This is a genomic window from Bradyrhizobium sp. MI1.10 (assembly GCF_055811035.1).
This window is the reverse complement of sequence record NZ_JBVVPN010000046.1, coordinates 1-47,486: the sequence shown is the minus strand read 5'-3', so window position 1 is coordinate 47,486 and position 47,486 is coordinate 1. Positions and strand designations below refer to the sequence as shown.

49 protein-coding genes and 1 pseudogene are annotated in these 47,486 nt (G+C 64.8%); 26 read left to right on the top strand and 24 right to left on the bottom strand.

Annotated features, from left to right (window positions below; translation table 11 throughout):
* Positions 1 to 130 precede the first annotated feature (130 nt).
* The 3 genes from AC0L3K_RS33410 to AC0L3K_RS33400 form a co-directional block, all read right to left on the bottom strand.
* Positions 131 to 1,156: a histone deacetylase family protein gene (locus AC0L3K_RS33410; RefSeq protein WP_473367611.1), complete on the bottom strand. Its 1,026-nt coding sequence runs from the start codon at positions 1,154 to 1,156 to the stop codon at positions 131 to 133.
* A 126-nt stretch (positions 1,157 to 1,282) separates the two neighbouring features.
* Complete coding sequence (locus AC0L3K_RS33405; protein ID WP_007600595.1) at positions 1,283 to 2,224, bottom strand: SMP-30/gluconolactonase/LRE family protein; 942 nt, start codon at positions 2,222 to 2,224, stop codon at positions 1,283 to 1,285.
* The gene (locus tag AC0L3K_RS33400) at positions 2,181 to 4,253 is read right to left on the bottom strand and encodes a PQQ-dependent sugar dehydrogenase (RefSeq protein ID WP_473367610.1); all 2,073 of its coding nucleotides are present in this window, start codon (positions 4,251 to 4,253) and stop codon (positions 2,181 to 2,183) included. The genes AC0L3K_RS33405 and AC0L3K_RS33400 overlap by 44 nt, the downstream gene beginning before the upstream one ends.
* Positions 4,254 to 4,459: 206 nt before the next feature.
* On the opposite strand from AC0L3K_RS33400, the gene AC0L3K_RS33395 reads away from it, so the two are divergent.
* The 3 genes and pseudogenes from AC0L3K_RS33395 (at position 4,460) to AC0L3K_RS33385 (ending at position 6,729) form a co-directional block, all read left to right on the top strand.
* Entirely contained in the window at positions 4,460 to 4,693 is a 234-nt protein-coding gene (locus AC0L3K_RS33395) for a DUF6894 family protein (RefSeq protein WP_007600593.1), read from the top strand.
* Positions 4,694 to 4,702: 9 nt separating this feature from the next.
* Positions 4,703 to 4,879, top strand: a complete 177-nt coding sequence (locus AC0L3K_RS33390) for a hypothetical protein (protein ID WP_219685338.1) — start codon at positions 4,703 to 4,705, stop codon at positions 4,877 to 4,879.
* 261 nt (positions 4,880 to 5,140) lie between these two features.
* A pseudogene (locus AC0L3K_RS33385) lies at positions 5,141 to 6,729 on the top strand (gamma-glutamyltransferase family protein).
* A 224-nt stretch (positions 6,730 to 6,953) separates the two neighbouring features.
* Here the strand turns inward: AC0L3K_RS33385 and AC0L3K_RS33380 are convergent.
* Genes AC0L3K_RS33380 through AC0L3K_RS33365 form a run of 4 tightly spaced genes read right to left on the bottom strand, consistent with a single transcriptional unit; the run spans position 6,954 to position 10,430 of the window.
* A complete protein-coding gene (locus tag AC0L3K_RS33380; protein WP_007600587.1) occupies positions 6,954 to 8,240 on the bottom strand; it encodes an NAD(P)/FAD-dependent oxidoreductase in 1,287 nt (428 codons plus the stop codon).
* Between the two features lie 12 nt (positions 8,241 to 8,252).
* Complete coding sequence (locus AC0L3K_RS33375) at positions 8,253 to 8,984, bottom strand: amino acid ABC transporter ATP-binding protein (RefSeq protein ID WP_027568180.1); 732 nt, start codon at positions 8,982 to 8,984, stop codon at positions 8,253 to 8,255.
* Entirely contained in the window at positions 8,981 to 9,634 is a 654-nt protein-coding gene (locus AC0L3K_RS33370) for an amino acid ABC transporter permease (RefSeq protein WP_007600584.1), read from the bottom strand. Before AC0L3K_RS33370 ends, AC0L3K_RS33375 begins: the two co-directional genes overlap by 4 nt.
* Before the next feature lie 31 nt (positions 9,635 to 9,665).
* A complete protein-coding gene (locus tag AC0L3K_RS33365; RefSeq protein WP_007600582.1) occupies positions 9,666 to 10,430 on the bottom strand; it encodes an ABC transporter substrate-binding protein in 765 nt (254 codons plus the stop codon).
* A 24-nt stretch (positions 10,431 to 10,454) separates the two neighbouring features.
* Here AC0L3K_RS33365 and AC0L3K_RS33360 point away from each other — a divergent pair, with 24 nt between their 5' ends.
* Positions 10,455 to 10,592 (top strand): hypothetical protein, encoded by a 138-nt coding sequence (locus AC0L3K_RS33360; protein ID WP_354201023.1) that lies wholly within the window; start codon positions 10,455 to 10,457, stop codon positions 10,590 to 10,592.
* Positions 10,593 to 10,611: 19 nt separating this feature from the next.
* Positions 10,612 to 11,286, top strand: coding sequence for a helix-turn-helix domain-containing protein (locus tag AC0L3K_RS33355; RefSeq protein WP_007600580.1), 675 nt, complete (start codon positions 10,612 to 10,614; stop codon positions 11,284 to 11,286).
* A gap of 105 nt (positions 11,287 to 11,391) precedes the next feature.
* Here the strand turns inward: AC0L3K_RS33355 and AC0L3K_RS33350 are convergent, their stop codons facing one another.
* Both AC0L3K_RS33350 and aptA read right to left on the bottom strand, forming a co-directional pair.
* Entirely contained in the window at positions 11,392 to 12,657 is a 1,266-nt protein-coding gene (locus tag AC0L3K_RS33350) for a D-amino acid dehydrogenase (protein ID WP_473367609.1), read from the bottom strand.
* Positions 12,658 to 12,726: 69 nt separating this feature from the next.
* Complete coding sequence (gene aptA / locus AC0L3K_RS33345) at positions 12,727 to 14,055, bottom strand: omega-aminotransferase AptA (RefSeq protein WP_007600575.1); 1,329 nt, start codon at positions 14,053 to 14,055, stop codon at positions 12,727 to 12,729.
* Between the two features lie 149 nt (positions 14,056 to 14,204).
* Between aptA and AC0L3K_RS33340 the strand changes: the two genes are divergently transcribed.
* On the top strand, positions 14,205 to 14,753 hold the full coding sequence (locus AC0L3K_RS33340; protein WP_007600574.1) for a cupin domain-containing protein: 549 nt from the start codon (positions 14,205 to 14,207) through the stop codon (positions 14,751 to 14,753).
* Between the two features lie 140 nt (positions 14,754 to 14,893).
* Complete coding sequence (locus AC0L3K_RS33335) at positions 14,894 to 15,046, top strand: hypothetical protein (RefSeq protein ID WP_007600573.1); 153 nt, start codon at positions 14,894 to 14,896, stop codon at positions 15,044 to 15,046.
* Between the two features lie 43 nt (positions 15,047 to 15,089).
* Here AC0L3K_RS33335 and AC0L3K_RS33330 read toward each other — a convergent pair whose 3' ends face one another.
* The 3 genes from AC0L3K_RS33330 to AC0L3K_RS33320 are packed head-to-tail and all read right to left on the bottom strand — an operon-like array spanning position 15,090 to position 18,887.
* A complete protein-coding gene (locus AC0L3K_RS33330; RefSeq protein ID WP_473367608.1) occupies positions 15,090 to 17,345 on the bottom strand; it encodes a xanthine dehydrogenase family protein molybdopterin-binding subunit in 2,256 nt (751 codons plus the stop codon).
* A complete protein-coding gene (locus AC0L3K_RS33325) occupies positions 17,332 to 18,393 on the bottom strand; it encodes an FAD binding domain-containing protein (protein ID WP_473367607.1) in 1,062 nt (353 codons plus the stop codon). The genes AC0L3K_RS33330 and AC0L3K_RS33325 overlap by 14 nt, the downstream gene beginning before the upstream one ends.
* Positions 18,390 to 18,887: a (2Fe-2S)-binding protein gene (locus AC0L3K_RS33320; protein ID WP_007600564.1), complete on the bottom strand. Its 498-nt coding sequence runs from the start codon at positions 18,885 to 18,887 to the stop codon at positions 18,390 to 18,392. The genes AC0L3K_RS33325 and AC0L3K_RS33320 overlap by 4 nt, the downstream gene beginning before the upstream one ends.
* A 240-nt stretch (positions 18,888 to 19,127) precedes the next feature.
* Between AC0L3K_RS33320 and AC0L3K_RS33315 the strand changes: the two genes are divergently transcribed.
* On the top strand, positions 19,128 to 19,769 hold the full coding sequence (locus AC0L3K_RS33315; RefSeq protein WP_219685346.1) for a TetR/AcrR family transcriptional regulator: 642 nt from the start codon (positions 19,128 to 19,130) through the stop codon (positions 19,767 to 19,769).
* Between the two features lie 54 nt (positions 19,770 to 19,823).
* Entirely contained in the window at positions 19,824 to 20,231 is a 408-nt protein-coding gene (locus AC0L3K_RS33310) for a DUF4864 domain-containing protein (RefSeq protein WP_007600562.1), read from the top strand.
* Here the strand turns inward: AC0L3K_RS33310 and AC0L3K_RS33305 are convergent.
* Entirely contained in the window at positions 20,228 to 21,493 is a 1,266-nt protein-coding gene (locus AC0L3K_RS33305) for an MFS transporter (RefSeq protein WP_007600561.1), read from the bottom strand. The genes AC0L3K_RS33310 and AC0L3K_RS33305 overlap by 4 nt on opposite strands.
* A gap of 152 nt (positions 21,494 to 21,645) precedes the next feature.
* On the opposite strand from AC0L3K_RS33305, the gene AC0L3K_RS33300 reads away from it, so the two are divergent.
* The 8 genes from AC0L3K_RS33300 to AC0L3K_RS33265 all read left to right on the top strand — a co-directional run bounded on the left by AC0L3K_RS33300 (position 21,646) and on the right by AC0L3K_RS33265 (position 29,057).
* Entirely contained in the window at positions 21,646 to 22,092 is a 447-nt protein-coding gene (locus AC0L3K_RS33300) for a hypothetical protein (protein WP_354128861.1), read from the top strand.
* 79 nt (positions 22,093 to 22,171) lie between these two features.
* Entirely contained in the window at positions 22,172 to 22,456 is a 285-nt protein-coding gene (locus AC0L3K_RS33295) for a hypothetical protein (protein ID WP_473367606.1), read from the top strand.
* Between the two features lie 9 nt (positions 22,457 to 22,465).
* Complete coding sequence (locus AC0L3K_RS33290; RefSeq protein WP_473367605.1) at positions 22,466 to 23,887, top strand: TolC family protein; 1,422 nt, start codon at positions 22,466 to 22,468, stop codon at positions 23,885 to 23,887.
* A 13-nt stretch (positions 23,888 to 23,900) separates the two neighbouring features.
* Positions 23,901 to 25,238 carry a copper oxidase gene (locus AC0L3K_RS33285; protein ID WP_007600558.1) on the top strand — a complete coding sequence of 446 codons (1,338 nt, stop codon included), beginning with the start codon at positions 23,901 to 23,903 and terminating at the stop codon, positions 25,236 to 25,238.
* A 35-nt stretch (positions 25,239 to 25,273) separates the two neighbouring features.
* Positions 25,274 to 25,729: a cupredoxin domain-containing protein gene (locus tag AC0L3K_RS33280; RefSeq protein WP_473367604.1), complete on the top strand. Its 456-nt coding sequence runs from the start codon at positions 25,274 to 25,276 to the stop codon at positions 25,727 to 25,729.
* A 14-nt stretch (positions 25,730 to 25,743) separates the two neighbouring features.
* A complete protein-coding gene (locus tag AC0L3K_RS33275) occupies positions 25,744 to 26,046 on the top strand; it encodes a copper-binding protein (protein WP_473367603.1) in 303 nt (100 codons plus the stop codon).
* A 374-nt stretch (positions 26,047 to 26,420) separates the two neighbouring features.
* Positions 26,421 to 28,562 carry a flagellar biosynthesis protein FlhA gene (gene flhA, locus AC0L3K_RS33270; RefSeq protein ID WP_219685354.1) on the top strand — a complete coding sequence of 714 codons (2,142 nt, stop codon included), beginning with the start codon at positions 26,421 to 26,423 and terminating at the stop codon, positions 28,560 to 28,562.
* Between the two features lie 294 nt (positions 28,563 to 28,856).
* Entirely contained in the window at positions 28,857 to 29,057 is a 201-nt protein-coding gene (locus tag AC0L3K_RS33265) for a hypothetical protein (protein WP_007600553.1), read from the top strand.
* A gap of 505 nt (positions 29,058 to 29,562) precedes the next feature.
* On the opposite strand, the gene AC0L3K_RS33260 is transcribed toward AC0L3K_RS33265, so the two are convergent.
* The 3 genes from AC0L3K_RS33260 to AC0L3K_RS33250 form a co-directional block, all read right to left on the bottom strand.
* On the bottom strand, positions 29,563 to 29,985 hold the full coding sequence (locus AC0L3K_RS33260) for a hypothetical protein (protein ID WP_473367602.1): 423 nt from the start codon (positions 29,983 to 29,985) through the stop codon (positions 29,563 to 29,565).
* An 83-nt stretch (positions 29,986 to 30,068) separates the two neighbouring features.
* Complete coding sequence (locus tag AC0L3K_RS33255; protein ID WP_007602597.1) at positions 30,069 to 30,308, bottom strand: hypothetical protein; 240 nt, start codon at positions 30,306 to 30,308, stop codon at positions 30,069 to 30,071.
* Between the two features lie 338 nt (positions 30,309 to 30,646).
* Positions 30,647 to 31,720, bottom strand: coding sequence for a hypothetical protein (locus AC0L3K_RS33250; protein ID WP_219683830.1), 1,074 nt, complete (start codon positions 31,718 to 31,720; stop codon positions 30,647 to 30,649).
* A 240-nt stretch (positions 31,721 to 31,960) separates the two neighbouring features.
* Between AC0L3K_RS33250 and AC0L3K_RS33245 the strand changes: the two genes are divergently transcribed.
* Positions 31,961 to 33,001, top strand: a complete 1,041-nt coding sequence (locus tag AC0L3K_RS33245) for a patatin-like phospholipase family protein (protein ID WP_219683831.1) — start codon at positions 31,961 to 31,963, stop codon at positions 32,999 to 33,001.
* Positions 33,002 to 33,018: 17 nt separating this feature from the next.
* Here AC0L3K_RS33245 and AC0L3K_RS33240 read toward each other — a convergent pair whose 3' ends face one another.
* Positions 33,019 to 33,447 (bottom strand): CBS domain-containing protein, encoded by a 429-nt coding sequence (locus tag AC0L3K_RS33240; RefSeq protein ID WP_219683832.1) that lies wholly within the window; start codon positions 33,445 to 33,447, stop codon positions 33,019 to 33,021.
* Positions 33,448 to 33,636: 189 nt separating this feature from the next.
* Positions 33,637 to 34,473 (bottom strand): rhomboid family intramembrane serine protease, encoded by an 837-nt coding sequence (locus AC0L3K_RS33235; RefSeq protein ID WP_035995689.1) that lies wholly within the window; start codon positions 34,471 to 34,473, stop codon positions 33,637 to 33,639.
* Positions 34,474 to 34,938: 465 nt separating this feature from the next.
* Between AC0L3K_RS33235 and AC0L3K_RS33230 the strand changes: the two genes are divergently transcribed.
* A complete protein-coding gene (locus tag AC0L3K_RS33230; RefSeq protein WP_219683833.1) occupies positions 34,939 to 35,493 on the top strand; it encodes a PAS domain-containing protein in 555 nt (184 codons plus the stop codon).
* 13 nt (positions 35,494 to 35,506) lie between these two features.
* Here AC0L3K_RS33230 and AC0L3K_RS33225 read toward each other — a convergent pair whose 3' ends face one another.
* Positions 35,507 to 35,896, bottom strand: a complete 390-nt coding sequence (locus AC0L3K_RS33225) for a COG4315 family predicted lipoprotein (RefSeq protein ID WP_219683834.1) — start codon at positions 35,894 to 35,896, stop codon at positions 35,507 to 35,509.
* 147 nt (positions 35,897 to 36,043) lie between these two features.
* Here AC0L3K_RS33225 and AC0L3K_RS33220 point away from each other — a divergent pair, with 147 nt between their 5' ends.
* Positions 36,044 to 36,553 carry a GNAT family N-acetyltransferase gene (locus AC0L3K_RS33220; RefSeq protein ID WP_007602586.1) on the top strand — a complete coding sequence of 170 codons (510 nt, stop codon included), beginning with the start codon at positions 36,044 to 36,046 and terminating at the stop codon, positions 36,551 to 36,553.
* Between the two features lie 65 nt (positions 36,554 to 36,618).
* Here AC0L3K_RS33220 and AC0L3K_RS33215 read toward each other — a convergent pair whose 3' ends face one another.
* Positions 36,619 to 38,613, bottom strand: coding sequence for a DEAD/DEAH box helicase (locus AC0L3K_RS33215; RefSeq protein WP_473367614.1), 1,995 nt, complete (start codon positions 38,611 to 38,613; stop codon positions 36,619 to 36,621).
* 368 nt (positions 38,614 to 38,981) lie between these two features.
* Between AC0L3K_RS33215 and AC0L3K_RS33210 the strand changes: the two genes are divergently transcribed.
* A complete protein-coding gene (locus AC0L3K_RS33210) occupies positions 38,982 to 39,722 on the top strand; it encodes a metallophosphoesterase family protein (RefSeq protein WP_007602584.1) in 741 nt (246 codons plus the stop codon).
* Between the two features lie 52 nt (positions 39,723 to 39,774).
* Positions 39,775 to 40,128: a cupin domain-containing protein gene (locus AC0L3K_RS33205; RefSeq protein ID WP_219683835.1), complete on the top strand. Its 354-nt coding sequence runs from the start codon at positions 39,775 to 39,777 to the stop codon at positions 40,126 to 40,128.
* A 37-nt stretch (positions 40,129 to 40,165) separates the two neighbouring features.
* Here the strand turns inward: AC0L3K_RS33205 and AC0L3K_RS33200 are convergent, their stop codons facing one another.
* The 4 genes from AC0L3K_RS33200 to AC0L3K_RS33185 form a co-directional block, all read right to left on the bottom strand.
* Complete coding sequence (locus tag AC0L3K_RS33200; protein WP_219683836.1) at positions 40,166 to 40,678, bottom strand: hypothetical protein; 513 nt, start codon at positions 40,676 to 40,678, stop codon at positions 40,166 to 40,168.
* 114 nt (positions 40,679 to 40,792) lie between these two features.
* On the bottom strand, positions 40,793 to 41,233 hold the full coding sequence (locus tag AC0L3K_RS33195) for a VOC family protein (RefSeq protein ID WP_219683837.1): 441 nt from the start codon (positions 41,231 to 41,233) through the stop codon (positions 40,793 to 40,795).
* 102 nt (positions 41,234 to 41,335) lie between these two features.
* Positions 41,336 to 41,818 carry a DUF5680 domain-containing protein gene (locus AC0L3K_RS33190; RefSeq protein WP_219683838.1) on the bottom strand — a complete coding sequence of 161 codons (483 nt, stop codon included), beginning with the start codon at positions 41,816 to 41,818 and terminating at the stop codon, positions 41,336 to 41,338.
* Positions 41,819 to 41,820: 2 nt separating this feature from the next.
* The gene (locus AC0L3K_RS33185) at positions 41,821 to 42,972 is read right to left on the bottom strand and encodes a zinc-binding dehydrogenase (RefSeq protein WP_219683839.1); all 1,152 of its coding nucleotides are present in this window, start codon (positions 42,970 to 42,972) and stop codon (positions 41,821 to 41,823) included.
* Positions 42,973 to 43,226: 254 nt separating this feature from the next.
* On the opposite strand from AC0L3K_RS33185, the gene AC0L3K_RS33180 reads away from it, so the two are divergent.
* The 4 genes from AC0L3K_RS33180 to AC0L3K_RS33165 all read left to right on the top strand — a co-directional run bounded on the left by AC0L3K_RS33180 (position 43,227) and on the right by AC0L3K_RS33165 (position 47,343).
* Positions 43,227 to 44,468, top strand: coding sequence for an MFS transporter (locus tag AC0L3K_RS33180; RefSeq protein ID WP_283843465.1), 1,242 nt, complete (start codon positions 43,227 to 43,229; stop codon positions 44,466 to 44,468).
* 71 nt (positions 44,469 to 44,539) lie between these two features.
* Positions 44,540 to 45,706, top strand: a complete 1,167-nt coding sequence (locus AC0L3K_RS33175; protein ID WP_007602574.1) for an MFS transporter — start codon at positions 44,540 to 44,542, stop codon at positions 45,704 to 45,706.
* A gap of 68 nt (positions 45,707 to 45,774) precedes the next feature.
* Positions 45,775 to 46,386, top strand: a complete 612-nt coding sequence (locus AC0L3K_RS33170) for a PilZ domain-containing protein (RefSeq protein WP_007602573.1) — start codon at positions 45,775 to 45,777, stop codon at positions 46,384 to 46,386.
* Positions 46,387 to 46,716: 330 nt separating this feature from the next.
* A complete protein-coding gene (locus AC0L3K_RS33165) occupies positions 46,717 to 47,343 on the top strand; it encodes a transglutaminase-like cysteine peptidase (RefSeq protein ID WP_219683840.1) in 627 nt (208 codons plus the stop codon).
* Positions 47,344 to 47,486: the final 143 nt, after the last annotated feature.

Here is a 47,486-nt window from a genome sequence, read left to right as displayed (position 1 = left end):
TCGGCGGGGTGGGGGGGGGGGGGGGGGGCCCGCGCGCGGGGGGCGATATCGGCCTGACCCCCGACCCCCCCCACCGTTATTTGGCTCCCCCAAAAGCCCACCTCTCCCCGCAAGCGGGGAGAGGTAAACTTCACCGCGCCTCTTCGAATCCGGCCAGCACCGAGGTCAGGTTCGCGCCGAGGATATCCGAGAGATAGCCGCCCTCCTGCACGAACACGGTCGGCAGGCCCATCTTCGCGATGGCTTGTCCAATGCGGCGGAAGCCGGGCGTGGTGACGGCGAGGCCTTTTAGCGGATCGTGCTCGGAGGCGTCGAGGCCAAGTGCGATGACGAGGGCGCCGGGCGCAAAGGATTCGATCGCCTTGCGTGCGACGTCCATCGCCTGCATGTAGCCGTCATCGCCGGTACCGATCGCCAGGGGAATGTTGAGATTTGTGCCGAGGCCGGGACCTTCGCCGCGCTCATGCGCGTAGCCCCACACGTAAGGATAATATGCGACGGGATCGGCATGGATCGAGACCGTGTAGACGTCCGGCCGCGCGTAAAAGATTCCTTGCGTGCCGTTGCCGTGATGGACGTCGACGTCGAGGATCACGACGCGCTCGTGCTTCTGCCGCAGATGCGCCGCCGCGATCGCGCTGTTGTTGAGGAAGCAGAAGCCGCCGGCCATGTCGCGATAGGCGTGATGACCGGGCGGACGGCAGAGCGCATAGGTCGCGTCCTCGCCGTCCATCACCATCTGTGCCGCGGTGACCGCGACGTCGGTCGCAGCGCAGGCCGCGGCCCAGGTGCCCGGGCCGATCGGCGCCGCGGTGTCGGCGGTGTGCCAGCCGAGCTTGCCGGTGATATGGGTGGGATAAGTCGCGGCATGGCGCACCGGATGGATATTGCCGATCATCTCCGGACCGGAATCGCCGAGCGCGGTCCAGGCGTCCCAGGCCTCGCTCAGGAACGACAGATATTCCGGACTGTGGATGCGCGCACGCGGCCCCTGCCCGAATGTGGTTGGTTCGACCAGTTGGTGCTTGCCGTCCTTGAGGCCTTTGAGCAGGCGGTCGGCACGTTCGGGCTGCTCGGTGGTACGCTTGACGACACCGCGAACCAGGAAGAATTGCGGATCGTGGCTGCGATGCAGCTCGGTATGGACGGCTTTCACTCGAACACTCCGTGGTCGCTTTGAGGGTGCCACAGATGTCTAAATCCCCGCGGCGGCGAGATGCAAGCAAGAAGAATGCCGTCCCTTTCGCACCGCCCTGCGCCTGAAGCAGATCGCTCGTGAAGCTCAGCAACGCCCGCGCTGGAGGCAGTGCTCGCGGCCCTGCTGGTCGGTGCGAAAGGACTCGACGAAGCCGCCCTGACGCTGGGTGACGAAGATCGTCTTGCCGTCGTGGCCGCCGAAAGCGAGGTTGGTCGGCTCCTTGGCCCTCAGCGCGATCTCCCGCTCGACCGCGCCATTGGCCTTCATCAACGTGATGGTGCCCTTGAGGATGCGCGCGACATAGAGGCGGCCAGCCATGTCGGTGCGCAGGCCATCGACGCTGTCGGGCTGAAACGCCTTGACGAGTTTTGGACTGGTGAGCTCGTTGCCGCCGATCGTGTAGGACCAGATCTGGCCGCTGCTGGATTCCCCGACATAGAGCGTCTTGTCATCGGGGCTGAGATCGATGCCGTTGGTGGTGCCCATCGCGCGCGGCGCCGACATGAGCTGTCCCTGCACCGTTCCGTCGGCTGCCTTCGCGATGCGCCAGATATGGCCTTCGCGACCTTTCCAGTTCGGATCACTCGCGTAGATCGTGCCGTCGCGGGCGATGGTGATGTCGTTGGGCTGGTTCATCTCGTCGGAGTGAAACCAGATGGCGGGCTCGGTCGATCCCTTCGGGATCGCGAAGATGTTGTGCTTCTTGTAGTCGGCGATGAACATGGTGCCGTCGCGCGCGAAGCGGATGGCATTGCCGACGCTGCCCTCGGGCAGCGCCGTGAAGGGCTCGGACGCCGCGCCGCCGACAGGCAGCTTGCCGATGGTGCCGGGCTTGCCGAAATTGACGACGAAGAGATTGCCGTCGAGATCGGCGGCCGGCCCTTCGATGCCGAAGGTGTATTCGCCTGATGGCGTCACCTGCACGCTTTCGAACAGTTTTGTTTCCGCTCGTGCCTGTGCCGTCGCAAGGACGAGAACAACGCTACTGCACAGGCACCAGAAATTCCTGCCGGATGTAATAGCCATCGCCGTCGCTGCACTCGCCATTCAGGTAGGGATCGGCCGGCCGGAAGAAGCGGCTGAAGCCGGGTTTGTCTACAGCGTTCCTTTGTGTCACGACGACGACCTTGGCAGCCGGTATTTCGCCGCATTCCCTGTTGGTTTTGCCAAAGAACTTGCGCTGCGGCGGGCCGGACTTGATCCGCATCCGGATGCCTGGGACCATTTTTGACACCAGCAGATCCGCCGTGTCGAGCAGGCGCGTGTAACCAGGCTCGGCCTTCGGCAGGCCTTCGCCACCTGGCGGCATCAGCTTCTCCGCGCCTAACCCACGAAGCCGCGTGCGCAACTTGCCGAAGTCGGGATCACCAGGATAGATCCAGCCATCCTGCGACAGCATGAAGCGAAGCACCGTCGCGTCCTTCTGAGCGTCAGATAGGCCCGGCTTCAGGCCGAAGTCCGAGTGACAGCCGACGCAGTGCTTTTCGACGAGGCCTTTGCGCAAATTGGTGAGCCGGACGCTGTTCTGCGCATCTCTGGCCACGAAGACAGCCAGTTGATCGATCAGCGCCTGGCTACGCATGTCGCAGGGCAACGGCGGCGGCGCATCGCCCGCGGCGCGGTCGATCCGGATCACGGTCTGGTTCTTGTCCTCGACCAACCAGATTGCGCCGTCCTCCGCGACCGTCATGCCGACGGGGGCGCCCTGCGGCCGCGCGCCGTTGACGCGGTGCCAGCCTGCGATCAGCTCCTCGAACGGCGCGGCGGCGACGTCGCCGGCCTCGGTCTGAAAACTGTGGGTCGGATCGGCCGCGCAACTGACATGATAGCGGACCGGCGCCGGGGCGGGCTTCGGGAAGCCGTGGTCGTCGACGTCATAGACGATGACGCGGCTGCCGGTCGGGCGATAGCCATGCAGGCCGACCAGCAGCTTGCCCTCGAGCTCCGGAAATTTCGCGCCGTGATAATAGAGCATCGCGAGCGGCGCGCCGTGCGGCGGCAGCAGCGAGAACGGCGCCTTGTAGAGAGCGTTGGCGGTGCACAGCGATTTGTAGATCCCCGACTGCAATACGATCCTGAATTCGGGACTCGGCGTCGACAAATCGTAGCAATAAGGCCAACCGTAATGCCTGCCCTGCTCGATGGCGTTGATCTCCTCGTTCGGCTTGAAAATGTCAGGCAGGTCGCGGCCGTTCTCGCCTTGCAGGAAGGCATAGCCCGCATCGGGAAAGTTCGGGTGCAGCGCCAGCGCCATCGAGTTGCGCAGGCCGCGCGCATAGACGCCGTGCGGCGGGTCGGGTTCGCCAGGCTTCAACGCCGGGAAGATACCGCCCGGGGGCGGCGTGAACAGCCAGATCGACGCCATCGCGGAAGCACCCTCGGCCGCCGCGCAAGGTCGCGTGATCGGCGCCGGCGTGATGCAGTCGTCGCTGTGCGAGCCGATGTTGACGAACAGCCGGCCGTTCCTGTCGAACACAAACTGCTTGAGCGGGTGCGCGCTCTCGTCGACCCTGGTGCCGTCGGGCAATGTGATCCGGCGGCCCGGCATCTGACGGACGATGGTCTCGACCGTGTCGCGCGGATTGTCGGCGAGCGGATCGAACCGGAAGATCGTCTCCGCGCTCGAGGCATAGAGCTTCTTGTCCGGACCGATCACGAGGCCAAACGGATATTCGATTGCAGTGAGCAGCTCCTTGAACCGCCGTCCCTGGGGCGCGCGCGGGTCGAGCAACAGCAGTCGGCCATCGGTATGGCCCCAGCCCGCCATGTCGGCGACCACGAACAGGTCACGACCGGGCACCTGGATGATCGCCCGCGGGAATTTCAGCCGATCCTCCTCGCTGGCGACGAGGCCGGCGCAAAATCCGGCCTTCATGTCGATCTGGATTCTGGGAAAAGCCAGATCGGCACTGCCGCAGGTCTCCGTGCCGATCGCATAGCCGCTCTTGCGGACCGGTTCTGATGAGCCTACCGAGGTGAGGGTCAGGAGCATCACCAAGGCGCCCGCGCATGCGCGCAGGCTTCGGCTTTCACGCCAAAATGTGAGGTGGTTCACGGCGCCTCCCGGACTTTCCGTCCAGGGTTGTTCCATGCCGTGGGAATGCCGTCCAGTTGATCAACACCCCCTTGTGATCAAACCAGCAGGGGGCTTGGCGCCGACCAATCTCCGTAGATTCCCTTACCGGGCTCGACCCGAATGTTTCGCGAAGGCTTGGAATGGTATCGGTTTGCCGTCCCAATCGCTCCCAATAGGAGACGCATATGGTCCAGGTCTATTTTCACTGCTCCAATACCGAGGGCACGCTGATCGATCGCAGCGGCACAGCCGTGACCAACCTGACCGAGGCGCGCGACCGTGCCGCCCAGATCATGAACGCGATGATCCTGACGCCCGGCGCTGAGGATTGGCGCGACTGGGTGATCCATGTCAGCGGCTCCGACGGCGAGGAGATCTTCGACCTCCCCTTCACTGCCATGCTCGGCAAGCCGCACTGAGGTGATGCCATGTTGCTCGCGTCACTGACCCTGCTCCGCCAGCCCCTGAGCTTCGTCGCCGGCAAATGGCAGACGCTGATCCGGATCGCGGGCAATCCCTACCGGCCCGAGCTCCACTACATGCGCGGGCCTGGCCCGAAATGGCACGCCAAGTATCAGGCCAGCCGGCTGGATCGCGCGCGCTGAGCCCTGCGGCTTCCGCTTCCCACTGATCGGTCTCTCGACTCGTGATGCCCGAGCATAGCCGTCCGAAGGACGGCGTCGCTTCCGCTCGCCTATGCCCCGGGCATTCACGCGTTGGCGCCTCCCCCGCCTGCTTCACACCAGCCATGTCGCGCCTCCCTTTCGATATTCTCGGTGGGGACGATGTGCCATTGTCCGCGCACTCCGCCGATTGCGGAGCTCAGCGCAACGAAGCCAAACCGAAGACAGCACACAGACATCATCATGCCGCACCAGTTCAGCCACGCCCAAACCGTCCGCAAGCCCGCCATCACAACCAAAGGCGGCATCGTCGCCGCGCAGTCGCGGCGGGCGGCCGAAGTGGGGGCGCAAGTGCTGGCGGCGGGCGGCGACTGCGTGGATGCGATCGTCGCCACCACCTTCGCGCTCAACGTGCTGGAGCCCTGGAACAGCGGCATGGGCGGCGGCGGCGCGATGGTGCTCTACCGTGCCGCGGAAAATCGCTACGAAGTGATCGACTACGGCATGTGCGCGCCGCAAAGCCTGCGCGCCGCCGACTATCCGCTCAGCGGCGAAGGCGCGGCTTCCGATCTGTTCCCCTGGCAGCGGGTGAAGGACGACCGCAACATCCACGGCCCCGCCGCGATCGCCGTGCCCGGCGTCGTCGCCGGCATGGAGGAGGCGCATCGCCGTCACGCGAAGTTGCCGTGGAAGGATCTGGTCGCGCCGGCAGCGGCCCTCGCCGGCGAAGGCCTGCTGGTTGACTGGTGGACCACGCTGACGATCGCGGCATCGGCGGCCGATCTTCGGCGCTATCCGCGAGCGCGACAACGTTCCTGAAGGACGGCCTGCCGCCAAGCGCGCCATGGGGCATCAAGTCCGAGACGCGACTGCCGCTGGACACGCTGAAGGCGACGCTGTCGCACCTTGCCGACGCCGGTCCGCGCGATTTCTACCATGGCGATCTCGCCAGAAGCATCGCATCCGACATCAAGGCCGACGGCGGCGCGCTGTCGGTGGAGGATCTCGCCGCGTTCCGAGCTCATCTGCGCGAGCCGCTGGCGATCCCCTATCGCGGCGGCAAGGTGTTTGCGACGCCGGAGCTCACAGCCGGGCCGACAATGGCGCATGCGCTGCGCCTGTTGCAGCAGAACCTGAATCCGGGAAGCGCGCCAGACGCGGCCGCCTATGCCGAATATGCGCTCGCCCTGCAATCGGCTTATCGCGAGCGGCTCAAGGATATGGGCGATGCCGACGGCAAGCGCTCGCTCGGCGCGGACTATCTGGCGCCCGCCTGCACCACGCACTTCTGCGTGGTCGACCGCCACGGCAACATCGCGGCGGTGACGCAGACGTTGCTGTCATCCTTCGGCTCGAAATACGTCACGCCGCACACCGGCATCGCCATGAACAACGGCATCATGTGGTTCGACCCGACGCCGGGCACCACCAACTCGCTCGCCCCGGGCAAGCGCTGTCTCACCAACTACACGCCTGTCATCGCCGAGACCGCGGACGGCAAGCGGCTCGCGGTCGGCGCCTCCGGCGGTCGCCGCATCCTGCCGTCGGTGATGCAGATCGTGTCGTTTGCGATGGATTTCGGCATGGATCTCGATGCCGCGATCCACCAGCCGCGCATCGATGCCAGCGAGGGCGCGATCGTGATCGGCGACGCCAGACTTTCGAAGGAAGTCCGCAAGGCACTCGCCGCGCGCTTCGACTATGAGGAGACGCAGGTACAGGCCGTGCCGATGAAGTTCGCCTTCCCGAGCGTAGTGATGCGCCAGGGCGACACGAATTCCGGCGCGGTCGAGATTTTTCATCCTTGGGCCGATGCGGTGGCGGAAGCCTAAGGCTTAACGAAAACCGATTGAGCCGCGAGCACCGCTGCACCTCTTCCGCTTGCGGGAGAGGTCGACGCGCGCCGGGCGATGCAAAGCATCGTCCCGCGCGCGGCGGGTGAGGGCTCTCTCCTCTTGGGGATTCCCTGTATGGAAACACCCTCTCCCCAGCCCTCTCCCGCAAGCGGGAGAGGGAGCGCACCTGTGCTGCGGCAACAGTAAATCTAATCGCGCCGTTAGATCCCGAGCCGGTCGCGCACCCGGCCTGCGATCACTGCCGTCGTCACGCCCACCGGCCAGAATGCGTGCATCGGGATCGGCTTGATGCCGGTGACGGGCATGTCGAGCTCGGCCTTGGCGCCTCCGATCAGACGTCGTGCGAGCTGTGCGCCCATCGCGGTCGAGAGCGCGACGCCGCGGCCGTTGCAGCCGAGCGAGATCAGGACGTTGTCCGCGGGCTCGTGCACATGCGGATAATGATCCCCGGTGATGGCGAGCCGGCTGTTCCAGCCATGGGTCCAGGCGACGCCCTCGAGTTGCGGCCATAGCCGCTCGGCGTATCGCATGAGATAGGCGACGTCGCGCGGCGAATTGATCCAGCGCATCGGACCGCGACCACCCATCAAGAGGCGGTTCTGCTGATCGACGCGGTAATAGACGGTGATGTGGCCGCTCTCGTAAAGGACGGGACGCGTCGGCATGATCGAACGGGCCACATCGTCGGACAACGGCGCGGTGGCCGCGATCGAGGAGAACACCGGCACGATGGTTCGGCGAAGCGCCGGCCAGAGATCGTCCGTAAAACCGTTGGTCGCGAGCAGCACCTTGTCGGCATGCACCACCGCGCGCGGCGTCCCGATGCGCCAGCGGCTGCCCTCGCGGCGTAGCGACAGCGCCGGTGTCTCGCCGTGCACCTTTGCGCCCGCGGAGATCGCGGCGCGCGCGAGACCGCGGGCATAACTGAGCGGATGCAGATCGCCGCCGCGGGTATCCAGCATGGCGCCGACGTAGCGATCGGTGCCGGTCATCGCGCGCAGCTGCTCGCGGTTCAGGTACGACACCGGCATGCCGCGGGCAGTGCATTGCCGCGCGGTTGTCTCGATCGCGGCGGCGCTGGCCTGGTTATAGGCCGCGCGCAGCGTGCCGTTCTGCCGCGCCTCGCACGGGATCTGGTAGCGGCGGATCAAATCGTGGGTGAAGTTCGTCGTGCCGTAGGAGAAGTCGATCATGCGGCGGCCAAGCTCAGTGCCAAAATCGGCTTCGATCTGATCGGGGTCGTGCTTCAGTCCCGGATTGGTGTGGCCGCCATTATTGCCGGATGCGCCCCAGCCCGGCTCCTGCGCCTCCAGCACCAGTGCCTCCACGCCCTGCTCGGCCAGATGCAACGCCGTGGACAGACCGGTGTAGCCGCCGCCGACGATGGCGACCGAGACCGTCTTGTCGATTTCGAGCGGCGGCGTGGCCACCGGCGCGACGGCGGTGTCGGCATAGAGGGACGGCGGCAGAGGCAGGCGCGTGGTCATGGCAAGGACCGGTCAGAGCGGATGCAGCACGCGGCGCAAAAAATCCTGCGTCCGCGCATGCTGCGGTTGATTGAGCACCGATTTCGCCGGTCCCTGCTCGACGATGACACCGCCGTCGATGAACAGCACGCGGTCGGCGACGTCGCGGGCAAAGCCCATCTCGTGCGTAACGACGACCATGGTCATGCCGTCGTCAGCAAGCTTGCGCATCACGCCGAGAACGTCGCCGACCAGTTCAGGATCGAGCGCCGAGGTCGGTTCGTCGAACAGGATGGCCTTGGGCTGCATCGCCAGCGCCCGCGCGATCGCGACGCGTTGCTGCTGGCCGCCGGAGAGCTGCGGCGGATGTTCGTTGGCTTTCTCGGCAAGGCCCACCTGGGCGAGCAGCGCGCGGCCACGCTCGAATGCGGCAGCGCGCGGCTCCTTCTTCACATAGAGCGGACCTTCGACCACGTTCTCCAGCACCGTTCGGTGCGGAAACAAATTGAAGCGCTGGAACACCATCGAGACCTGGGTGCGGACTTGCACGATCGACGGCGCGTCGCGGTCGACCTTCAATCCCTCGACGCTGATCTCGCCGCGGTCGTAGCTTTCGAGACCGTTGATACAGCGCAAGATGGTGGACTTGCCGGAGCCGGAGGGGCCGACGATGCAGACCACCTCGCCCTTCTGCACGGAGGCCGTGATGCCCTTGAGCACCTCGTTTTCGCCAAAGCTCTTGTGGACGTCGGTCAGCTCGATCATTTCTTGCCGGCCCGCTTCTCGAAGTGACGGACCAGCAGGATCAGCGGAATGCTCATGGTGAGATACATCAGCGCAACCATCGTGAACACGTTGGTGTTCTTGAAGGTCGAGGACGCGATCAGCTTGCCTTGCAGCGCGAGCTCGGCGACCGTGATGGTCGAGGCCTGCGAGGAATCCTTCAGCATCATGATCATGACGTTGCCGTAAGGCGGCAACACGATTCGCACCGCCTGCGGCAGCACGACGCGGCGCATGGTCAGCCACCAGCCCATGCCGATCGATTGCGCCGCCTCGATCTGCCCCTTGTCGATGGCCTCGATGCCGGCGCGGAAATTTTCCGCCTGATAGGCCGAGTAGGCGATGCCGAGCCCAAGGATCGCAGCCTGCAACGCGGACAGCGTGACGCCGAGATCCGGCATCACGAAGTAGAGGTAGAACAACAGCACGATGATCGGAATGCCGCGGATCACATTGATCAGGCTGGCGCTGAGCAGCGACAGGACGCGGATGCCGGAGACCCGCATCATCGCCCAGACGAGGCCAAGCACCGTCGACAGCAGCAGCGAGCCGATGGTGACGACGATCGTCAGCACGACGCCGCTCATCAGGATCGGGAAGAATTCCGCCGCGTCGTGCCAGAAGCCTTTCATCGATCAGCCTTCATCGATTGACCTCTCGCGATCAACCCTGGGCCTTCAGGCCCCATTTATCGAGGATCTTCTCGATGGTGCCGTTGGCCTTGAGCTTGGCGAGCGAGGCGTTGATCTTGCCGAGCAGCGCGCTCTCGCCCTTGCGGACGCCGATGCCGACCGAGCCGACGGTAGCAGGCTTGTAGCTGTCGACGAGCCGCACCTCGGGGAAGCCGCCCTGCTTCAGATTGTAGGCGAGGATCGGATAGTCAGCGTAACCGGCCTTGAGGCGGCCGGTGTTCACGTCGCGCAGGATGTCGGGAATGGTGTCGTAGGCCTTGACGTCGGCAAACAGGCCGGACTTTTTCAGCGCGTCGACGAAGGCGGTGCCGACCTGGGCGCCGACCGTCTCGCCTTTCAGATCGTCCTGCGTGGCGTAGGCCTTGGTATCGCCCTTCGGCACGACGAGGCCTTCCCCGTAAGTGTAGATCGGATCGGAGAAGTCGACGACCTCCTTGCGCGGCGCGGTGATGAACATCGCGGCCGCGATGATGTCGATCTTGCTGGAGGTCAGCGACGGGATCAGCGCCGAGAACGCCATCGGCTCGATCTGCACGTTGAGGCCGGCATCCTTGCCGATCTCGGTGATGAGATCGACCATGATGCCCTGGATGGTGTTGGTCTTGGTGTCGAGGAAGGTGAAGGGAATGCCTGTCGGCGTCGAACCAACCTTCAGCACCTGCTGCGCCGAAGCCGGCGCTGCTGCGGCAATCGCGAGTGCCGCGACCGCGGCCTGGACAAAACGCTTCAACGCCATCGCATTCCCCTTTGGGCTCGGCCGATGGCGGCGCTCGCAGATGTCGTGATCGCAGACATTGCGGGCCGAGCCGTTTCGGCCTATTTTCACCAACATGAAAATTTGGTCACACTTTCGCGGGTCATGCAAGCGGTTTTCATGCACATGAAGGAAGCGGTTTGACGTGAGCGGTGGCAAAAGAATGCGCAGACCGGCCGCCGCAAAGCCGGTGAAGAAGGTGCAGATAAAGGCGAAGGCGAAAGCCAACGCCAACACCAAGGCTATCGCCAAAGCCGCCGAGCCCGCGATGGACATCGCGGTCGGCCGCCGTATCCGCGATCTCAGGCGCATCAGGCAATTCTCGCTCGAGACGGTCGCTTCGCGCACGGATCTGTCGATCGGCTTCCTCAGCCAGATCGAGCGCGGCCTGTCGTCGCCGTCGCTGCGTGTGCTGGCCACGCTCGCCGACGTGCTCGGCGTCGGCATCGCCGCGCTGTTCGGCGCGAGCCCGAACGCCGACGGTGCATCCAATCAAATCGTCACGCGCGGGCTTCAGCGGCCCGAGCTGAAGCTCTGGCGCACCGGCGTGTCCAAGCAATTGCTGAGCCCGGCCAGCGCCGACAACCGGCTCAACCTGTTCCTGGTGCATCTGGAGCCAGGCGGCTCCACCGGCGACGAGCTCTACACTCATGACGGCGAGGAAGCCGGCCTCGTCCTCGAAGGCGAGATGATGCTGACGGTGGACAGCGAGACATGGTCGCTGAAGACGGGCGACAGTTTTCGGTTTGCAAGCCGGCGGCCGCACCGGTTTTCCAATCCGGCCAATGACGCGAAGTCCGTGGTGCTGTGGGTGAACTGCGTGACAGGGACGGCGTAGCGCAGCCGTCATTGCGAGCGAAGCGAAGCAATCCAGACTCTCACCGCGGAGACACTCTGGATTGCTTCGTCGCTTCGCTCCTCGCAATGACGGGAGGATAGAGTCTTAGCCGAACCGGTACTTGTACCGGTCCACCGTCAGCGCGCTCACGTCAATGTCCGGCTTCTTGCCCGACAGCATGTCGGCGAGCACGCGGCCGGAGCCGCACGACATGGTCCAGCCGAGCGTGCCGTGGCCGGTGTTGAGGTGAAGGTTGGCGTATTGCGTCGGGCCGATCACGGGCGGGCCGTCGGGCGTCATCGGGCGCAGGCCGCTCCAGAACGTCGCCTTGGAGAGATCGCCGCCGCGCGGGAAAAGATCGGTCAGCGAGTGATCGAGGGTGGCGCGGCGCGCGTCGTAGAGCTGGCTCGAGAAGCCGGAGATTTCGGCGGTGCCGCCGACGCGGATGCGATTTCCCAAACGGGTGATGGCCACCTTGTAGCTCTCGTCCATCACGGTCGATTCCGGCGCGCCGGAAGCGTCCTTGATCGGCACCGTGATCGAATAGCCCTTCACCGGATAGACCGGCAGCGAAATATCGAGCGGCGCGACCAGCCGCGACGACCAGCTTCCGAGCGCGAGAACGTAAGCGTCTGCCTGCAACATTCCGGCGCTGGTCACGACGCCGCTGACGCGCGCGCCGTCGGTGACGATGCGGTCGATGCCGGTGTTGAACATAAAGCGCACGCCGAGCGCTTCGGCATGCTTGGCCAGGGCCTGCGTGAACATGTGACAATCGCCGGTCTCGTCCTGCGGCAGCCGAAGTCCGCCCGCGAACTTCTCCTTCACGCCCGCCAGCGCCGGCTCGGCCGCAATGCAGCCCTCACGGCTCAGCACCTCGAAGGGCACGCCGTACTGCTTGAGCACGGCGATGTCCTCACCGGTGCCGTCGAGCTGGGCCTGGTAGCGGAACAGCTGCAGCGTGCCCCGCGAGCGCTCGTCATATTGAATGCCGATGTCGCGGCGCAGGTCGCGCAGGCAATCGCGGCTGTATTCCGCGATCGGAATCATCCGGCTCTTGTTGATGGCGTAGCGTTCGCTGGTGCAATTGCGCAGCATCTTGAGCAGCCAGACCCACATCACGGGATCGAGCTTCGGCCGGATCACAAGGGGGCCGTGCTTCATCAGCAGCCATTTGACCGCCTTCACCGGTACGCCGGGGCCGGCCCAGGGCGAAGAATAGCCGGGCGACACTTCGCCGGCGTTGGCAAAGGAGGTCTCGAGCGCCGGTTCGGGCTGACGGTCGACAACCGTCACCTCATGGCCGGCACGCGCGAGGTAGTAGGCAGAGGTGACACCGATGACACCGCTGCCGAGGATCAGAACTTTCACGCTTGGTCAAACTCCCGCGGCATCACGCTCGCCGCTGCAAGAGGAACTCCGCAACGGCGAGAGCAATTATCAGGCCACCCGCTTGATGGCATCGCCGAGGATCGACACGATATCGTCGATGTGGCTCTTCTCGACGATGAGCGGAGGCGACAGCGCAAAGCTATCGCCGCTCATGCGGAAGTACAGCCCGCGATTGAAGCAATCGACCATGACGTCGTAGCCACGCACGCCGACGGTACCGTCACGGGGTGACAGCTCGACCGCGCCCATCAGGCCGCAATTGCGGATGTCGACGACGTTGGGCAGGCCCTTCAGCGAATGCAGCGCATCGCGCCAGTATTCGGAGATCGACGCACCGCGCGTCAGCAGGCCTTCGTCCTTGTAGATGTCGAGCGTCGCGATACCCGCGGCGCAGGCGACCGGATGCGCCGAATAGGTATAGCCGTGGAACAGCTCCATCGCGTTCTCCGGGCCGACCATCAGGCCGTCATGCACCTTGCGGCTCGCGAACACGGCGCCGCAGGGAATGGTGCCGTTGGTGATGCCCTTGGCCGTCGTCATCATATCAGGCGTGACGCCGAAGAAGTTGGCGGCGAACGGCGTGCCGAGGCGGCCGAAGCCGGTGATGACCTCGTCGAAGATCAGGAGGATGCCGTGCTTGTCGCAGATCTCGCGCAGGCGCTGGAGATAGCCCTTCGGCGGCGGCAACACCGCGGTCGAACCCGGCACCGGCTCGACGATGACGGCAGCGATGGTCTCGGCGCCGTGCAGGGCCACCAACCGCTCGAGATCATCGGCGAGCTCGGCGCCATGCTCGGGCTGATCCTTGGCAAAGGCGTTGCGGGTGAGATCGTGGGTGTGGCGGATGTGGTCGACGCCCGGCAGCAGGGTCGCGAAGGCGCGGCGGTTGGCGACCATGCCGCCGACCGAAGTGCCGCCGAAGCCGACGCCGTGATAGCCGCGCTCGCGGCCGATCAGGCGGGTGCGGCTCGCCTGGCCGTTGGCACGGTGATAGGCGAGCGCGATCTTCAGCGCGGTATCGACCGACTCGGAGCCGGAATTGGTGAAGAAGATGCGATCGAGGCCCTTCGGCGCGATCTCGGCCAGACGCTCGGCGAAGTCGAATGCCAGCGGATGGCCCATCTGGAACGACGGCGCGAAGTCCAGCGTCATCAGCTGGCGCTCGACGGCGGCGGCGATCTGCTTGCGGCCGTGGCCGGCATTGACGCACCAGAGGCCGGCGGAGGCGTCGATCACCTTGCGGCCGTCGACGGTGGTGTAGTGCATGCCCTCGGCCGAGGAGAACAGGCGCGGCGCCTTCTTGAACTGCCGGTTGGCCGTGAACGGCATCCAGAACGAATCGGTCTTGATGGTGTTCGGAATCTGATGAAGGGTCACGGGCCACGCTCCTTTGCTGACCTGCTACCAGAGGCACGGCTTGAAAAGCGCAACAAGTCCTTTTCTGACCGGCTGCAAGCCATTGATTTGACTAGGGCTGCCGGTCCATATTTGCGCGATCCGCAACACCTGCAACACGGGACAGGGACATGAGCGTCGATATCGGTGGACGGCTGCGATTCATCCGGGCGCGCCAGAAGCTGTCGCAGCGCGAACTCGCCAAACGCGCCGGCGTCACCAATTCGACGATCTCACTGATCGAATCCAACCAGATGAACCCGTCCGTGGGAGCGCTCAAGCGCATCCTCGACGGAATCCCGATGGGGCTCGCCGAGTTCTTCGCGCTGGAGCCGGAGAGCCGGCGCAAGATATTCTACCGCGGCGAAGAGCTGACCGAGGTCGGCAAGAAGCCGATCTCGTATCGGCAAATCGGCGACAATCTGTTCGGTCGCAGCCTGCAGATCCTGAAGGAGCGCTACGAGCCCGGCAGCGACACCGGGCGCGTTCACCTCGTCCATGACGGCGAGGAAGGCGGCATCGTGATCTCGGGCAAGCTCGAAGTCACCGTCGAGGACGAGCGCCGCATCCTCAATCCGGGCGATGCCTACTACTTCGAGAGCCGCCGCCCGCATCGCTTCCGCTGCGTCGGCGGCAAGCCGTGCGAGGTGATCTCGGCCTGCACACCGCCGACGTTTTGAAGTTGTCCGCAATCCTACGGAGCCACCGGTATCTTACGGAGCTTGAGCCATCTCAATTTCCGCAGCCTGATCCTCTATATGTTTCGAGCCATAGCCAAGCAGCCTCCGCTTTCCGGAGGCGCTTCGTAACAGGGCTCGCTATGAAGATCACGCTCGCAAATGCAGAGGCCGCACTCGATGAAGTGCAGCGCGACAGCGACAAGCTCCATTCGGAGGAGCTGCGCAAGACCATCGCGAATTACATCGAGGCGCAGCGAGAAGCGCTCAAGGCTCTACGCAAGAAGCTGCATTAGCACGCGGCGGAGCAAGACGGCCTCGCCGGCCGCTGCTAAAAGCCTACGTCAGCAACTCTTCAATCCGGATCGGGAAGCGGCGGACACGCACGCCCGTCGCATGCCAGATGGCGTTGGCGACTGCCCCTGCACTGCCGGTGATGCCGATCTCGCCGACACCCTTGATGCCAAGCGCGTTCACGTGCGGGTCTTGCTCATCGACCGTGATCACGTCGAGCGGCGGCACGTCGGCATTCACCGGGATATGGTACTCGCCGAGATTGGCGTTCATGATCCGGCCGGTGCGGCGGTCGGTGATGGCTTCCTCGTGCAACGCGAAGGACAGGCCCCAGATCATGCCACCGAACAGCTGGCTCTGCACCATGCGCGGATTGACGATCCGCCCCGCGGCGAAGGCGCCGACCATGCGGGTGACGCGGACCTGGCCGAGCTCGGGATCGACCTTCACCTCCGCGAACACCGCGCCATGGGCGTGCATCGCATACTCCTCCATGGCCGCCGGATTCGGCGCACCGGTGCCACGCGCCTCGATTTCGGCGACGCCGGCGCGCGCGAGAATCTCGGAATAGCTTTCGCCGCGGCTCTCGTCGTCGCGCCGGATCAACCGGCCATCGCGCGCGATCACGCCGGCATTGCCGGCGCCGAACAGCGGCGACTTCTCGTCGCTGGTGGCGAGATCGGCGAGTTTTGCAATCACGGCCGCGCCTGCGCTGTGGATCGCGGCACCCGCGGTTGCCGTGTGTGCCGAACCGCCGGCGATGCCGGCATCGGGCAGGTCGGATGAACCCGCCTTGAACTCGACGCGGTCGATATCAAGCCCGAGTTCGTCGGCCGCGATCTGCGCCAGCGCCGTCCAGGCGCCCTGCCCCATGTCATGCGCGCCGATCTCCATGGTACCGGAGCCATCGCGGCGGAGCACGGCACGCGCTTCGGCCTGGAACATCAATGCCGGGAAGGTCGCGGTGCCCATGCCCCAGCCGACCAGAAGGCCGGCATCGTCGCGCATCTGCCGCGGCTGGAGCGGTCGCTTCGCCCAGCCGAAGCGCGCCGCGCCCTGCTCGTAGCAGGCGCGCAGCGCCTTGGACGAGAACGGCTTGCCGGTGATGGGCTCGACCTCGGCATAGTTCTTCAGACGAAAGGCGAGCGGATCGATGCCGCAGGCCCAGGCCATCTCGTCGAGCGCGCGCTCCAGCGCGATCAAGCCGGTCGCCTCGCCGGGCGCGCGCATGAACAAAGGCGTACCCGTGTTGACACGCACGGCGTCGTGCGAGGTGCGGATCGCGGGCGCCGCATAGAGCGTGTGCGAGGCGTCGGCCGCGGGCTCGTAGAAATCGTCGAACGTGCTCGACACGGTCCTCGCATGGTGCTCGAGCGCGGTCAGGCGCCCCTCGCCATCGGTGCCGATGCGAAGCCGCTGCCGCGTCGGCGCGCGATGGCCGACCGGGCCGTACATCTGCTCACGGCGCAGCACCAGCTTGACTGGTTTGCCGACGAGCTTTGCCGCCATGATGCCGAGGACCGGAGGGCCGGCCATGAGCCCCTTCGAGCCGAAGCCGCCGCCGAGGAACGGGCTGCGGATATGGATCTTGTCGTGCGCGATGCCGAACAATTCGGCAACGCGCGCCAGCGACAGCATGAGGCCCTGGGTCGGCATGTCGATCTGCAGATTGTCGCCGTTCCAGGCAGCCACGATCGCATGCGGCTCCATCGCATTGTGATATTGCGGCGGCGTTTCGTAGACCGCGTCGATCCGCTTCTCGGCCGACGCAAGCTCCGCCTCGACATCGCCGCGGTGATTTTCCGTCGGGTTGCCGACGCCGACGACCGGCGGCACGAAGCTCTCACCCGCGTCGAGACCGATGAGCGCGGGCAGCGTCTCGTAGTGCGGCGCCAGCAGCGCCGCGCCTTCCGTCGCCGCCTCCAGCGTCTCGGCGATTACGACGGCGATCGGCTGGTTGGCGTAGCGGACCTCATTGCTCTGTAGCACCTCCATCCGGAATACGAATGGATTGGTCTTGATCTCGGGATCGATCGCGAGCTCAGGCTTGTGGTCTGGCGTCATGACATCGATGACGCCGGGGTGGCGCTTGGCAGCAGCGACATCGAGCGAGGTCACGCGACCGCGCGCGATGCTGGAAACGGCCATCACCGCAAACAGCATACCGGGTGGATGATTGTCGGCGGCGTAGGTCGCCTGGCCTTTGACCTTAAGCACGCCGTCGCGGCGGGTCAGCGGCTGGCCGATGTTCGAGCCGTGCCGCAGATGAGCGGGCGCGCTGGTGAGATTAAGCTCGGGCATGAATGGCTCCGGACATCGAGGCAAAGGGAGAGGCCGGCAGCGCGGGGATGCGCACGGGCGTACCGGCGGCGGCGAGGCTCAGCGCGCGCACGACGATGCGGCGCGCGAGCTCGATCTTGAAGGCGTTGTCGCCGGACGGTTTTGCGTCGGCGAGCGCGCGCGAGGCGGCTTCCTGGAAAGCGTCCACCGTGGGCGGGACGTTCCTGAGCATGTCCTCCGCGGCGCGGGCACGCCAGGGCTTTGCGGCGACACCGCCGAGCGCAAGCCGCGCCTCCGCGATCTTGCCGTTCTCGATCCGCAGCGCAGCGGCAGCCGAGACGACGGCAAACGCGTAGGACGTTCTATCGCGGACCTTGAGATAGCGCGCATGAGCCGCAAAGCCGCGCGCAGCGGGCGGCAGGCGCACCGCGACGATGAGATCACCCGGTTCGAGCGCCGATTCACGCTCGGGCATATCGCCGGGCAGGCGATGCAGGTCGTCGAGCGCGATCTCGCGCCGCCCGCTCCTGCCCTCGATCTCGACGATGGCGTCGAGCGCGACCAGCGGCACGCAGAAGTCGGATGGATGCGTGGCGATGCAGTTTTCGCTCCAGCCGAGCACGGCGTGGGTGCGGTTCTCGCCGTCACGCGCGTCGCAACCGCTGCCGACCTCGCGCTTGTTGCAGCGGCTGGCGGTGTCGTAAAAATACGCGCAACGCGTCCGTTGCAGCAGATTTCCGCCGACGGTCGCGGCGTTGCGCAGTTGCGCCGACGCGCCGGAGAGCAGCGCTTCGGCGACAGCCGGGTAGGCCTTGGCGAAGTCGGCGTCATGCGCAAGATCGGCGTTGCTCACCAACGCGCCGATACGCACACCACCGTCGGCAAGGCGCTCGATCTGATCGAGCCCGTCGAGATGCGTGACGTCGACCAGACGATCCGGACGGCTGACGCCGCCCTTCATCAGATCGAGCAGATTGGTGCCGGCGGCGAGATAGACCGCGCCCGGCTGCGCCGCGGCCGCGACGGCTTCGGCGACCGTGGCCGGCCTGACGTAATCAAATTGTTTCATGCGGAGCGCCTCTGATTGGATTCGTCCATCCCGGCCTGCGCGTCGAGCACGGCATCGACGATGCCGGCATAGGCGCCGCAGCGGCATAGATTGCCGCTCATGCATTCGCGGATGCGCTCGGGATCGTTGCCGGCCTGTGCCTCGCTCATCATGCCGATCGCGCTCATGATCTGGCCGGGCGTGCAGAAGCCGCACTGAAAGCCGTCATGGGCGATGAAGGCGGCCTGCACGGGGTGAAGCTGGTCGCCGCGCGCCACGCCCTCGATGGTGAGAATGTCGGCACCGTCATGGCTAATGGCCAGCGCGAGGCAGGAGTTGATCCGCTTGCCGTCGACGAGAATGGTGCAGGCGCCGCATTGACCGCGGTCGCATCCCTTCTTGGTTCCGGTCAGGTGGAGGCGCTCACGCAGGAGATCGAGCAACGTGACGCGCGCATCGTCGAGGACGAAGTCGCGCCGCGCACCGTTCACGGTGAGGCTGATGGAGTGGTTCATATAAGGCTCCGATCAGATATGGACATGAGTCGTCGCGCTGCGCGCCACCGCCGTGGCCGCCGTCGATTCCGCGCCGCCCGAATATCATCCGAGCCAACGTCTTCAGCGAAGATACGGAGGCAGCCTCCGCTTAACAAGGGCCGCCGAAAAATTTTGGAATTCGTCAAAAGCCCGTGCGCATCAACGCGATGCAGCCCCACAAGGGTTCAATCTAACCAATTCGTGATCTACAGTGCCGGCATGGACGACCACACCGATCAGATCCGCAAGCCGCGTGCCGATGCCGTGCGCAATCGCGAGCGCGTGCTCGAGGCGGCGAAAGCCGTGTTCAACGCGGGCGGGCCGGAGGCGAGCTTGGAGGCGGTGGCAAAACGCGCCGGCGTCGGCATCGGCACGCTCTATCGGCATTTCCCGACGCGCGAGGATTTGTTCGAGGCGGTGTACCGGCGCGAGGTCGAGCAGCTCAGCGAACTCGCCGAGCAGTTGAAGAATGCGAAGGACCCGGTGGATGCGCTGCGGCGCTGGCTGCGCTCAGGTGTCGAATTCGTTGCCACCAAAAAGGGCATGGTGGCAGCCTTGGCACTCGCGGTGCAGAGCGGGTCGGAGTTGCATGCCTTTTCCTTTGAGCGCCTGAGCAAGGCGATCGGCTCGCTGCTCGATCGGGCAGCCGCGGCCGGCGCGATGCGCGCGGACGTCAGCCCCGAGGACTTGCTGCGCGCGTTCTTCGGCATGTGCTACATGCACGACCAGCCCGGCTGGCAATCCTCGGTGCTGCGGATGCTCGACGTGTTCGTTGATGGTTTGCGGGTGCAGCCTGTCGTGAAAGCCAAGGCCCGCGTGGCCGCCAGGCCCGCGAAGCCGGCTGCAAAGCGGAAGCGATAGCCCGCGAGATGTGCTAGGATCGGCGCCGCCCGGGATTTCAACGCGGAGCCTGTCATGCGCATCGCCGCCTTGCTGGTCTTTCTCAGTGTCGCCTTCGGTCCGATCTCGGCGCGTGCCGACGATGTCGCGACGGCACAGGATATCATCCGCGCCCAGGAGCAGGCATTCGGCCGCGACGACGCGCGCGCGGCCTATTCCTACGCCGCACCGGCGATCCGGGAGATCTTCCCCGCGCCCGACATCTTCATGTCCATGGTGCAAAACGGCTACCCGCCGGTCTATCGGCACAAGAGCTTTGAATTCGGCGACAGCAAGAGCGAGGGCAGCCGCATTGCCCAGCACGTCCATATCATCGATGCCAATGGCGAGGCCTGGGAAGCGCTCTACACGCTCGAGCAGCAGGCAGACGGCAGCTACAAGATCACGGGTTGTTCGCTGCTGAAGGCGGGACAGGCAGTCTAGGTCGCAAAACCCGGACCGGTCCTGACTGCATTCATCCGCGAGCGGATCAGCAACGTCAGCACGATGCCGATATTGAGCGCGTTCCACGCCACGCCGTTGGCGAACGCCGCTGCATAGGAACCTGTCGCGTCGAAGATGACGCCCGAGACCCAGCCGCCGAACGACATGCCGAACACGGAGGCGAAGATCACGATGCCGACGCGGGTTGCGGCCTCGCTCGCCGGCATCGCCTCGCGCACGATGATGGCATAGCTCGGCACGATGCCGCCCTGGAACAGGCCGAACATCGCGGAGATCAAATAGAGCGAGGTCAGGCTGTCGAAGAACAGGTAGAATACGAGCGCAAAGCCTTGCGCCAGGGCGCCGATCAGAAGCGTCGGGATGCCGCCGATCTTGTCGGCGAGGTAGCCCGAGCCGATCCGACTGACGATGCCGCAGGCCATCATCAGCGACAACATCTCGGCGCCACGCGCCACGCCATATCCGAGATCGCCGCAATAAGCGACGATATGCACCTGCGGCATTGCCATGGCGACGCAGCAGGAGATGCTGGCGATCGAGAGCAGCACCGTCAGCGTATTGGTCGAGAGCTTGAGGTCGACCCGCGGCGGCGCTGCATTGGCATGATCGTGAACCTTGTCGTCGCCCATCTGCGCGCGCAGGACCAGCACCAGGATGGTCATCAGGCTGACGCAGACGAGGCCGATGCCGATGTGCGTGTAACGCCAGCCGATCGTCTGCATGCCCGTGCTCACGAGCGGCGGCCACATCGTGCCGGCGACATAATTACCGCTCGCGACGATGGTCACGGCCAGGCCGCGATAGCGCTCGAACCAGTGGGAGGCCTCCGCCATCAGCGGCGCGAAGGTCGCCGACGTGCCGAGTCCGATCAGGAAATACGCCGCCACGAACTGCCAGAGCTGGGTCGACAGACCCGCCAGCACGTTGGCGACGCCGAGGAAGGCAATGCTGATCGCCATCGCCGCCACGATGCCGAACCGGTCGGTGATCCTGCCGGCGATGACGCCGCCAAGCCCGAAGCCGAACATCATCAGCGTGAAAGCCAGCGACACCGCGCCGCGCGTCGCGGAGAATTCGGCCTGCACCGCGGGAATCATCACCACGATCGCCCACATGCCGACGCCGCCGATCGAACCGATCAGAAGCGCAATGACGAGGCGCATCCAGGCCTGACGCGAATCAGGAGTGAATGTTTCAGGTGTTTGTCCCGATTGATTTGGCGCGTGCACGGGCGGGACCATGGCCCGCGGATCGCCACAGGGTCAACCATTGTGGCGCGATATTGGGCATGCACGGTGCACTGCGGTAAGAAGGAGCTTGGCGAACGCGCGTTTTGTCATTATTTTGCAAATCAGCGCGTGCAACATCGCCGCGCGAAGGGCATGTCGGCGGAATGTTGCTGCGATTGACACGATCGATGCGGATCAGGGTGGGGCGTGTGATTGCCCTTGCCTATCTGTTCTGCGTGCTCGCGCCGGCCGCAAGCCTCGCCTGGGGTAGCGGTCCAGCACCGTGCCTCGACGACGCGCTCCTCGCCGATCTCGTGCCGGTGCATCACCAGATGCAGGCCGGCCACACGCATGACGGCGCCTCGCATGACCACGCCGGGCCGCATGCGCATCACCAGACCGCCGCGCAGGACGCGCCCGCCGTCCCTCATCATCACGACGGCAAGGGTACGCCGGGACCGTGCTGCGCGATGATGTGCGTGAGCGCGCTGCCGGCCGACCTGCCCAGCGTCGTAAAGCCGCTTCAGCCGGTTTCCGCCTGCTCGCCCGAGATCGTGGCCAGCCTGCACAGCGCGGCGCCGCCCCTGCACTACCGCCCTCCCATCGTCTGATCTGACGCGCGACGACGTCAGGCCGAGCGCGCACCCGCGCGCGCGAACCTGTGGTCTCCAGACAGATCAGGGATGACTCATGCTTACGCTTACCGGGGCGAAGTCCGCCGCTGCATCCGCGGCGCGGGGACGACACTTTCGATTCCATTGGCCGCTGCTGGCCGCGACGGCATTGGCGCTGTCCGGCTGCGTGCCGGCAACGACACAAGTCGCGGGCGCTGATCCTGCCGAACCCGCGACCAAGGTCGCGCGCGCCGGCTATCATTCGACGATTGCGCCCTACACCAGCCTGCGGCCCGCGACGCCGGCACCATGGCGCGACCGTAACGAGAGCGTCGCGCCGCAGCCCAAGCAAGACCGGTAGGAGCGCGTCATGACACACCGTCTCGCGCAAAGCCTGCTCGTTCTTGCCTCGCTCGGCCTGTCAGGCTGCGCCGCCTTCTCGCCCGACAGCGGCATGAATGCAGTCTCGGAGCTGACGAGCCAGACCCTCAAAAAGGATGTCGCCTTCGTGCGGACGGCCGAGGGAGCCGGCGCGGTCGACGCGCGCGTTCGCCAACTGCTGTCGCGAACACTCAACCCCGAGACCGCCGTGCAGATCGCCCTGCTCAACAACAAGGGGCTTCAGGCCGCCTATAACGAGCTGGCGCTGGCCGAGACCGATCTCGTCGAGCAGGGCCTGCCGCCCAATCCCGTGTTCTCGGTCTCGCGGATCTCGGGCAACGGCGCCAGCGAAATCGAGCGTCAGGTCGTCGGCGACATCCTCGCGCTCGCCACTCTGCCGTTTCGTTCGGAGATCGCCCGCGACCGTTTTCGTCAGGCGCAATTGCGCGCGGGTCTGGCGACGTTGCGGCTTGCCGCCGATGTCCGCCGCGTCTATTGGCGCGCCGTGGGCGGCAACGAGATGGTGGCGTTGCTGACGGATGCGAAGGCGACGGCGGAATCGACCGCACAGCTCGCGGTCAAGCTCGGCGAAACGGGCTCGATCAACAAGCTCGATCAGGCTCGTGAACAGGTGTTTTACGCCGAAACCACCGCCGACCTTGCCACCGCGCGACAGACGGCGACGAGCGCGCGCGAAAAGCTGGCGCGCCTGATGGGACTTTGGGACGGCGGCCTCGACTTCCGCCTGCCCAACCAGCTGCCGCCGCTGCCGCGCCGGCCGCAGGCTTTGCCGTCGATTGAAGCCGACGCGGTCGCCCATCGCATCGACCTTCAGATCGCGCGGCTCGAGCTGACCGCGCTGGCGAAGTCGCTGAACCTCACGGAGGCGACGCGCTTCGTGACGCTGCTCGATCTCGCCGGCATCTCTCGCCGCACCCGGGATCCGGAAGGCGCGCCGTTCCGCGAACGCGGCTTCGACGTGCAGTTCCAGATCCCGATCTTCGACGGCGGCGAGGTGCGGGTGCGGCAGGCGGCGGAGACTTACAATTTCGCCTTCAATCGGCTGACCGAGCGCGCCGTGAACGTACGCTCCGAGGCGCGCGATGCTTACCGGATCTATCGCTCGGGCTACGACATCGCCAGCCACTATCAGCGCGAGATCATCCCCTTGCGAAAGATCATCACCGAGGAGATGCAGCTCCGCTTCTCCAGCATGCAGGTCGATATCTTCGCGCTGCTCAACGAGGCGCGGCAGCGACTTGCGTCGCTGCGCGGTGCAATCGATGCGAAGCAAAGATTTTTCCTTGCCCAGTCCGACTTGCAGACCGCCGTCAATGGCGGCGGCGCGCCTGCTGACAGCGACAGCTCAACCACTATCGCCGCGGCAGCGCCTGCCGATGGCGGCCATTGACATGGAGGCCAACATGTTTTCCCGCCGAGGATTTCTGGGCAGCGCCGCGCTCGCCGGCGCATCCGTCGTCAGCGGCCGCGCGCAGGCCGCCTCGATTCCGGAAGCCCCGCACATGGACAAGGCGGTGATGCAAGCGCCGCTGCATCCCGCCGGTGGGCCGGACTATCGCCCGGTGGTCACGCTGAACGGCTGGTCGCTTCCGTTCCGGATGAACGGCGACTGGAAGGAATTCCATCTCGTTGCTGAGCCCGTGGTGCGCGAATTCGCCGAGGGCATGAAGGTGAATCTGTGGGGCTATAACGGCCAGTCGCCGGGACCGACGATCGAGGCCGTGGAGGGCGACAAGGTCCGCATCTTCGTGACCAACAGACTGCCCGAATACACCACCGTGCACTGGCACGGCATGATCATTCCCAGCGGCATGGACGGTGTCGGCGGGCTGACGCAGCCGCACATCCAGCCGGGAAAAACCTTCGTCTACGAGTTCGAGATGAAGAAGAGCGGGACCTTCATGTACCACCCGCATTCCGACGAGATGGTGCAGATGGCGATGGGCATGATGGGCATGGTCGTCGTGCATCCGCGCGACCCGAACTTTCGGGCCGTGGACCGCGACTTCGTCTTCGTCATGAGCACCTATCGCGTGGATCCCGGCACCTATCTGCCGCAGGTCAACGAGATGACCGACTTCAACATGTGGACCTGGAACGCGCGCGTGTTTCCCGGCATCGATCCGCTGCCGGTCAGACTCGGCGACAAGGTGCGCGTGCGCATCGGCAATCTCAGCATGACCAACCATCCGATCCATTTGCACGGCCACAGCTTTGCAGTGACCTGCACCGACGGCGGCTGGATTCCGGAGAGCGCGCAATATCCGGAGACAACCACGGACGTACCGGTCGGCGCTGTCAGGGTGTTCGACGTGCTCGCCGACAACCCCGGCGACTGGGCGTTCCACTGCCACAAGTCGCATCACACCATGAATGCGATGGGACACGACATGCGCAACATGATCGGGGTGTCGCGCAAGGATCTCGCCAGGGCCGTCGGTAAGCTCGCGCCTGACGGCATGGCGATGGGCTCGACCGGCATGGCGATGGGCAACATGGAGATGCCGGCGCCCGACAACACGCTGCCGATGATGACCGGCACCGGTCAGTTCGGCCCGATCGAGATGGGCGGCATGTTCACGGTGATGAAGATCCGCGAAGGCCTCGCGCGCGACGACTATCGCGATCCCGGCCCCTACCAATTCCCGCAAGGCACCGTCGCCTACGAGGTCACGCCGCCGGCCCCGGAGCCCGTGCGCCAACAACCAGGCGGGCCGCCGATGAAGAACATGAAGATGTGAGCGTTTCGATGAACCACCACCAACTGGAGATACCAATGAAGACGACGATCAAGCTCGGTCTGGCGCTGGCCGCGCTTTCCACCGCGCCGGCCTTTGCCCACGACCAGCACGGGCACGGCACCTTTTCGGCCGGCGAGCCCGGCGACCCCAAAAAGCCCGCGCGCACCATCGAGATCCTCCTGAACGAGATGGACTACGCGCCCGCCAGGATCGAGGTCAAACGTGGCGAGCAGATTCGCTTCGTGCTGCGCAACGTCGGCAAGGAGGACCATGAATTCCTGCTCGCCACCACCAAAGAGAATCTCGCGCATGCGGTGGAGATGAAGAAGCATCCGCACATGGAGCACGACGATCCCAACGGTGTCAGGCTCGCACCGAGCAAGACAGCCGAGATCCTCTGGAAGTTCAGCAAGACCGGCACGTTCGAATTTTCCTGCCTGATTCCCGACCACCGCGACTACGGCATGGTCGGCCACGTCACCGTGAAGTAACGCAAGGAGCTCCCATGAACCGCATCATCCGTATCGCCGCAGGGCTGTCGCTGGCCGTCGGCCTTGCCACAGGTGCCCTGGCAGCCCAGGGCGCCGCGATCAGCGGCGAGGTCAAGAAGATCGACGAGGGCGCCGGCAAGATTACGCTCAAGCACGGGCCCGCGAAAAACCTCGGCATGGATGAACCCATGACCATGGTCTACCGCGTCAAGGACCCGGCCGTGCTCAAACAGGTGAAGGTCGGCGACAAGGTGACTTTCGAAGCCGAGGAGGCGGCTTCGGGGTACATGGTGACCCGGATGGAGAAGGCGAAGTAGGCTGCCTCCACAATGGTCATTCCGGGGCGCGCCTCTTGGCGCGAGCTATGATGCGCAATTGCGCATCTGAGAATCCATTTCCCCACGACGCCTGCGGCACGATGGATTCCGGGCTCCCGCTTCGCGCGCCCCGGAATGACGGCGTTAGAGCCCGAAATACCCCGGTCAGCCCCCATGCCGCACCCGACATTAACCCTTTGCTAACCATACACCCGGCAAGAATTGCCCAGTGGAGTCGAGTGTCGTCAGCCGCGTAGAACGGGGGGTGCCCTGTGGACGCCAGTGCGGTGCCTCACTTTCGGAACGGCGGCCCTTCGGCCGTCGGGCAGACGTTTGGGGCGCGCGGACGGCAGTCGCGCGAAGGGGCAGCTACTATGGTCGACGTCACCGCGGGACAGGGCGTAGGCGGCACAAACGCCGGTTTCCCCACCCTTGCCGAGATCGGCAACATCCTCAAACGCGGCGATATCGCGCTGGCGCTCGGCGTCCTCACCATCCTGGTGGTGCTGATCCTTCCGCTGCCCGCGATCGTGCTGGACCTGTTCCTGGCGATTTCAATCACGCTCTCGATCCTGATCCTGATGACGTCGCTGTTCATCCAGGCACCGCTGGAATTCTCCGCTTTCCCGACCGTCCTGCTGATCTCGACCATGCTGCGGCTGTCGCTCAACATGGCCTCGACCCGCCTGATCCTGTCGCACGGGCACGAGGGCACGGATGCCGCCGGTCACGTCATCGAGGCCTTCGGCAGCTTCGTGATGGGCGGCAATTTCGTCATCGGCATCATCGTCTTCGCCATCCTGATCATCGTCAACTTCGTCGTCATCACCAAGGGTTCGGGCCGCATCGCCGAAGTCGCCGCCCGCTTCCACCTCGACGCCATGCCCGGCAAGCAGATGGCGATCGACGCCGACCTCTCCGCCGGACTGATCGACGAGGCGGTCGCCAAGCAGCGGCGCAAGGATCTGGAGGACGAGAGCGGCTTCTTCGGCGCCATGGACGGTGCCTCCAAATTCGTCCGCGGCGACGCCATTGCCGGCCTTCTGATCGTCTTCATCAACGTCGTCGGCGGCATGATCATCGGCGTGGCGCAGCAGGGCCTGTCCTTCGCCGACGCCGGCCGCAGCTACACGCTGCTGACCGTCGGTGACGGCCTCGTCACTCAGGTGCCGGCGCTGATCGTTTCGACCGCGGCCGGCCTGCTGGTCTCCAAGGCCGGCGTGTCCGGCGCCGCCGACAAGGCGCTGATGAAGCAGTTCTCCGGATATCCGCAGGCGCTCGCGATGTCCGCGGCGGTCATGCTGGTGCTGGCGGCCCTGCCGGGCATCCCGACCATCCCCTTCCTGGCGCTCGGTTCCGGTGCCGGCGCGCTCGCCTGGCACGCCCGCAACCGCAATCGGGCGACTGCCAGGGCTGCCGAAGTTGCAAAGACCGCACCTGCGCCGGGAACGCCGGGCGCAGCCGGCTCCGCTGCGGCGGAGGAGCCGATCTCCGCGGCGCTGAAGATCGACGACCTCAAGATCGAGCTCGGCTATGCCCTGCTGCCGCTGGTCAACGGCCCCGACGGCACCGACCGCCTCACCGAGCAGATCAAGGCGCTGCGCCGCTCGCTCGCGATCGAGATGGGTTTTGTGATGCCGGCCGTGCGCATCCTCGACAACGTCCAGCTCGAAGCCAACACCTACATCATCAAGATCAAGGAGGTCGACGCCGGCACCGGCAAGATCTGGCCGAACCAGTTCATGGTCATGGACCCCGGCGGCAGCCAGGTGCAGGTGCCCGGCATCCACACCACCGAGCCGACCTTCGGCCTGCCCGCGACCTGGGTTGATGCCAGCCTCAAGGAGGAAGCCTCGCTCAAGGGCTACACCGTCGTCGATGCCGCGACCGTGCTCTCGACCCACCTCACCGAGCTGCTCAAGGCCAACATGTCGGACCTGCTCTCCTATGGCGAGGTGCAGAAGCTGCTCAAGGAGCTGCCGAAGGAGCAGGGGGAGCTGGTCAAGGACATCGTGCCCGGACAGGTCACCGTCTCCGGCATCCAGCGCGTGCTGCAGCTGCTGCTCGCCGAGCGCATCTCGATCCGCGACCTCTCGACCATTCTGGAAGGCATCGCGGACTCGCTCGCCTTCTCGCGCAATCCGGCCACCATGGTGGAGCACGTCCGCGCCCGCCTGGCGCGGCAGATCTGTGCGCAGAACACCTCCTACAGCGGTTATCTGCCGCTGATCGCGCTCTCGGCGCGGTGGGAACAAGCCTTTGCCGAATCCATTATCGGCCAGGGCGAGGAGCGCAGCCTCGCGATGCAGCCCTCGAAGCTGTCGGAGTTCATGACCGGCGTGCGCGAGGCCTTCGAGCGCGCCGCGCGTGAAGGCGAGGCCCCGGTGCTGGTCACCTCTGCGGCAATTCGTCCCTTCGTGCGTTCCCTGGTCGAGCGGTTCCGGGCGCAGACGACCGTGCTGTCGCAAGCTGAAATCCACCCCAGGGCGAGATTGAAAACGGTCGGAAGCATCTGATTTGCCTTAAGAAGCCGTGTGTTTTTCGGCCACAGGCAAATGGTTTTTCAGTTTCTGGCGCTTTGCCGATCAATGGCCGGCAAGGCGCCCGGCAGACACATTACAGCTTTGAAATAATTGCCAAATTGCACGATCAAGGATCGTTTTTGATCGCGGCTTCTCACGTCCTGTCACGCTCTTGTGATCGCCTCTTGGGAACGAATCCCCCCAATACTAGGTTGTTGGGCACCGGAAGCATGAACCTGCCCAAACACGCAGGCGACTACTTCGGGTAGATGGCGGCAGGAGCCTTCCATGAACCACTCGATTTACAGCGCAGATCGCTCGACCCACCTCAAGATCGTGGTTGTCGCACTCGTTGCCGGCATCGCGGTGGCGGGCCTCGGGATCACCGCGCGTACGAGTTCAGACGAAGGCCTGACCCAGACCGCTCGCGTCATGAAGGCGGGCAAGCCGATCGCCATCACCAGCTCGAACGTTTCCCTCGTTCGCTAAGGAGATTTGAGTTTCAGGAATTCACGCGGCTCTTTATCAGCCCCCCAAAGTCGCCACGTGGATATGTAGACGACCCCAACCCCAAGTCGACTACAGAAAGCGCCCGCCCCCCACGGGCGCTTTCTCATGTCTGGGGTATGTCGTCATCGTGAGCGCACGCGCGTCCAGCTCCGTCATTGCGAGGAGCTCTTGCGACGAAACAATCCAGAATCCCTCCGCAGAGACAGGCTGGATTGCTTCGCTGCGCTCGCAATGACGGAATCTGTGGGTGGCAGCGTCGCTCTTTAAATTCGCATCTCACTCGCAGACACACCTTCGCCATCTCGCGGCTTGTTCGCCCGAGCTTTGCTTCGTCGCCTCACCCCCGAATGAAAGAGGGCGCAGGGAAGACCGGGTGCCGGCTGGCACCCGCGGTCCACTGTGCGAGATTGTCGTAAGAACATTGCACAGCGGCATACAGGTGAAGCCTGAACATCCGGCCTTCCCTGCGCAGTGGCTTTACGGCTTATGTCGCGCTCTCCCCGGGGAGCGATGCACTATTGCCCCCGTCGCCTTGCGGATGGCTGATGCACGCGCCCCGGTTGGGCCGCGACATCACCGCAACGCTTGGCGCACAGACCCCGGGCGCCAGGACCACACGATTTCGCCGTACGCCGATCACACCGGTCGTGTGCGCGGCGGCTTCGCTCACGGTTGCCCGCCCTGCGAAACCCTTCGCGCCGATGTGGCCCACGTCCACCGCCGTCCGGCCCGCGTTCGTGACGATCGCGATACGCCCCTCTTCCTTGGGCCGGAGTAAGGCGAAATATACGCAATTCCGAAATTCGGTAAAGTGGAATATTTTGAGCCACGCGGGTTGACCGGCAGCTTGGGTGTTTTGCCCGACGGGCAACGCGATATCTTGTAGCCCGGATGAGCGAAGCGACATCCGGGATTCCTACCACGAGCTGTCCCGGGTATCGCTTCGCTCACCCGGGCTACGAGACCTACCGGACTGCACGCGAGTCGCGACTAGTCCTCGCTGGACGTCGCCAAGCGATTGCGCAGATGGGCCTGCGACAACAGGAAGAACAATGCGCGCTCGCCATGATATTTGGCGGACGGCCGGGTGCGCTCGAAGCCATCGGCAAATTTCTTGCCGGATTGGTCGCACACCTGCCACCGCCAGCCGAACCGCTTACGCCTGGTGAGGATCACTTCGAACATGCCGACGAGCTTGGCCCCTGCTCCTTGCCGGTCTCGCAGACGCACGAGCCTGCTCCGGCCTCCCCCGTTGGAGTGATGTCCGACATATAACGCGGCAGGATGGAAAGCGAATAAAATTGATTATCGGAAATAGGTATCTTGCACCGGCTGTGAGCAAGTCGCGGCGACGCTGGAATAAGCCGGCGGTGCCGGTGTTGATCGGTCCTGCTTGGTAGCGCTGACAAAGCTACTCAAATCGCAACACCAAACGGAGCAGCGGAGAGCATCTGCTTTGCACACGGGACTGGCGGTAATGAGATATGGGGGATCCGTGCGCTGAATGAGAAGCGTTCACCAGACACGGAGATCAGCGTCAGGCCGCATGCGGTATCACCGCTCAAGCACTACCGCGCGACGACTTCCACCTCGCCGTCGACGCCGTTGACGACGTTGAAACCGCGCTCGTAGACCTTGCCCTCGTTCTTGGCGATGGCGCGGTATTCGCCTTCGGAGAGCACGACGCGCGGAAAGGCGCCGATCGATTCCTTGATGACGTCGCCGCCCGGGGTCAGCACCGACCAGGCAGTGTTGGCGAGCGCTTCGCCGCCCCTGTCGCTGACGAGCTTGAGCGTGATGACGGCGGCGCGGTGGGTGATGGTGACGTCGGTGAGCTTGCTGGCCTGGACGCGGATGTCCGAGCGCACCACCGAATTGGCGTCGCCGTAATTCGAGATGATGTAGTAGGTGCCCTCCGGCAGGAGCACGACGTCACCTGCGGCGACGTTCGGCACCAGGGAGGCGCGCTCGCCGGATTCGAACTGGCTGCCCTTGTAGATCGCGAACGAGATCTGGTTCTGCGGAATGCGGCTGGTGCCGACGCGGCCCTCGATGCGCAAGCCGCCGGCGGGCAGCACGAAGGATTCCCGGTCGGTTTCGGCCTTCAGGCTGACGGTGCGCACCGCGCTGACCAGGCCAAAGGCGACGTGCACGACGTAATTGCCGGGCGGCAGCACGATGTTCGGCGTGGCATTGCGGTCCTCGCGGATCAGCTTGAAGGTGCCGTTTTCGTCGGGACGATCGGCAAACACGCGCCAGACCAGGCCGCTGGTGATCGGCGGGGTGTCCTTGCCGTATTTGGCCGTCAGCGACAGCACGCCCTGTCCGGGCACGGCCGCGTTGAGCGGCGGGGCGGACGGCACGGTCGTGACCGCGGGCGGCGGCATGCTGGGCGTGGTCGGCTGCAACAGGGTCGGCGGCAGGCTCGGTGGTCCGGCACCCGGGCCGGAGGGCGGCGCCAGGCTGACGGCACCGCCGGGATCGGGCACTGAAGCCGGCGGTACCGGCGGCGGACGATCGGAGAAAAGCTGCGCCTGCGCAGCATTTTGGCCAAGGGTATAGAGGCAGGCAGCAAGGACCAAGGCCGGCAGCAGCGATGCGCTGCGCCGCCATCCGATGATGCCGTCACCCCCGAGAATCATGCCACCTGCTTTTCACCGAAAACGCGGCAAATTCAAGCCTCTGTCCCCCTGAGAAATACGGCCCGACAGGTTTTGGAACCCGGTTGACGCCTGCGTGATTACCCGAGAGGCAGCCGCGCCTCGCCATACTCCTGCCCCGCGCGCTTCCCAAACCGGCATAAACCATGCTTCGGCCCGGTTCTGGCGGAGCGCGAGTACGGTGCCTAGTCTGATGGCGGGTCCCGGCGTAGGAGAGTTTCGGTGCTGGACATATTGAAGGGTCGGGGTTCGAACAGCGATAAGGTCACCGAGAAAGTCGGCCTGGGCAGCATCCGCCGGCCGGTCATCGGCCTTGCGCTTGGCGGCGGCGCGGCGCGCGGCTTCGCTCATATCGGCATTATCCGGACCCTGCTCGCCAACGGAATCGTGCCCGACGTCGTGGTCGGCACCTCGATCGGCGCGGTGGTCGGCGGCCTCTATGCGGCCGGCCGGCTCGATACGCTGGAAGAATGGGGCCGCAGCCTGCAAGGGATGCGCAACATCCTCGGCTACCTCGACATCCGCCTCAACGGCTCCGGCCTGATCGGCGGCGAGAAGCTGGCGACCCGGCTCGAGGCCGCCTGCGGCCAGAGCCAGATCGAGGACCTCCCGGTCAAGTTCGCCGCCGTCGCGACCGAGGTCCGCACCGGCCACGAGATCTGGCTGACGCGCGGCCGCGTGGTCGACGCGATGCGCGCCTCCTACGCGCTGCCGGGCATCTTCTCTCCGGTCCTGATCGGCGATCGCTGGCTGGTCGACGGCGCATTGGTGAACCCGGTGCCGGTCTCGGCGGCCCGCGCGCTCGGCGCGGAAATCGTCATCGCCGCAAATCTTTCCAGCGACATCTTCACCTATTCGACGACGGTCTATTCGCACGGCGCGATGCCTGAACCGGTGATCCCCGCGGCCGAAGAGCCGCCGTCAAAGCGGCGCTTCCCGAGATTCTTCTCGCCCGAGAAGACGGTGAAGCGCGAGTTCTTCGGCGGCGGCAGCGCCCGGCCCGGCCTCTCTTCGGTGATGGTCGACGCCTTCAACATCATGCAGGACCGCATCACCCGCGCCCGCCTCGCCGGCGATCCGCCCGATATGCTGATCACACCGCGGATCGGCCAATTCGGCTGGTTCGATTTCCACCGCTCCGAGGACCTCATAGCCCTGGGCACCCGCGCTGCCGAGCGCGCGCTGGAGTCCATCCAGGAGGCAATCCACGAACTGGCACCCGCGCCCGAGGGCGCCGCGCCCAAAGCCGACCAGCAGGCCTGATCAGGCGGTCTTACTGATCAGGCGGTCTTGATGTAGTCGCGCAGAGCTTCCTGCTCGGACTCGTATTCCTGCACCCGGCGCTTGACGATGTCGCCGATCGAGATCAGGCCGACCACCTTGCCATTGTCGACCACGGGCAGATGGCGGAACTTTCCGGTGGTCATCATCTCCATGAGCTCGGCGACCGTGTCGGTCTCCTTGCAGGTGACGACCTTGCGGGTCATGACCTGAGCGACCGGCTCCTCGAGCGCGCCGGCGCCGCGCTCGCCGATCACCCGCACGATGTCGCGCTCCGACAGGATGCCTTCCAGCCGGCTCTGGTTCATCACCAGCACCGCGCCGATCTTCTTCTCGCCGAGCAGTTTGACCGCGGCCGCCAGCTTCGCGTCCGGCTCGACGCTCATGATCTGGTGGCCCTTGGTGTTGAGAATCGAACGTACCGTCATTGTCGCCTCCCTGAATCGGAACCGTCCGCTGTTCGCGGTCCGGACTTGTTCTTCGAGTCTTCAACTAACAGTTTCAGCGCCGGTTTCACGCTCAGGCGCTTTGCGAAGCATCGCCTCTAGCGGCCTGTCGCTTCGGAACATTCTTCTCGGGAATGATGGATGAATTCGGGCGGCGCCGCAAGCGCCGGTTCAAATACGGCCCGAAATGTCCTGCGATGACGCATCCGCAGCATCGCTTCGCACGCGCGGCACGGGATCAAACAGCGTGAACAGCAACAGGCCGGCAAGGAAGCCGCCGATATGCGCCTGCCAGGCAACGCTCGTGGTCTCGCTATCTACGCCGATCGCGCCGACGCCGAAGACGATGTTGACGCCGAACCACACCGCGAGGAAGCCGAGCACCCGCCCGTCGCGCAACGCGCGCGACAGCGGCAGCGCCGGAACTCTTGCGGCGGTATCGGCATCCGATCGGCTGAATGACAGGAAGCTGCCGCGAACGAAGGCGAAGCGGATCGCCGCCGCCATCGCGCCCGACACCGAGGCCGAGGCGCCGATCATCGGCGCCACCGCGTGCTCGTGGGTGACGAGATGGGCGAGCGCGCCGGCCGCCGCCGTCACCGCGAGGAACAGGAAGAACCTGATGGCGCCAAAGCGCCGCGCCAGCGCGCTGCCGAACGGCAACAGCCACAACACGTTGAAGCCGATATGGGTGAGATTGGCGTGGAGCAGCGAATAGGTGACGAAGGTCCAGACCTTGGCGCCGGCCCCGCCGGGGATCTCCAGATTCAGCAGCGAGGAATCGTAACGCTTGGGGATGAAACCGAAGACGTCGATGGTCCAGTTCTCGAGCTCCGGCGGCAGCAGCACCCGCAGATGGATCACCGCGAGCAAGAGGATATAGGCCGTCAGCGCGAACGGCAGCGTCAGGATCGGCTCGCGCGGAGCCTCCTCAACGACGGCCGGCACTGCCAGCGAAGCATCTTGCGACGGAGGATCTTGCGGCGGAGAATTTGGCGGGGAATCCAAGGCGGCTTCGCTTTCAGGCGCGATCGGAGCGACAGGCTTGACGACAGGCCTTGGAGATAGTCGCCTTTGCCCGCCCTGCGCAAGTGCACAAAAGGAAAAGGCAGGGCCCTGGGAAAGCCCTGCCTATCCGTGTCGGACTTCCGGTACCCAGAGAGACGGGAATATCCCCACCCCTCCCCGCGGCCGGTGACCAAACTGTTTGACGCCTGTGTACAGGCCTCGCCGAGAACCTGGAGAAAAGCGGCGAAGCTTGCGACCGCGATCACCATAGCAGCGGCGTGGCGCGCGGAAAGCGCATAGTTAACTTAACGTTAACGACGCAAAGGCAGCGCCAGGGACGCCGAAAACGCCGCTGCGGCATGGACGCTGCAAAGCCCCTCCTGCACAACAACACAGGGATCGCGGCTGCACTGAAGCGGGACAGGTTTGTCCCGCGAGGTTGCGCCCCGGGGTAAGCGTTCAGTCATGAAACATCCGTCAAGCCGCGAATTCTTCGCATATTGGAACGAAAAGCGCGGCACTGCGCGGGCGCCAGACCGGGCCGATATCGATCCGGCTGCCGTGCGCGGCCTGCTCGGAGACATCTTCGTGCTGTCCTGCGAGCCCCATCTCGGCTTCCCGTTCCGCGTCGCCGGCACGCGCGTTTGCGCGCTCGCAGGGCGCGACCTCAAGGACTCGAGTTTTGCGGCGCTGTTCAACGAGGCTAGCCGCCGCGAGGTCGAGGAGATCACGACCATCGTCGCCGACGAGAGCCTCGGCGCAATCGCCGGCGTCACCGCCGCGCGCGAGGACGGCAGCAAGGCGCATCTCGAGCTGCTGCTGCTGCCGTTCAATGCCCGCCCGCATACACCGGTGAGCGTGACAGGCGTGCTCGCGCCGTTCGACGACGAATGCGGCGCCCTTGGCCCGTTCGCCCTCACCTCCTGGCGCTATCTGCACCAGCCGGAAAAACTGCTGCCACGCGCGATCCGCAAGCTGCAAATCGCACGCGGGCTGATGGTGTATGAGGGGCTGCGCTAGCAGTGCACCCTGCTCACGGCATCGCCAGATGCCAGGCACCGTTGAGAAAGCCGTCGCCGGTGACGTCGCCGGGCTTTGTGTCCTTGGCGAAGGTGTAGAGCGGCTTGCCCTTGTAGGCCCACTGCTTCGAGCCGTCGTCGCGCGTGATGACGGTGTAGCCGTCGGCGGCGGCATCGCTGGCCTCGGCTTTCAGCACCGGCCAGTTGGTCGCACACGGACCATTGCAGGCCGACTTGCCGTCAGCATCCTTGTCGAAAGTATAGAGCGACATGCCCTTGGCATCGGTGAGCACGTTGCCTTTGTCGGTCTTGCCGGTCTTGGCCGGCGGTGCCGCGAAAGCAGTGGGAGCCAGCGCCAGCGATATTGCGAGCGTGAGCGCGAGGCGGATCGAGGTTGTGGTCATGGTCTCTCCTGTCATGCAATGGGCTTGCATCGATAGGACGCCGCGCGAGCCGTCGTATTCCTGAGATGGCGGCAAAGATATTTTTCGCTGCACGCATCGTCGCATCGGAATAAACTGGAAATGATTGAGACGGAACGACGGATCGACATGAGCAAGCCGCATTGGCGTCCCGGGCGCGCCTCCGATCTGCCGGCGATCAGCACGATCGCAGTGCGGATCCATCCTGATCTGCCTGAACGCCCCGAGGTGCTCGCGGAAAAAATGCGGCTCTATCCCGACGGCTGCCGCGTGCTCGTCGCGGACGACGGGATCGTCGGCTACGGTCTCGCGCATCCCTGGATGCAGCACCGGATTCCCCCGCTCGACGGCTTGCTCGAGCAATTGCCCGACGATGCGGATTGCCTCTATTTGCACGACGTCGCGGTGCTGCCTGATTTTCGCGGCGGTGTCGTGCGCGATTATGTGCTGGCAATCGAACAGCTCGCGCGCGCGTCAGCGATTGCGACGCTCGCATTGGTGTCGGTCTACGCCACGCGGCCGCTGTGGGAGCGTCTCGGCTTTCGGTCCGTCACGACTGATGCGAAGCTGCGGGCAAAGCTCGCGACCTACAGCGACAGCGCAACATACATGCTGCGCGACCTCGCTGCTCAGACTTGATTTCCGAGATAATGCCGCCGGTGAAATCCGGCAGCATCATTGCCGTCCGCGCCGTGCAGCTGCAGTCAGGCGCGATACTTCTTTTTCGTCTTCGGCTTTTTCCCGGGAGCGCCCTTCTCAGACCACGACGTGACCGAGGGCTCAGCATAGCCCGGCTTGTTCTTGTGCTTCTTCTTTTTTGCGAAGGAAGGAGCATCGTCGAATTTCGGCGTACGCTCGCCGTATGGCTTTTCGTGCGATTTGCCGTGTGTCTTGCCGTGTGGCTTGCCTTGCGGTTTGAACCCGCCCGGCTCGCGCGGGCGATCGTCGCGGCGTTCACGATGGTCGCTGTCGCTGCTCTCGCGCCGCGGCGCGTGGGACCGCTCTTCCGAAGATGCCTGCCGTTGCGGCGCATCCGCCATGGACTCGATGCGAATGTTGTCTTCCTTGTCCGGACGCTTGATCTTGGCGGCGAAAGATTCCACGACCCGCTCGGAAATCTCGAACTCGGTCGTGGTGTCCATGATCTTGATCGCGCCGATATCGTTCTTGTCGATGCCGCCACGGCGGCAGATCATCGGCAACAGCCAGCGCGCTTCCGCATTCTTTTTTCGTCCGATGTTGGCCCGGAACCAGACGCTGCCATCGGCCATGCCATGTTTCGACGATTTCCCCGATTTGGCCCGAGCCCTTTCGGGGCGGTCATCGCCACGCGAAGCGCGGACATCGTCGCGCGGAGCGCGCGTATCGTTGCGACCGCGATCCTCGCGCGGCCGGCCAGCTCGCTCGCCGGGATCCATGATGTCTTCGGGCGACGGCAGCCGCGCGCGATAGAGCCGTGCGAGAGACGCGGCGATCTCCTCAGCCGACCGCTCGGCCAATAGCGCCTGCGCCAGCGCCAGATCGTCGGCGGTCGTCTCCTCCGTGAACAGCACGTCTTTCATGCGCTCGTGATCGAGCTTGCGGATCTCATCCGGCTGCGGCGCGGTCCCCCAGACCGCGTCGATGCCCGAGACGTTCAGCAGCATTTCCGCACGCCGCCGCCGCACGGGCGGCACCAGCATGACGCTCGTCCCCTTGCGGCCCGCGCGGCCGGTGCGGCCGGAGCGATGCTGCATGACCTCGGCGTCGTTGGGCAGGTCGGCATGAATGACGAGATCGAGGCTCGGCAGATCGATGCCGCGGGCGGCGACATCGGTCGCCACGCAGACCCGCGAGCGTCCGTCGCGCAGCGACTGCAGCGCCGTGGTCCGCTCGTTCTGCGTCAATTCGCCTGACAAGGCGACCACGGAGAAGCCGCGCTCCAGCAGCGCCGCCTGCAAATGCCGGACGCCATCGCGCGTGCTGCAGAATACCAGCGCGCTCGGCGCCTCGTAAAAGCGCAACACGTTGACGACGGCGTGCTCGGCATCGCCGGGCGCGATCCGGAGCGCGCGGTACTCGATATCGGCATGACCGCCTTCGTCGCCGGCGACCTCGATCCGGAACGCCCGCTGCTGATACTGCTTGGCCAGCGCGACGATGCCGCGCGGGAACGTCGCCGAGAACATCAGGGTGCGGCGGGTGTCCGGCGTGGTCTTGAGGATGAACTCCATGTCCTCGCGAAAGCCGAGATTGAGCATCTCGTCGGCCTCGTCGAGCACGACCACTTTCAATTCCGAGATGTCGAGACGGCCGCGGCGCAAATGATCGCACAACCGGCCGGGCGTGCCGACGACGATATGAGCGCCGGCCGCAAGCTCCCGCTGCTCGCGCCTGGGGTCCATGCCGCCGACGCAGGAGACGACGCGCCCGCTCGCATGCTCGTACAGCCACGCCAGCTCGCGATGGACCTGCAACGCGAGCTCGCGGGTCGGCGCCACGATCAGGGCGAGCGGTGCACCCGCCCGCTCGAACCGCTCGGCGTCACCCAGCAGGTCCTTGGCCATGGCCAGCCCATAGGCCAGCGTCTTGCCGGAGCCGGTCTGGGCCGAAACCAAGAGGTCGCGGTCAGCGGCCTCGTCCGTGAGCACTGCGAGCTGAACGGGGGTCGGACGGTCGTAGTTGCGCTCGGCCAAAGCTCGGGCGAGCGGCGCACTCATGGTCGGAAAAGACACGGGATAAACCTTGGTTGGTCCAGGCGCGGAACGTCGAGCCGCGCGACCTGAAGCTGCGTAGGCGGCAAATGGTCCAGCCGCACGCGTGGTGATTTGATTTGGACGCTCTTTACGCCAAGTGCGGGCAAATCACCATGCCTATGACGCATGGCTTTGGCGATGCCGAGAATAAGCTTACTGGCCAGCTCGACCCACTACATCCAGCGTTTTCGAGCCGTTTTGCTGCATATAGCGGGATTTTGGGGCGAGGCTGCAGATTTTCACGGCCACCTCGCTTAAATTATGCACGGTTGGAGCTGCCGGAGACGCACAACAGGGCTAAGCTCAGGCCGATTGGACTAGGGAGCACGACGATGCGATTGGCAGTCATTTCCGATATCCACGGCAACCTTGCCGCGCTGGAGGCGGTGCTGGCCGACATCAAGGCGCGTGGCGTCGATCGTACGGTCAACCTGGGCGATTGCGTCACCAGTCCGTTGTGGCCGAAAGAGACTTTCGAAGCTCTCGAGGCGCTGTCGTTGCCGACCGTACGCGGAAACCATGATCGCTGGATTGAGGAGTTTCCGGACGACAAGCTCTCGTCCGCAGGCCTGTTTGCGCGCAACGCATTGACTGCGGAGCAACGTCTCGCACTCCACAGCCTGCCTTCCCAAATACGGCTGGACGATGGTATCCTGGCCTGCCACGGCACGCCCGACAACGATACGACATGCCTGCTGGAAGAAACGCTCGACGACGGCCGCTTCGTACCGGCACGCCGCGACGTGCTGGCAATGCGCCTCGCGAGTGAGCCGACGGCGCGTGTGGTGCTGTGTGGTCATAGCCACCGCCAGGCCGTCGTTCACGGACCTCATGACTGTCTGGTTCTCAATCCAGGGAGCGTTGGTTGCCCGGTCTTCGCAGACATTCCCGTTGCCGCAAACCTGGAATACCGCTCGCCGCACGCGCGATATGCAATCCTCACGAAGCGACAAAGGGGCTGGCAGGCCGAACTCTTGGCCCTCGAATACGATTGGGACGCCGCATCGTCCCGTGCCCTCGCCAACGACCACCCGAAATGGGCGCGGGCCATATCGTCGGGATATGTCAAATAGCTGCTGGCATCGCTCGACCCAAATCGTGCCGCACGGAAGAACGGGAGAACACATGGCCGACGGCATTTCGCTTGCCGACAAACTCGCGACTTTTGGGGATTTCTGGTCGCCACGCACGATCACGACCTTCAACGATTGCGACGTGATGGTGGTGAAGGTGAAGGGAGAATTCACCTGGCACAAGCACGATGACACCGACGATTTCTTTCTCGTCCTGAAAGGCAGTCTGGACATCGAATTGCGGGATCGCACGGTGACGCTCGGTCCGGGCGAACTCTATGTCGTGCCCAAAGGTGTTGAGCATCGACCGGTCGCGCGCGAGGAGGTTCATCTCCTGCTCATCGAGCCGACCGGCACGCCGAATACGGGCGACAAAGCCACCGCCGCGGCCCGCAAGCTCGCATAGAGGGCAACTCGCCCAGCGCAGCTCTATGCCTGCAGCCCTAATCCCTGGAGGTCACCAGGCTGCTGAAGCCGCCGACCAGTCTAGCTCTTGCCCGCACAAGAGTGTCCCTGGCCGCGCGGCTCAGTGCGCGGATGGCGCGCCAGGCGTCGGTTGCCTGCAGCCACGCCTTCACCTCGGAGTACTTGCCGTACGTCCAGGCAAATGCCGGAATCCGCATCAGCTTGTCACGCGTGAGATGGAACAGGCGCTCGACCAGGACGAGCTTGAGCAGCTCGCCGACGATGAACGTCACGGCCCCGCTCACGATCTGGCCGGTTGCCGCGAGATAGGCCGCCACGGGCTTGACCGGCTCCAGGATAATGACGGGCACGGAAAACAGGGCAAGCGAGCAATAAGGCGACAGCGATCTGATCCAGCCGCGCAATCGCTTCAATTGGAGATGCCGCTCGATCCAGCGCGAGATTGGCCTCGCCACGGCCATGAAGACCGCATCCACCAGGAAGTAGATGGCGGCCAGGATGTAAGTGACGGGTTTCAGGATCCGCTTCACGATGATCTCTCCCGTGAACTGAAAGCCGAAACCCGGGCCTAAGTTTCACCCCGGCGTGAATAACTCGCGGATTTTCTGTGGAACTTTTCGTGCACAGCCCCGCAGCTGCGCGGTTCAGATCTCCGCATAGACCTCCAAGAGATTGCCGTCAGGGTCGCGGAAGAACAGCGTCCGGTGCCCGAACGACTGGTTCGTCGGCGGTGACAGCAGCGCCACGCTGTGGCGTGCGAGTTCGTCGGCACATGCATCGACTTCGGCCGCGGACACCTTGAAGGCCAGTTGCAGCGAGGCGCTCCTGTGCGGCACAGGCGCGTCAGTCGCAGTCCGGCCCGGCTTTGCGAGAGCCAACGTGTTAGGGCCCAGGCCGTACTCGATCCAGTTCGCCGACAACTCCCGCAGCACCGGAAATGCGAGAACCTCCTCGTAGAAGCGGCGCATCGCCACCATATCGCGCACGAAGATGACGGTGTACTCGATCGCGCGGATAGCGCGGAAGGGTGAGCGGGTGCGCTGGCCTGGTTCGGTCGTTTGTTCGTTTGTCATCTCGTCCTTCATTCCAAACGCCGGCCCCGTAGCCCGTATGGAGCGTAGCGGAATGCGGGGAGCCGCAGGCGAGAATCCCGGATTGCGCTGCGCTCCATCCGGGCTACGGATCATCTAGCGCAGCAGCCCGCCACCATAGCGCAGCTCGTAAAGCAGCGCGCCATCCTCCTGCGCAATCGTCTCGATGCCGTGGAAACGATCGAGCGAGCCTTCGACCTCGTTACGGTAAACCATGCCGTCCTGCTCAAACAGATGCGGCCCCCGGTACGGCTCCTCCACGGATCCGGCCAGTAGTGCCTGGCGCAGGAATTTGTAGATCGCAAGGAAGGTGTCTCGCCCCGTGATCTCCGCGCGGACGCCCCCGCTGTAGCTCATCGACCAGATGACGCGCCCATCCCGGGACACGGTCTCCTGCCCGACGAAGAACCCCATCCCGAAATAGATATCGCGATAGGCATAAGGCGACGCGCGATGCTCGAGCTGCTTGGAGCCTCTGAGCAGCGGAGCGGCCACGGTGGCGTCGTCGTCCAGCCCCGCATAGGTGCGGCGCTTGGATTCGACCAGAAACGCCGCGAGCTCGTGCGGGATCGATGCCATCGCTACTCCACCAGCTCCGGCCACGGCACGATGGTTGACTTCACCGTCTTCATCGCCATCGCATCCCTGACCGCCTGCGCGACGCCTTCTTCCGTGAACGGATAGATCGTCTGCATCTTCAGCCAGGGATATTTGTCACGGGTGCGATAGAGCATGTCGACGCCGAGCGGCAGATCGTTGGCGGTAAAACCCCAGGAGCCCAGCACATTGAGGTCCTTGGTGCAGATGCGGTGCCAGGAGGTCTCGATCGAGCCGGCGTCGGTGAACTGGCCCATCTCGACATAGGTGCCGCCGTCGCGCAGCATCTCGATGCCTTCGGGGCCGGCGGAGGGATGGCCCGAGCAATCCATCACCAGATCGGCGCCGAAGCCGCCGACGATGTCGCGTACGCGCGCGATGCGTGCCTCGGGCGATTTCAGTTCGTCGATGTTCACCGTCGCCTCGGCGCCGAACTCACGCGCGAGCTTGAGCCGCGGCTCCTCCGGCGCACCGACGCAGATGACGCGCCCTGCTCCCATCTCCTGCGCGGCGGCAACCGCGAGAATGCCGATCGGGCCCGAGCCCTGGATCACCACCGTGTCGCCCCAGGTGAAACCACCGGCGCGGCTGGCGCGATTGAAGGCGCGGATGCAGGAGGTCAGCGGCTCCGACAGCGCCCCCAGCCGCAGCGACATGTCGTCAGGCAATTTGTAGATCTTGGTGCCCGGCAGCATATCGAGATCGACATAGACATATTCGGCCCAGCCGCCCCACATGTGAGGCGCCTTGTCGAAGCCGAGATAGCGGCCGTAATAGACCGGCGTCAGGCACTTGTTGGCGACTTGCGGAAAATGGATGCAGTAATAGCAACGGCCGCAGGGCATCAGCGGCGGGATCATCACCTTTGATCCGACCTTCAGCGGCTTGCTCATGAAGTCCTCGGTGAATTCGTCGCCGCATTCGACGATGATTCCGCCGAGCTCATGGCCGAGCGTGAACGGCCACGGCAGCGGCTTCGGCCAGTGCCCCTTCAAAATGTGCAGGTCCGTGCCGCAGACGCCGCACGCACCGACCTTGATCAGCGCCGCCTTCCGGCCGACCTTCGGCCACGGCACGGAGCGGATGACGGGTTCGCTGCCGGGCCCTGCGTGGGTGCAGACGCGGATCTGGTCCATGGAGGTTTCCTCGATGCCCGCTTTTACTATGGCTGATTGGTGCGAGCTGACGAGCAGCGTATGTGAGATGCACGGTCGTGCCAAGCCGCGGCCTCGTAGCCCGCATGAGCGAAGCGACATGCGGGGCCGGCGTTCCCGGATATCGCTTCGCTCATCCGGGCTACGGGACCGCTGTCCTCACACACCCAAGTGTCTTGAGCGCTCGACGGCGAACGTGTAGGCACGGCGCGAAAAGTCCCACCCCAGGTGCCCGCTTGAACCCCCTCCCTCAGAATCCTGTCGTCGCGTCCGGCTCGTTCGCGGCGATGAAATCCGTGCCGTACCGCCTCCAGTTCATCGCTTACGTGCTAGCGATGATGGCGGACAATATCGAGCATGTGATCAGCTATTGGGTGGTGTTCCAGAAATTCCATTCGCCGGCGCTGGCGGGTTTTGCCGTGCTGTCGCACTGGCTGCCGTTCCTGCTGTTCTCGGTCGCGGTTGGCGGGCTCGCCGACCGGGTCGATCCGCGCCGCATCATTCAATGCGGCATGCTGGTGTTCATCGTTGCTTCGGCCGGATGGGGTTTCTTCTTCATCACCGACACCATCGAGATGTGGCACGCCATGCTGCTGTTGGTGATCCATGGCTGCGCCGGCGTGTTGTGGCAGACGCCGAACCAGCTGCTGCTCTATGATCTCGTCGGCCCCGCCGATCTTCCGAGCGCGGTGCGGCTGAATGCGATGGCGCGCTATCTCGGCATTTTGGTCGGACCTGCCGTCGGCGGCATCATCATGCTGACGCTCGGCACCTCGCATGGCATCATCTTCAACACGCTGTTCTATCTGCCGATGCTGCTGTGGCTGTTCTGGGCGCCGGTGCGGGACAAGAGTGTCGCTGTGCGGCGCTTCGCCGTGCGCGGCCTTGCCGACATCATGCTGACGATCCGTGCCATCGGCACGCAGCCGGTGCTGACGGCGATGACATGGCTTGCCGGCCTCACCTCGTTCATGATCGGCAACGCCTATCACGCACAGATGCCCGGCTTTGCCGGCGATCTCGGCCACGGCGATCCCGGCATCTCCTATAGCGTGCTGCTCGCGGCCGATGCTGCCGGCGCGCTGCTCGCCGGCATCGCGCTGGAATCATGGGGACGGCTCAAGGGCACGCCGCGCACCGCGATCTTGCTCGCCATGCTGTGGAGCGTGGCGCTGCTCGGCTTCGCCTCGGTGCGGATCTATCCGGTCGCGATCGTGCTGCTGTTCTTTGCAGGCTTCTTCGAGCTGTCGTTCAACACAATGGCGCAGGCGCTGGTGCAGTTGAACGCGCCGTCCGATATTCGCGGCCGCGTCGTCGGCCTCTACAACATGGCCGGGCTCGGGATGCGAGCCTTCAGCGGCATCACGGTCGGCCTGTTCGGTGCGGCGATCGGCATTCACTGGTCGCTCGGGCTCTCGGCCGCGGTGCTGCTGGCGCTGCTATGTCTCCTCTATCGGCGTGCGACGAGGAAGTCGTAAGCTCAGAGCTTGCGGTTGACTCCGGCGTCTCCCCACCGCACGCTCGATATAGGGTTTGGGGAGATGAAGCGTTGCGCAATCGCTGGGGCATACTTGCGATCCTGTTCGTCGTTCGCCTCACCATCGCGTTCCAATTCCAGAGCGTGGCCGCGGTCGCGCCGCTGCTGCAGCAGAGCTTCGGCGTCGGACTCGCCGATATCGGCATCCTGATCGGACTCTATTTCACACCGGGCATCGTGCTGGCGCTGCCGGGCGGCGCGATCGGCCGGACGCTTGGCGACAAGCCCACCACGATCGTGGCGCTGCTGCTGATGACAGCGGGCAGTCTCGTCATGGCCACCACCGACGTCTGGGGCTGGCAGATGGCGGGCCGGCTCGCCTCCGGTGCCGGCGGCGTGCTGCTGACCGTGCAGCTCACCAAGATGGGCACCGACTGGTTTGCGGGTAAGGAGATCGCCACCGCGATGGCGATCTTCGTCAACTCCTGGCCGGCCGGCGTTGCGATCTCGCTGCTGGTGCTGCCGGCGATCGGCACGGCGTATGGCGCCGGCGCCGTGTTCCTCGTGGCCGGCGCGCTGACCGCGATCGGCATCGTGCTGATCATTTTCTACCAATCGCCGCCGGGAGCAACCGCCAGCGCGGCCGGCTCCAGGCTGCTTGATCCGCTCGCGCTTCTGGCGGTGATCGTCGCGGGTGCGATCTGGGGCCTTTATAATATCGGCTTCGCCATGATTTTCTCGTTCGGCCCCTCATTGCTCGTCGAGCGCGGCTGGAGCATTGCGGCGGCAGGCTCGGCGATCAGCCTCGTGATGTGGCTGTCGGTGATCTCGGTGCCATCAGGCGGATATCTCGCCGATCGCACCAAGCGCCCCTTTGTCGTGGCGATCGCGGCGAGCCTCGTGGTGGCCGCCCTGCTGGCCTGGCTGACCCGGTCCGACGCTGTGATCGCGATCCTCGTCCTGGGCGGCTTGATCGGCGGCCTTCCCGCCGGCCCGATCATGAGCCTGGCCGCCCGCGTACTCGCGCCGGAGACACGAGCGGTCGGGATGGGCGTGTTCTACACTCTCTTCTATGCCGCGATGATGCTGGGGCCGGCGGTGGCGGGTCGGCTCGCCAAATCGGCCGGCACTGCCGCCGTCGCGCTCGACCTCGGCGCGCTGACGGTGCTGGCCTGCCCGCCCCTGATGTGGCTTTTCGAACGCATCGTGTCTGTTCGTCATCGCCGCGCCCGATCCTAACGTAGCATTAACCCTGTGCACCTTAGGGTGGTCCCGGACTCCGCCAGGCGGGGGGTCGGGTTGTGAAAATGGCGTTGGCGCACAAAAAATTTCTTCCGGCCGCCGAGGAACGTCGGCGTTTCCAGCGGGTGAAGGTTCACCTGCTCGGCCGCTACATGTTGCCGGACCGCCGTGAATTCCCCTGCCAGGTGATCAACATGTCGCCGGGCGGGCTGGCGCTGCTGGCCCCCGGCATCGGCAATGTCGGCGACCGCGTGGTCGCCTATCTCGACCATATCGGCCGCGTCGAGGGCAAGATCACCCGCATCATCGACAATGGCTTCGCCATGACGGTCGGTGCGACGCCGCGAAAGCGCGACAAGCTTGCGGCACAGCTGACCTGGCTCGCCAACCGCGACATCCTCAATTTGCCGGAAGACCGCCGCCACGATCGTATCGTGCCGCGCAACCCGATCGCGGTGCTGACACTCGAGGACGGCACCAAGATGACCTGCCGCATCATCGACCTCTCGCTGTCGGGCGCAGCCATCGCCGCGGAAAACCGTCCCCCGCTGAAATCGACGGTTCTGCTCGGCCGGGTGCAGGGTCGCGTGGTCCGAAACCTCGAAGACGGCTTCGCGCTCGAGTTCATGCATTCGCAGCCGATTGAAACTCTCGAAGAGAGCGTTACCGCGCGGTAAAGCGCGAAGGCACCAAAACCACTGCATTTCCAGTACTGAAGGCGGCCTCCGCGATGCGGACGCCGCCTTTTTCATGGTCGTGACGGGCCTCGCGCGGGTTAACGCGGAGGTCGCGGGTGCGTGCAAACAACGGTTCCGCCAGCGTTTCCGCGTTAATCGATAAAATTTGAATCAATTGCAGTCATATCGAATTTTATTCAAGTTTGACTCAAGTATAGATCGAATTCGCCGCGCGTTTTACTTGTATTCGTCTCGACTTGACTTGACTGACTTAGCGGCAACTCAAAAGCTCCCTGCGCAATGTGGTCCCAACAAGAAACGGGGGCCGCAATGTTTGATTTCAGGGGACAGGGGAAGAGAATGGCGCTGGCCGCCATGCTCTTCGGAATGAGCGCGGCAGCGCAGGCCGGCGAAGGCCGTCTGCTCTACGCAAGCCTCGGCGACACCACGCGTGCGCCGATCGGCTGGGTCGAGTTCTGTGCGGACAATGCCGCTCAGTGCCAGGGCGCACCGACGCAACCGCGCGACATCGTGATGTCGCAGGCTGCATGGCGCGACCTCGTCAAGGTCAATCGCTGGGTCAACGAGACCGTCAAGCCTTTGACCGACCAGGAGCACTGGGGCGTGATCGAAAAGTGGTCGCTGCCGTCGGACGGCTACGGCGACTGTGAAGACTACGTGCTGTTGAAGCGCAAGATGCTGATCGATGCCGGATGGCCGCGCGAGGCCCTGCTTATCACCGTCGTGCGCGACAAGAAGGGCGAAGGACACGCGGTGCTGACGGTGAAGACCGACAGGGGCGAGTTCGTTCTCGACAATCAGAACGAGAACGTCGTTGCCTGGACGGAGACCGGCTACCGCTTCGTCAAGCGCCAGTCGCAGAGCGATCCGAATGTCTGGGTCTCGCTCGGCGACACCAAGCCGGCGGTCTCCACCGCCAGCGCAAGGGACCAGTAGCAGATCAGTAGAGACAAACGAAAGAGATACGCGACCCGGTCACATCCCCCCCCCTCCCCCTCCCAGCCCGGGTCGCGCGCGCCCCCCCCACCCCCCAATGGGGGGGGGGCCCGTTTTTTGGGCGGTGCGAGGGTATTGCAGCG

What these genes read in the sequence shown, in the direction of transcription:
- AC0L3K_RS33405 (WP_007600595.1), bottom strand. Translation starts at nt 2,224, where the DNA reads ATGGCTATTACATCCGGCAGGAATTTCTGGTGCCTGTGCAGTAGCGTT.
- AC0L3K_RS33395 (WP_007600593.1), top strand. Translation starts at nt 4,460, where the DNA reads ATGGTCCAGGTCTATTTTCACTGCTCCAATACCGAGGGCACGCTGATC.
- AC0L3K_RS33390 (WP_219685338.1), top strand. Translation starts at nt 4,703, where the DNA reads ATGTTGCTCGCGTCACTGACCCTGCTCCGCCAGCCCCTGAGCTTCGTC.
- AC0L3K_RS33380 (WP_007600587.1), bottom strand. Translation starts at nt 8,240, where the DNA reads ATGACCACGCGCCTGCCTCTGCCGCCGTCCCTCTATGCCGACACCGCC.
- AC0L3K_RS33375 (WP_027568180.1), bottom strand. Translation starts at nt 8,984, where the DNA reads ATGATCGAGCTGACCGACGTCCACAAGAGCTTTGGCGAAAACGAGGTG.
- AC0L3K_RS33370 (WP_007600584.1), bottom strand. Translation starts at nt 9,634, where the DNA reads ATGAAAGGCTTCTGGCACGACGCGGCGGAATTCTTCCCGATCCTGATG.
- AC0L3K_RS33365 (WP_007600582.1), bottom strand. Translation starts at nt 10,430, where the DNA reads ATGGCGTTGAAGCGTTTTGTCCAGGCCGCGGTCGCGGCACTCGCGATT.
- AC0L3K_RS33360 (WP_354201023.1), top strand. Translation starts at nt 10,455, where the DNA reads ATGGCGGCGCTCGCAGATGTCGTGATCGCAGACATTGCGGGCCGAGCC.
- AC0L3K_RS33355 (WP_007600580.1), top strand. Translation starts at nt 10,612, where the DNA reads ATGCGCAGACCGGCCGCCGCAAAGCCGGTGAAGAAGGTGCAGATAAAG.
- AC0L3K_RS33340 (WP_007600574.1), top strand. Translation starts at nt 14,205, where the DNA reads ATGAGCGTCGATATCGGTGGACGGCTGCGATTCATCCGGGCGCGCCAG.
- AC0L3K_RS33335 (WP_007600573.1), top strand. Translation starts at nt 14,894, where the DNA reads ATGAAGATCACGCTCGCAAATGCAGAGGCCGCACTCGATGAAGTGCAG.
- AC0L3K_RS33330 (WP_473367608.1), bottom strand. Translation starts at nt 17,345, where the DNA reads ATGCCCGAGCTTAATCTCACCAGCGCGCCCGCTCATCTGCGGCACGGC.
- AC0L3K_RS33325 (WP_473367607.1), bottom strand. Translation starts at nt 18,393, where the DNA reads ATGAAACAATTTGATTACGTCAGGCCGGCCACGGTCGCCGAAGCCGTC.
- AC0L3K_RS33320 (WP_007600564.1), bottom strand. Translation starts at nt 18,887, where the DNA reads ATGAACCACTCCATCAGCCTCACCGTGAACGGTGCGCGGCGCGACTTC.
- AC0L3K_RS33315 (WP_219685346.1), top strand. Translation starts at nt 19,128, where the DNA reads ATGGACGACCACACCGATCAGATCCGCAAGCCGCGTGCCGATGCCGTG.
- AC0L3K_RS33310 (WP_007600562.1), top strand. Translation starts at nt 19,824, where the DNA reads ATGCGCATCGCCGCCTTGCTGGTCTTTCTCAGTGTCGCCTTCGGTCCG.
- AC0L3K_RS33305 (WP_007600561.1), bottom strand. Translation starts at nt 21,493, where the DNA reads ATGGTCCCGCCCGTGCACGCGCCAAATCAATCGGGACAAACACCTGAA.
- AC0L3K_RS33300 (WP_354128861.1), top strand. Translation starts at nt 21,646, where the DNA reads ATGTTGCTGCGATTGACACGATCGATGCGGATCAGGGTGGGGCGTGTG.
- AC0L3K_RS33295 (WP_473367606.1), top strand. Translation starts at nt 22,172, where the DNA reads ATGCTTACGCTTACCGGGGCGAAGTCCGCCGCTGCATCCGCGGCGCGG.
- AC0L3K_RS33290 (WP_473367605.1), top strand. Translation starts at nt 22,466, where the DNA reads ATGACACACCGTCTCGCGCAAAGCCTGCTCGTTCTTGCCTCGCTCGGC.
- AC0L3K_RS33285 (WP_007600558.1), top strand. Translation starts at nt 23,901, where the DNA reads ATGTTTTCCCGCCGAGGATTTCTGGGCAGCGCCGCGCTCGCCGGCGCA.
- AC0L3K_RS33280 (WP_473367604.1), top strand. Translation starts at nt 25,274, where the DNA reads ATGAAGACGACGATCAAGCTCGGTCTGGCGCTGGCCGCGCTTTCCACC.
- AC0L3K_RS33275 (WP_473367603.1), top strand. Translation starts at nt 25,744, where the DNA reads ATGAACCGCATCATCCGTATCGCCGCAGGGCTGTCGCTGGCCGTCGGC.
- flhA (WP_219685354.1), top strand. Translation starts at nt 26,421, where the DNA reads ATGGTCGACGTCACCGCGGGACAGGGCGTAGGCGGCACAAACGCCGGT.
- AC0L3K_RS33265 (WP_007600553.1), top strand. Translation starts at nt 28,857, where the DNA reads ATGAACCACTCGATTTACAGCGCAGATCGCTCGACCCACCTCAAGATC.
- AC0L3K_RS33260 (WP_473367602.1), bottom strand. Translation starts at nt 29,985, where the DNA reads ATGTCGCTTCGCTCATCCGGGCTACAAGATATCGCGTTGCCCGTCGGG.
- AC0L3K_RS33250 (WP_219683830.1), bottom strand. Translation starts at nt 31,720, where the DNA reads ATGATTCTCGGGGGTGACGGCATCATCGGATGGCGGCGCAGCGCATCG.
- AC0L3K_RS33240 (WP_219683832.1), bottom strand. Translation starts at nt 33,447, where the DNA reads ATGACGGTACGTTCGATTCTCAACACCAAGGGCCACCAGATCATGAGC.
- AC0L3K_RS33230 (WP_219683833.1), top strand. Translation starts at nt 34,939, where the DNA reads ATGAAACATCCGTCAAGCCGCGAATTCTTCGCATATTGGAACGAAAAG.
- AC0L3K_RS33225 (WP_219683834.1), bottom strand. Translation starts at nt 35,896, where the DNA reads ATGACCACAACCTCGATCCGCCTCGCGCTCACGCTCGCAATATCGCTG.
- AC0L3K_RS33220 (WP_007602586.1), top strand. Translation starts at nt 36,044, where the DNA reads ATGAGCAAGCCGCATTGGCGTCCCGGGCGCGCCTCCGATCTGCCGGCG.
- AC0L3K_RS33215 (WP_473367614.1), bottom strand. Translation starts at nt 38,613, where the DNA reads ATGAGTGCGCCGCTCGCCCGAGCTTTGGCCGAGCGCAACTACGACCGT.
- AC0L3K_RS33210 (WP_007602584.1), top strand. Translation starts at nt 38,982, where the DNA reads ATGCGATTGGCAGTCATTTCCGATATCCACGGCAACCTTGCCGCGCTG.
- AC0L3K_RS33205 (WP_219683835.1), top strand. Translation starts at nt 39,775, where the DNA reads ATGGCCGACGGCATTTCGCTTGCCGACAAACTCGCGACTTTTGGGGAT.
- AC0L3K_RS33195 (WP_219683837.1), bottom strand. Translation starts at nt 41,233, where the DNA reads ATGAAGGACGAGATGACAAACGAACAAACGACCGAACCAGGCCAGCGC.
- AC0L3K_RS33190 (WP_219683838.1), bottom strand. Translation starts at nt 41,818, where the DNA reads ATGGCATCGATCCCGCACGAGCTCGCGGCGTTTCTGGTCGAATCCAAG.
- AC0L3K_RS33185 (WP_219683839.1), bottom strand. Translation starts at nt 42,972, where the DNA reads ATGGACCAGATCCGCGTCTGCACCCACGCAGGGCCCGGCAGCGAACCC.
- AC0L3K_RS33170 (WP_007602573.1), top strand. Translation starts at nt 45,775, where the DNA reads ATGGCGTTGGCGCACAAAAAATTTCTTCCGGCCGCCGAGGAACGTCGG.
- AC0L3K_RS33165 (WP_219683840.1), top strand. Translation starts at nt 46,717, where the DNA reads ATGTTTGATTTCAGGGGACAGGGGAAGAGAATGGCGCTGGCCGCCATG.